The organism is Pseudomonas sp. BIGb0278 (assembly GCF_024809895.1).
GTDB classification, from domain to species: Bacteria; Pseudomonadota; Gammaproteobacteria; order Pseudomonadales; family Pseudomonadaceae; genus Aquipseudomonas; species Aquipseudomonas shirazensis.
Genome location: NZ_JANUEL010000004.1, coordinates 1 through 56,322, shown reverse-complemented (window position 1 = coordinate 56,322; position 56,322 = coordinate 1). Strand labels below are relative to the sequence as shown.

Below are 56,322 nucleotides of genomic sequence, written 5' to 3'. Positions count from 1 at the left end.
TACATGCTGGTAAGCACCCGCGCGGGCTACGACTTTGGCCCGCAGCTATCTAACCTGAAGCTCGCCGTTGGGGTGAAGAACCTGTTCAACCGCGAGTACTACACGCGCTCGTTTGACGATAACAATCGCGGCAAATATGTCGGTGAGCCACGCACGTTGTACGTTCAGACCTCGGTCGAATTCTGACGGGGTGAGGGGCGCATCGGCGCCCCAAGCCGAATCATGCTGCGCTCGGCTGCGTCCATCCAGCGCTGATTTAATTCAAAAAATTTATATTTTAAAAGGGCTTGAAATCGCCGCTCGGATGCCTGACCTTACAGTCAAGAGGCGATAAATTTCCACAGGCCTCAATGGCCTGGGCGACTCTTGCGAGCAAGCTGAATAAGGATTGAAGTCATGCAAATCCAAGTCAACAGCAGCAACCAGATCGACGGCAGCATCCGGCTTGAAGAGTGGGTACGCAGTACTCTTGAGAGCAGTCTTGAACGTTACGAGGACGATCTCACCCGCATCGAGGTGCACCTGCGCGACGACAACGGCGCCAAGCCCGGACCGCATGACAAACGTTGCCAGATGGAGGCTCGCCCCAAAGGCCATCAACCGATTTCCGTAAGCCACACGGCCACTTCGCTGGAGCAGGCTGTAGAGGGTGCCACGACCAAGCTCGACCACGCACTGGATCACCTGTTCGGCAAACTGCGCAGCAAGCGTGTAGTGCTGGAAGTGAACGAAGAAATCGAGGAGTGATGACAGCGCTGTTCGGTTAGTTGCACAAGGGCCGCTCCGCGGCCCTTTCTGATTCAACCAACTCACCACAAAGCCACGCCGATCAGCGGCTGTGAACCATCTGCGCGGATACCCGGTCAACTTTTCCATCCAGTTAACCTGCAGATCCGCGACCATGCACAATCCATTCGATCAGATCAGCAATGCCTTCGCCCCGCGTTATCGGGTCAACCTGAGCATCACCCGCCTCGACGGCAGCATCATGCTGACCCTGTCCGACGACAGCGGCGCCGTCGCCAAGCGTTTGATCAGCCAGGCCCAACGCAACGATCCGGTACGCTTGCAGCGGGTCATCGACAGCATCCGTCTGGGCCTGGCCATCGAACAAGGCGAAAACCCGCTACAGGTACTCGCCGCCCTCACCCGCGACCCTGGCCAGCAACGTCACGCCGCCAGCCAGCTCGCCAACTGAGCGCTAGCGGCCTTCGTCGACTTCCTTGCCGTGAGCGTCCAGCGCCCGGCTTGAGGGATAGCGGTAGGATGCATAGCGCACCACCAGAATCGCGAAGGCCAACAGCAAGATGCCGCCGCACAAGTACAGCAGGCCGACGTCCGGCGCCTTGTGATGGGACACATCGCCGATCAGCAGGCGCGTCAGGGCCGTGATTGCCACGTACAGCAGGAAGCGGATCGGCATGTGGTTGGTCTTGAAATAGATCCCGACCATCGCCCCCAGCTCCAGGTAGATGAACAGCAGCAGAATGTCATCGACGCTGACCCCGCCCTTGCTGAGCATGTCCAGAAACGCCTCGACCGCCGCCCACGCGGTAATTCCGCCGATACCGAACAACGCCAGGTAGTGAAACCCCTCGACGCACAGGTTGCCCAGCGAGTCGGCAGAGCCGTGCAGGCCCTTGCGCATTTTTTCTGCCCATTTGATGTTCACGATGCTCGATTCCCCGATACGACTGAAGGATGGTGCGCCACCTGTGTGACGCTTGTGCCATGCAGTTAAAAGGCCAGACACGAGGGTTGGAAGGCGACCGATTGCCGCAAGGCACCTATGAGCTACGCTTTCGTGCAGATAAATGGCCACTATCGGGTTGCGCTGGGGTGGCCTATGCGAGTACTGTACACCCATACAGTAAATTATTTGCATAACCCGCTATAAAGGCACAGAGGTGATGAATGGCCGTCGAAGTGGTATACCGCAGCAGTCGCGACCCGGAGCAGTTGTTCATGGATAAAGCCGAAGCGGATCGTCACGACAAGATGCTCGAGCTGGCCGAGCGCCTGGCTGATGTGCTGCAAAAAGCGGTGCCGTCGCTGACCGAACAACAAGTCGAGGAAGCCGGCATTTACATGGCGAAGAATCGCGATGTGTTCGCCCGAGCGTTCAAGAGCCAGCCCGATGCCTTGGCCGAATTGCTTGAGGGCAACGCGGCAGAATAACTGCCGTCAGCCATACAGCAAGCGCTCCGCCAGCATCTGCGCCACCCGCGCTGGCGAGCGTTTTTCCGCCTGGGCATGGCCGAACACTTCGGTCAGGCGTGACGGAATTCGGGCCAGATGCGCGGTAATGGTGCCGAGGCTCTCGCCACGGTGGGTCAGTGCCACGTAGATCAAGCCACCGGCATTGATGACGTAATCCGGCGCATAGAGGATCCCGCGCTTTTCCAGATGATCAGCCACCTGCAGGGTCGTCAGCTGGTTGTTGGCAGACCCCGCCACGGCAGCGCAGCGTAATTGCGTGACACTTTGGCCACTGAGTACCTGACCCACGCCACAAGGTGCGAAGATGTCGCACGGGGTGCTGACCAGCGCATCATTGGTCACTGGTTGGGCATTGAATTGCTCCACCGCCAAACGTACCTTGCCCGCGTCAAGATCGCTGACCAACAGTTCCGCGCCCGCCGCGTGCAGTTGCTCGGCCAACGCGAAGCCAACGTTGCCCAAGCCCTGTACAGCAATCCGCAAGCCTTCCAGATTATCGGTGCCCAGCCGTGCCATTGCTGTGGCCCGGATGCCAGCGAACACCCCGATGGCTGCATGTGCCGAGGGGTCTCCCGAAGCGGTGGTACTGGTAACGTGGGCAGTGCTCTGGGCAATGCAGTCCATGTCCAGGGTTGAGGTGCCACTGTCGACGGCAGTGATGAAGCGCCCATTCAAGCTGTCGAGCGCGCGGCCAAACGCCTCGAACAGTGCTGCGCGGTTTTCCACATGGGCGCCGCGCATGATCACGGCATTGCCACCGCCCTGTGCCAGGCCTGCCAGTGCAGCCTTGTAGCTCATGCCCTGAGCCAGGCGAATGGCGTCGGTGACGGCGCTTTCGTCGTCGGCATAGGCCAGGTAGCGACAGCCGCCCATGGCAGGGCCCAACTGCTCGTTGTGGATCGCCACCACGGCTCTGAGGCCGCTGGGTGGATCGACGAACAGGTGCAGTGACTGCGTGCGGGTGCTTTGCATGAGCGCGAACATCGACCGCCTCCAGCGAGGTGCTCCTGACAGTATAGGCAGCGCGATGCACAGCGCAGGCTGGTCGGACCACTGGACGAACCACGCTGTCAGAGCTAATACTCAAGCATGTCGGGGGAGAGTCTGATGAACCCACGTAAAGCCTGCCTGGCGTGCCTGGAACGCGCGCCCGTCGACCTGCTGGAAGCAACCTTGTGGATCGCCGCCGAGCACGATCCCAGTATCGTGCCCGCCCACGCCCTCGCCCAGGTGCGCGAGCTGCACCAGCAAATCAATGCCAGCCTGCCGATGTTGCCGCTCAGTGAGCTCGCCCAGCCGCTGTTGCGCCAGCTCAACACGCTGGGCTTTCAGCAAGACGAAATGCTGCCACTGCGTGCCCACGCGGCATTGATGGACAAAGTGTTGCAGCGCCGCCGTGGCCAGCCGCTGGCGCTGGCAATCCTCGCCCTGGAGTTGGCCCGGGGTTTGTCGATCCCGCTGGAAGGGGTCAACTTCCCGGGCCATTTCCTGCTGCGCGTGCCTGGCGCGGATCACCTGCTCGACCCGTGCGGCGGTCGTCGTCTGTACCCGGCTGAGTGCCGTCAGCTACTGGCCCGTCAGTTCGGCCCCCAGGTAGCGTTGACGGCTGAACATATGCAGGTGGCCAGTCCGTTGCAGATGCTGCAGCGGCTGTCACGCAACCTGCGCCAGCTGCATATCAGCAACGACAATGACCTGGCCGCATTGATCGACGCCGAACGGGTCATGCAGCTGGGGCCGGTGCTGGTCAGCGACTATCTGGCGCGAGCCACGCTGTACCAGCGCCTGGATTGCCCGCAGGCCGAGCGCTTTGACCTGGAACGGGCATTGCTGCTCAGCGAAGACCCGGCGCAGCGCTTGAAGCTGAGCGAACGTCTTGGTCACCTGCCTGCCAGCAGCCCATCGATTCACTGAAGCGGGGTATCAGGCTGACGTGATGGATGCGCCTGGATAAACGCCGGATGCTGCGCCGCCAGCGCTGCCACCCGGTTGATCCGCGGGTAGCGGCTCAGATCGACACTGAACCGCTCGGCCGCATACAGCTGTGGCAGCAGGTAGGCATCAGCCAAACCCGGCGCAAGACCAAAGCAGAAGCCCTGATCATCGATCAACTGCTCCACCGCTGCCAGACCCTGGCCAATCCATTGGGCAATCCATAGATTGACCTGCGCCTCGTCCAGCCCCAGCTGACGCAACTGATTGAGTACGCTGACGTTGTGCAGCGGGTGCACATCGCAGCCGATGATCGCCGCGACGCCCCGTACCTTCGCCCGCGCCTCAGCCTCGGCAGGCAATAGCGGCGGCTGTGGATAAACCTCCTCCAGGTACTCGATGATCGCCGCCGATTGCACCAGCACACTACCGCTGTCACAGCCCAGCGCGGGCACCCTGCCCTGCGGATTGAGCGCAAGGTAGGCATCGCCGCGCTGCTCGCCCTTGAGCAGGTTGACCGGCACGTTGTCGAATGCAAGGCCCTTTAACCCCAGGGCAATCCGTACCCGATAGGACGAGGTCGAACGGTAATAGCCGAACAGCCGCATGGCCTGCCCTCTCAGTTGGCCGCGATGACTTTGCCGCGGCACTCGCCAAAGCCGATGCTGACCGCGCCGTCGCGCTTGCAGCGAGCACGCAGGATGATCTCGTCACCGTCTTCGAGGAACTTGCGCACCTCGCCGCTGGCCAGTTCGATCACCTGCTTGCCGCCATCCGTCATCTCCAGCAGGCTGCCAAATGCCCCTGGCTGCGCGCCGGACAATGTCCCCGAGCCGAACAGGTCGCCTGCTTGCAACTGGCAGCCATTGACGCTGTGGTGGGCAACCATCTGCGCCACGGTCCAGTACATGCTCAGGGTGTTGCTCAGGCTCAGGCGATGAGGCGGCAAGCCCTGTTCGCGCAGGCCTTCGGTGATCAGCAGCACTTCCAGTTCGATGTCGAGCGCGCCGTTGGCCTGATCGCGTGCATCGAGCAGATACGACAGTGGCTGCGGATCACCCTCAGGACGCGCCGGCTGAGCGCAACGGAAAGGTTCCAGTGCCTCGGCAGTGACTACCCACGGCGACAGCGTGGTGATGAAGCTCTTCGACAGGAACGGCCCCAACGGCTGGTATTCCCACGCCTGAATATCGCGCGCCGACCAATCGTTGAGCAGGCAATAACCAGCGACATGCTCGGCCGCATCGCCAATCGGGATCGCTTCCCCAATGTCATTGCCCTGGCCAATCCAGATGCCCAGTTCCAGCTCGAAGTCGAGCCGGGCGCACGGGCCAAAGCTTGGCTCGGTCTGACCCGCAGGTAGGGTCTGGCCCTTCGGCCGACGCACATCGGTGCCCGACGGGCGCAGGGTCGAGGCGCGGCCGTGGTAGCCGATTGGCACGTACTTGTAGTTGGGCAGCAGCGGGTTGTCCGGGCGGAACAGCTTGCCGACGTTCTTCGCGTGCTCGATGCCGACATAGAAGTCGGTGTAGTCGCCCACCTTGGCCGGCAGGTGCATTTGGCAGTCGCTGGCGAGGTACAGCGCCGCTTGCAGTGCAGCCTGATGCTCGCTGTGCTCGCCCAGCAGTTCCAGCAAACGCTGGCGCAACGCAACCCGGGCCGAACGACCAAGGGCGAAATAGGCATTCAGCGTGGCGTCGGCGGTGGCCTCGACCGCAGTTTTGGCTTCACCCTCGAACAGGCCGGCGGCAAGCACGGCCTGCAGGTCGAGAATCGAATCGCCGATGGCCACGCCACAGCGCTGTGCTTCACCCGGCCGGCTGAAAATCCCCAATGGCAGGTTCTGCAGCGGGAAGTCGCTGTGACCGTTGGCCTGTTGGACCCAGCTACGGGCAGTCGCGGTGTGATTCATGGGTTATCTCCGATTCGGGTTGAAGGTGCTCGGCAAGGTGGCCCAGCAGCTGTCGTAGTCGGCCTGCAATTGCGGGCATTCAAGCGCACTCTGGCTCGGACGCAGGACCTGGCTGGTCTCGAACATGAAGGCCATGGTGTTGTCGAGCTTGTGCGGTGCCAGCTCGCCATTGATGGCCTTGTGGCAAGTCTCGGCATCCGGGCCATGAGCGCTCATCACCCCATGCAACGACGCGCCACCGGGCAGGAATCCGTCGGCCTTGGCGTCGTAGGCGCCCTGGATCAGGCCCATGAATTCGTTCATCAGGTTGCGGTGGAACCACGGCGGGCGGAAGGTATTCTCGGCGACCATCCAGCGTGGCGGGAAGATCACGAAGTCCATGTTGGCCAAGCCGTGGACGCTGCTCGGTGAAGTCAGCACGGTGAGGATCGATGGGTCCGGGTGGTCGAAGCTGACCGTACCGAGGGTATTGAAGCGACGCAGATCGTATTTGTACGGGACGTTGCTGCCGTGCCAGGCGACCACATCCAACGGCGAATGCTGCAGTTCGCAGGCCCAATGTTCGCCGAGAAATTTCTGCACCAACTGGACCGGGCCGCTGCTGTCTTCGTAATGCGCCACGGGGGTGAGGAAATCTCGCGGGTTGGCCAGGCCGTTGCTGCCTATCGGGCCAAGATCGGGCAGGCGCAGTGGCGCGCCGTGGTTTTCGGCCAGATAACCACGCGCCTGACCGTCGAGCAGCTCGACGCGAAACTTCATGCCGCGCGGAATCACGGCGATTTCCAGCGGTTCGACATCGAGTACGCCCAGCTCGGTGGCGATACGCAGGCGGCCTTGCTCAGGCACCAGCAGCAGCTCGCCATCGGCATTGAAGAACACCCGCTGCATCGAGCGGTTGGCGCTGTAGATATAGATGCTGACGCCGGATGGCTTGTCCGCCGCGGCGGTGGCAACCATCGGCCGCCAACCTTCGATGAAATCAGTGGCTTCGGCCGGTAGCGGCTGCGGGTTCCAGCGCAGGCGGTTGGGCGTCACCGCGCCCAGTGGCGCCGCCAGCGGTTGGCGCGCAAGGCGTTCGAAGCGCGGGTGCAGCGCCGACGGGCGAATGCGATACAGCCAGGTGCGCCGCAGTTCGCTGCGGGCCATTGTGAACGCGGTGCCCGAGAGCAACTCGGCGTACAGGCCGTAAGGCGCACGCTGGGGTGAATTCTGCCCGACCGGCAGGGCGCCAGGCAGCGCTTCACTGGCAAACTCGTTGCCAAAGCCGCTGAGGTAGTCGAGGGCGGTGTCGCGGGTCATCTGTGCCTCCAGGCTCACTGAGAGCCATGCTGGCAGGGGCTGCTGGGCTGAACCGGGCCGTATCACGGTGGCTGGCAGCGCGTCTGCATTGTTATTGTCGTAATCAGATTACGAATAACGTAATTTGCTCGCCGCCCGTCGTCAAGTTATAAAGTCGCCATCTGTCAATGTGGATTCCTTTCCCCATGTCCAAAGCCAGCACCCCTGCCGACACCGGCAAGCAAAAGGTCCGCTCGGCGGAAGTCGGCACCGATATCCTCAAGGCCCTTGCCGAGCTTTCGCCGTCGACCTCGCTGTCGCGCCTGGCCGAGCACGTCGGCATGCCGGCGAGCAAGGTGCATCGCTATTTGCAGGCGCTGATTGCCAGCGGTTTCGCCGAGCAGGATCGCGCCACCAACCACTACGGCCTGGGCCGCGAAGCGTTGCGAGTGGGCATGGCCGCGCTGGGCAGCATCGATGTGCTCAAGGTGGCGGCGCTGCCGCTGTCGGCATTGCGCGACGCGCTCAACGAGAGCTGCTTCATTGCTGTGTGGGGTAATCAGGGCGCGACCGTGGTCAGTATCGAGCCGGCGGTGCGCGCCGTTACTGTGGTCACTCAGATCGGCTCGGTGCTGCCGCTGCTCAGCTCATCGACCGGGCTGGTGTTCGCTGCGCATTTGCCCGAGCGCGAAACGGTTGACCTGCGTGAACGTGAGTTGGCCGCCATGACGCAGACATTCGACGCCTATCAGCCACTTTTGGCAGGGATTCGCGAGCAGGGGCTGCACCATGTGCATGGGCTGTTGATGCCTGGCGTCGACGCACTTTCGGCGCCGATCTTCAATGCCATGGGGCACATCGTAGCGGTGATGACCGTGGTTGGGCCGACCTCGATTTTCCATGCCGATGAGCATGGCCCGGCGGCGCAGCAGTTGCTGGCGGCCACCCGCGACATCAGCTGGCGGATGGGCTACGCGGCCTGAACAGTGACTCTTACTCGGCGCGTAAAGGTGAATGTCGCCTGAGGCTATTTTTCTCGCCGCAACAGCGGCTTATGCTGACTTCACTGGCCAGCACGCAGCGCACTCCCCCGCCCTGAGTGCAGGCCACGCTCGACGACGTTGATTTTGAAGCTCCTTGATCTAACGTCCAGATTGGCCACTGCACGTGCAGTGGCCTTTTTTTTTGCTCAGGTCAGCGCGGCAAAGCCTGCACGGATCTCGTCTTCGGGCAGTTCATCGCCGATAAACACCATCACACTTTCACGCGCCTCGTCGGCCTTCCATTCGCTGTCCCAGTCGAAGCCGTACAGCTTCAACACGCCCTGAAACACCAAACGGCGCTCATCCCCAGCGATATTGAGCACGCCTTTGTAGCGCAACAACTGCTTGCCGTGGTTTTCCAGCAGCTCGTTCATGAACTCGCTGAGGCGATCGATATCCAGCGCCGTGCTGGTACGCAAAACCAGCGTCGAGATGCGATCCGGGGTCGCCGGCTTGAGCACCGGGCGCAGGCTGCGGGTGATACTCGCGCCCAGGTCAGGATTGAGATTGAAGCCGCGCACATCAAGCAACTCAGCCAGGTCGATGCGGCCCTGCTCGACGATGCGAATCGCCGCGCGGCCGTTGATCCGCGCCAGGCGCTCCTGCAAGGCCTCGACAGCCTCAGCCGTGACCAGATCGGTCTTGCTCAACAGCAAGCGGTCGGCAAAGCCGACCTGAGCCTGGGCAATGGCCTGGGTCAGGTGGACATCGGCGTGGGCGGCGTCGACCAGGGTGATGATGCCGTCGAGGATGTAGCGATCGCGCAGCTCTTCTTCGATGAAGAAGGTCTGCGCGACTGGCGCCGGGTCAGCCAGACCGGTGCATTCGATCACCAGCCGGTCAAACGCGATGTCGCCGGCATCCAGCCGCTCCAGCAGCAGGTACAGGGCTTTGGTCAGGTCGGTGTGGATGGTGCAGCACACACAACCGTTGGCCAGGGTCATGACCTGCACCGGCTCGTCTCCGAGCAATTGGCTGTCGATGCCGGCTTCGCTGAATTCGTTTTCGATCACGGCGATCTTCAGGCCATGCTCGGCCTTGAGCATGTGCTTGAGCAGGGTGGTCTTGCCCGCACCGAGAAAACCGGTGAGGACCGTTACAGGAATAGGCGTTTGCACGCAGACATCTCCTTTGGCCATAAATGAAAGTGGGAGCCCGGTTGCCCGGGCTCCCACTCGATCACACTTGCCGCTGGTTCAACAGCACTTGGGCCCGGACTTGCCGCCGTAACGGGCTTCCTGTCGCTCGCGGAAGAACTCCTCGTAGCTCATCATCGGCTTGTCCGGGTGCTTGCCCTGCATGTGCTCGACATAATTGTCGTAGTCGGGCATGCCGACCATCAGCCGGGCAGCTTGCCCCAGGTACTTACCCAGGCGACCCAGGTCGTTGAACATGGCTGCAGTCCTCTCGTTTACGCGTCAGGCAGCGCCTGGAACGGGGTTTCTTTATCGCTGCGCTCTTTGCGACCCAGTGCCGAGTAACCGACTCTGAGGGCGAAGAACAGGATGCTGAACACCACCACCAGGAACAGGATGGTCAAGCCAGCGTTGGTATAGGCGTTGAAGATCACGTGCTGCATCTGACCAACGTCCTTGGCCGGGGCCAATACCTGACCGGCGTCCAGCGCGACGCTGTACTTGTTCGCCAGGGCCAGGAAGCCAACAGCCGGGTTCGGATCGAACAGCTTGATGAAGCCTGCAGTAGTGGTGCAGATCAGCAGCCATACCGCCGGTACCAGGGTGACCCACATGTAGCGCTGGCGCTTCATCTTGATCAGCACCACGGTGCCGAGCATCAGCGCGATACCGGCCAGCATCTGGTTGGAGATACCGAACAGCGGCCACAAGGTGTTGATGCCACCCAGCGGATCGATCACGCCTTGATACAGCAGGTAGCCCCACATCGCCACACAGCCAGCAGTGGCAAGCAGGTTGGCGCCCCACGATTCGGTGCGTTTGAGTGCAGGCACGAAGCTGCCGAGCAGGTCCTGCAGCATGAAGCGCCCGGCACGGGTACCGGCGTCCACTGCGGTGAGGATGAACAGCGCCTCGAACAGAATCGCAAAGTGGTACCAGAAGGCCATGGTGTTTTCACCCGGCAATACCTGGTGCAGGATCTGCGCGATACCGACTGCCAGCGTTGGCGCACCACCGGCACGGGCCAGAATGGTGTGCTCGCCAATGTCGCGGGCAACCGCTTCAAGTTGCTCAGGGGTGATCAGGAAGCCCCAGCTGCTGACCGTCTGCGCGACGCTTACCACGTCGGAGCCGACCACTGCTGCCGGGCTGTTCATGGCGAAGTACACGCCTGGCTCGATTACCGAAGCAGCAACCATGGCCATGATAGCCACGAACGACTCCATCAGCATGCCGCCGTAACCGATGTAACGGGCGTTGGTTTCGTTGTCGAGCAGCTTGGGCGTGGTGCCCGAGGAGATCAACGCATGGAAACCGGATACCGCACCGCAGGCGATGGTGATGAACAGGAACGGGAACAGCGTGCCCTTCCAGACCGGGCCAGTGCCGTCAGTGAACTGGGTCAGCGCAGGCATCTTCAGTTCAGGCGCGAGGATCAGGATGCCCAGCGCCAGCGCGACGATGGTACCGATCTTGAGGAAGGTCGACAGATAGTCACGCGGCGCCAGTACCAGCCATACCGGCAGTACAGCGGCAACGAAGCCATAGCCCACCAGCATCCAGGTGATCTGCACACCGGTGAAGGTGAACGCCGGGCCCCAGACCGGGTCGGCAGCCACCAGGCCACCGATCCAGATCGACAGCAGCAGCAGGACCACGCCGATGATCGAGATCTCACCAATCCGCCCCGGGCGGATGTAGCGCATATAGATGCCCATGAACATCGCGATCGGGATGGTCGCCATCACCGTGAACATGCCCCACGGGCTTTCAGCCAGGGCCTTGACCACGATCAGCGCCAGCACCGCGAGGATGATGATCATGATCAGGAAGCAGCCGAACAGGGCGATGGTGCCCGGGATCCGGCCCATTTCTTCACGGACCATGTCACCCAGCGAGCGGCCATTGCGGCGGGTGGACATGAACAGGACCATGAAGTCCTGAACGGCACCTGCCAGGACCACACCGGCAATCAGCCACAGCGTACCGGGCAAGTAACCCATCTGCGCGGCGAGTACCGGACCGACCAGCGGCCCCGCGCCAGCGATGGCGGCGAAGTGGTGACCGAAGAGGATGTGCTTGTTGGTCGGCACATAGTCCAGACCATCGTTGTTGAGTACCGCAGGGGTTGCCCGACGTGAGTCGAGCTGCATCACCTTGGTGGCGATGAACAGGCTGTAGTAGCGATAGGCGACCAGATACAAGGCCACTGCCGCAACCACAATCCACAAGGCGTTGACTGCCTCGCCGCGACGCAGGGCAACTACACCCAGCGCACAGGCTCCCAGTACTGCCAACACCAGCCACGGAATGTGGCGTAGCAGGCTATTATTGTTGTTCATGGTTTACTTCCAGCTGGTGGATTGGAAAGACCGCCAAGCGAGTCTAGGGCCAGTCAAGGCGCATTGCCACATTTGCTTTGTTCTAGAGCCTTTGCCGCCCGATTGCGCAAGCACATACGCCCATACCTTAAACTATAGTCAGGATGTCTTGCAGAGGGCTTTGACCATGAGCGATCACGACGAACGTCGGCGTTTCCAGCGAATTGCTTTCGATGCCACCGCAGAACTGCGCCAAGGCTCGCGAAAATGGCAGGTAAAGCTGCTGGATATCTCCCTGAAGGGCATTCTGGTCAGCCGCCCCGAGCGCTGGGAGCCAGATGCCACGCAGGATTTTGAAGCGACGGTACACCTCAGCCCTGAGGTGCAACTGGAAGTGCAGGTCGAGCTGCGTCATGAAGAAACCGGCAAGCTGGGCTTCGTCTGCCTCCACATCGACCTCGACTCGATGAGCCATCTGCACCGTCTTGTGGAATTGAACCTGGCTGATCGCACCGAAATGATGCGCGAACTGCGCGAACTCATCGAATAATACTATCTGTTAGCTAGCTAACCTGCCCCTCCTCAATGTGTTTCCTGTCTACCCAGACAGCTTCTTGCAAGCGGTCTGGGGACTTGTACACAACTTTATAATCACGCTTGCGCTCTGTTGGAACGCTTTCTGCATTCAGCTAAGACGCTGTTTACGGGCACTCTTGTGCGCGCTCCGATCAAAATATTGTATACAATTTTTGTGGCCATCCTTTGTAGGAAGTGTCTACAGTAGCCCCACAACAATAAACAGAGAGCCTGCTCCATGACGACGCCCCCTGGAACATCTGCGACCCAACGTCCCGAGGACGAAAACCTCGGCCTTGGCGCCAACCTGGCCTACGGTCTGCAGCATGTGCTGACCATGTATGGCGGGATCGTTGCGGTCCCGCTGATCCTGGGCCAGGCAGCGGGCCTGAACCCCGCCGAGATCGGTCTGTTGATCGCCGCCTCACTGTTTGCCGGTGGCCTGGCGACCTTGCTGCAAACACTTGGTTTACCGTTTTTCGGCTGCCAGCTGCCGCTGGTTCAAGGTGTGTCCTTCGCCGGTGTGGCGACCATGGGCGCGATCCTCAGCAGTGAAGGTGGCGGTGGCCTGCCGGGGGTGCTCGGCGCAGTGATGGCGGCCTCGGTGCTCGGCTTTTTGATCACGCCGGTGTTCTCGCGGATCACCAAGTACTTCCCACCGCTGGTGACCGGCATCGTCATCACCACCATCGGCCTGACCCTGATGCCGGTTGCGGCGCGCTGGGTCATGGGCGGCAACAGTGCCTCGCCAGAGTTCGGCAGCATGGCCAACATCGGCCTGGCCGCGCTGACCTTCGCCATCGTGCTGGTGCTGAGCAAACTCGGCAGCGCGACCATCTCGCGACTGTCGATCCTGCTGGCGATGGTGGTCGGTACGTTGATTGCCTGGTCGCTGGGCATGGCCGATTTCAGCAAGGTCGCCGAAGGCCCGATGTTCGCCATGCCATCGCCGTTCCACTTCGGCATGCCGACCTTCCATATCGCCGCGATCCTGTCGATGTGCATCGTGATCATGGTGACCTTGGTCGAAACCTCGGCAGACATCCTTGCGGTCGGTGAGATCATCGATACCAAGGTTGACTCCAAGCGCCTGGGCGACGGTCTGCGCGCCGACATGGCCTCCAGCATCCTGGCACCGATCTTTGGCTCCTTCACCCAGAGCGCCTTCGCCCAGAACGTCGGCCTGGTGGCTGTGACCGGAGTCAAGAGCCGCTATGTGGTGGCTACCGGCGGCCTGATCCTGGTCGTGCTGGGGCTGCTGCCGGTGATGGGCCGGGTGATCGCCGCAGTGCCGACGCCAGTACTTGGCGGTGCTGGCATCGTGCTGTTCGGCACCGTGGCTGCGAGCGGAATTCGCACCTTGTCCAAGGTCAGCTACAAGAACAACGTCAACCTGATCATCGTCGCCGCCTCGCTGGGCTTTGGCATGATCCCGATTGCCGCACCGAACTTCTACCACCACTTCCCGAACTGGTTCGAGACCATCTTCCACTCCGGCATCAGCTCGGCGGCGATCATGGCGATTCTGCTCAACCTGATGTTCAACCACTTCACCACCGGTAACTCGGAGAACCAGTCGGTGTTCGCCGCAGCCTACGAGCGCACCATCCAGTACTCGGACATCTCCGCCCTGCGTGATGGCGACTACTTCAAGGACGGCAAACTGTTCGACGCCGAAGGCAACGAGGTGCCACTGCAAGAGGGCGCAGAGCAGGACGGCGCGGCGCGACGGCGCAACGCGGTGGCCGAGCACTGACGCCTGGCCGAGCAGTAACAAGGGGAGCCGACGCGCATCGTCGGCTCCCCTTTTTTATGCGGCGGTTTTGCCTGGTTACTCGAACAGCGCGTCGAGGGCCTGTTCAAGCCGGGTCACGGCAATCACCTGCAGCCCCGGCGGAGACTCCTTGGGCGCATTGCCCTTGGGCACGATGGCACGCTTGAAGCCATGCTTGGCGGCTTCCTTCAAACGCTCCTGACCGCTGGGCACCGGCCGTACTTCGCCAGACAGGCCGATTTCACCGAACACCAGCAGGTCATGGGCCAGGGGCCGATTGCGCAAGCTCGACATTACTGCGGCCAACAACGCCAGGTCAGAGGCCGTTTCCAGCACCTTGACCCCGCCGACCACGTTGAGGAACACGTCCTGATCGTGGGTCGGGATGCCGCCGTGCCGGTGCAAGACGGCCAGGAGCATGGCCAGGCGGTTCTGGTCCAGGCCCAGGGTGACCCGGCGCGGGTTGGCCAGGTGGCTGTCGTCGACCAGCGCCTGCACCTCGACCAGCATCGGCCGGGTGCCTTCCCAGGTCGCCATGACCACACTGCCGGGGACTTCTTCCTGGGTGCGGTTAAGGAAAATCGCCGACGGATTGGAGACCTCTTTCAAGCCGCGATCGGTCATGCCGAACACGCCCAGTTCGTTGACCGCGCCAAAGCGGTTTTTCACCGCACGCAACAAGCGCAGACGGCCATCCGACTCGCCCTCGAAATACAACACGGTATCGACCATGTGCTCGAGCACCCGCGGCCCGGCCAGCGAGCCTTCCTTGGTCACGTGACCAACGAGGAAGATCGCCGTGCCGCTCTGCTTGGCGTAACGCACCAGCAATGCCGTGCTCTCACGGACCTGGGCGACCCCGCCTGGTGCGGATTGCAGCTGTTCGGTGAAGATGGTCTGGATCGAGTCGATGACCATGACCCGCGGCTGCTCGACGCGAGCGGTGGCGATGATGGTCTCGATGCAGGTTTCGGTCATGACCTTGAGCTTGTCCTGCGGCAGGCCCAGACGCCGTGAGCGCATCGCTACCTGCTGCTGCGACTCTTCGCCGGTGACATACAGTGCCGGCATGGCGGCGGCCATGTGGCACAGGGTCTGCAACAGGATGGTCGATTTGCCGATACCCGGGTCACCACCGATCAGCACCACCGAACCATCGACCAGACCGCCACCCAGCACCCGGTCGAGTTCGCCGCTGCTGGTGCTGAAACGGGGGATTTCTTCGACGCTGACTTCGGCCAGGGTCTTGAGCTGGGCCTGCTGGCCAGTCCAGCCGGCACGCCCGCTGGGCGCCGCTGCGCCACCGCTCTCGATCATGCTCTCGACCAAGGTGTTCCAGGCGCCGCACTCGCCGCACTGGCCCGCCCATTTGGGAAAGGTCGCGCCGCACTCAGTGCAGCCATACAAGCGCTTGGCCTTGGCCATAAGGCAGTCTCCCGGAAAAAAGTGGTCATGATAGCCGAGCCAGACGTGTCTCGAACGCTGCAGGATGCGACAAAACTATTCGATCTAACCGCAGTCACTTACTAACCTCAGTCACTGCAGCGTCACGCATGAAGCGTTTTAGTGGCTTACACTGCGTTTTACTTATCCATTTGTTACAAGGAATAAACCATGGGCATGATCAGTGAATTCAAGGCATTTGCCGTCAAAGGCAATGTGGTCGATATGGCGGTCGGTATCATCATCGGCGCCGCCTTCGGCAAAATCGTTTCGTCGTTCGTTGGCGACGTGGTGATGCCCCCACTGGGCCTGCTGATCGGTGGCGTCGACTTCAGTGACCTGGCAATCACCCTGAAAGCCGCGCAAGGGGATATCCCGGCTGTCGTGCTGGCGTATGGCAAGTTCATTCAGACCGTGATCGACTTCGTCATCGTCGCATTCGCCATCTTCATGGGCGTCAAGGCGATCAACCGCCTCAAGCGCGAAGAAGCCGTGGCGCCTACCACGCCACCGGTGCCAACCCCTCAGGAAACCCTGCTGACCGAGATTCGCGATCTGCTCAAGACGCAGAATCAGAACCGTCTGCCCTGATTAAAACAAAGGGGCGCGGTGCGCCCCTTTACCAGTAGTTTTCCACCGCAACCTGGCCTGGACGTTTGCTCAAGTTGAGTTGCAGATCGCGCGCCTTCAACACCTGGCGCGTGTCGTCGATCATCTGCGGGTTGCCGCAGAGCATGATCCGCGAATGCTCGGGGGATAATTCAAGCCCCGCCGCCCGCTCCAGCTCGCCGCTTTCAATCAACTGGGTAATCCGGGCATTCAGTGCACCCGGATACGCTTCGCGCGTGACCACTGGAATGAACTGCAACTTGCCGGCATATTCGGCCAGATAGTCGCGCTGCTCCAGCCCGGCAATTTCATCGACGTAGGCCAATTCCGCGGCCTCGCGTACCGAATACACCAGTTTGATGTTGTCGAAGCGTTCCCAGACTTCGAAGTCCTGCAGGATCGACATGAACGGTGCAATGCCGGTGCCGGTTGCCAGCAGCCACAGATCGCGGCCAGCTGGCAGTCGATCAAGGGTCAGATAGCCGAACGCCTGGCGATCGATAAGCAAGCTGTCGCCCTGCGCCAGGCGGCTGAGCTCGCTGGTGAATTCGCCGCCAGGCACAACGATCGAGAAGAAATCCAGATACTCGTCATGCGGCGCACTGACCATCGAGTACGCGCGCCAGACCACGCTGCCATCGGCTTTGCTCACGCCCAACCGAGCGAACTGCCCTGCGCGAAAACGAAAGCCTGGATCGCGCGTCACGCGCAGGGAAAACAGGTTAGGCGTCAACGGCCGAACGTCGAGCAGAGTCTGGCGGGTGAACTTGTCGGCGCTGGCGGTCATGACGGGCTCCATAAATCAGATGCGCCCAGTTTCGCCTAAAGCTGACTGAATGAACACCGACGGTTTGCAGGGGCAAGGCGCGAAATGAATGGCGGGAACAGCGTTAATGAGAAAGAAAACAAACAAGAGGACGACTCTTTTCCTACACTGAGTCAGGCAGGTTGAGCAACGCCTCCAACAAAGCCGGCGCCATCGCCATCGCAGCCAGCCGTGGGCTGTTCTGAGCGCAACCTCCCCCCCGTGGATAAAGCCCTGTAGAATCTCGCCCCTCAAGCTCGTCGTGGTCTGCGCCGAGCAGATTCATAGCTGAGCCCCACGCCATGCCCCTGCTGACCAGCCCCTTCGCCGAACTCGATCTGATCCGCCAACCGGAACAGGCCGACGACCCGCTGCAAGCGTTCGACGCTGCCGACCAGTACCTGCTCGAGCACCTCGCCAGCCAAGGTTTGCCCGCCGACTGCCGTGTGCTGGTACTCAATGACAGCTTTGGCGCATTGGCGGCCAGCCTGTGCGACAGCCTGCAAGTGACCAGCAGCGGCGATTCGCACCTGGCCCGCATGGCTCTGGAAAAGAACCTCGTGCGCAACGCCAAGGCGTTCGACAGCGTGCCGTTCGTGCCGTCCAACCAGGTCTGGCAGGGGACGTTCGATCGGGTGCTGGTGCGGGTGCCGAAAACCCTGGCCTTGCTTGAAGAGCAGTTGATCCGCCTGCAAGGCCACCTGGCACCGGGCGCCGAGGTGATCGCCACGGCCATGATCAAGCACTTGCCGCGTGCCGCTGGCGACTTGCTGGAAAAGTACATCGGCCCGGTGCAGGCCTCGCTGGCGCAGAAAAAAGCGCGGCTGCTGACGGCCAGCTTCAGCGAACGGGCTCCGGCTCAATCGCCCTACCCTAGCCGTTACACCTTGGATCAACCGCCCCTGGAGCTGGTCAACCACGCCAATGTGTTCTGCCGCGAAGGACTGGATATCGGCACCCGTGCGTTTCTCCCGCACCTGCCGCGCGATCTTGGTCAGGCCCGGGTCGCCGACCTGGGTTGCGGTAACGGCGTGCTGGCGATCGCCTGTGCGCTGCTCAACCCACAGGCGCAGTTCAGTCTGGTCGATGAGTCGTACATGGCCGTGCAGTCGGCACTGGAAAACTGGCAGGCAGCATTGCCCGAGCGGCCGGTTGAGGTGCTCGCGGCAGACGGCCTGGCCGGGTTCGAGAAGCAATCACTGGATGTGGTGCTGTGCAACCCACCGTTCCACCAGCAACAGGTGGTCGGTGACTTCCTCGCCTGGCGCATGTTCCAGCAGGCCCGCGATGCGCTGGTGGTGGGCGGCGCGCTGTACATCGTCGGCAACCGCCACCTGGGCTATCACAGCAAGCTAGCGCGGTTGTTCCGTGGGGTCGAGCAAGTTGCCGCGACCCCCAAGTTCGTCATCCTCAAAGCGCGCAAGTAATTCGCCCGGTCAATGCGTGCTCAGCCCGGCTGCGCTCATGAACATGCGCATCAGCCAAGCCAGCACACCCAGGGCGGCGACACTCGCCGCCCAGATCATCACCAGCCAACCTAGCCGCTGCCACAGTGGCTTCTTCTGTTCGACACCGGTCATGCCGCGCACCTCCTAGTGATAGCCCTGGTCATGAGTGACTTTGCCGCGGAACACGTAATAGCTCCAGAACGTGTAACCGAGGATCAACGGCAGGATGAACAGCGTCCCCACCAGCATGAAGCCCTGGCTCTGCGGCGGTGCGGCGGCCTCCCAGATCGAGATCGACGGCGGGATGATGTTTGGCCAGACGCTGATCCCCAGGCCGCTGTAGCCCAAGAAGATCAACACCAGGGTCAGCAGAAACGGCGTGTAGTGCGCTGAGCGGGCAATCGCCTTGAACAAGCCATAGAACGTCACCATGACCAGAATCGGCACCGGCATGAACCACAGCAGGTTAGGCATGCTGAACCAGCGCTCGGCAATCTGCGGGTAAGCGATCGGCGTCCACAGGCTGACGATGCCGATGACCGCCAGCAGTACCAGAGCCAGGGGCCGGCCAAGCACATGCATCTGCTGTTGCAGCGGGCCTTCGGTTTTCATGATCAGCCAGGTGCAACCCAGCAAGGCGTAGGCGACGATCAGGCCCAGCCCGGAGAACAGGCTGAACGGCGTGACCCAGTCCCAGGCGCCGCCGGCATAGTGGCGGTCGACCACCTTGAAGCCCTCGATGAACGCGCCCAATGCCACACCCTGAAAGAACGTCGCCAGCAGCGAGCCGCCGATGAACGCCTTATCCCACACGTGGCGCTTGGCAGCAGTGGCCTTGAAGCGGAATTCGAAGGCCACACCGCGGAAGATCAACCCGATCAGCATCAGGATCAGCGGCAGATACAGTGCCTCCAGCACCACCGCGTAGGCCATCGGAAACGCCCCGAACAAGCCCGCTCCGCCCAGCACCAGCCAGGTTTCGTTGCCGTCCCAGACCGGCGCGACGGTGTTCATCATCACGTCGCGGTCATGCTCGGCCTTGACGAACGGGAAGAGAATGCCGATGCCCAGGTCGAACCCGTCCATCACCACATACATCATCACGCCAAAGATGATGATCACAGCCCAGATCAGCGGAAGATCGATACCCATGGCTCAGTTCCTCTCGGTCAGGCTGGAGTTGGCCTCATGGCCGTCATCGGCAGCGGACAAGGGCCGCGCCGGGGTCCGTTTTTGCCCTGGGCCGCCAGGTGGCTGCTCTTCTTCACCGGTATGCGGGCCTTTGCGCACCAGGCGCATCATGTACGCCAGGCCGGTGCCGAACACCGCAAAGTAGACCACCACGAACATCACCAGAGTGAAGCCGAGCTGGCCGTAGCTGTGGTTGGAGACGCCATCGGCCGTGCGCATCAAGCCATACACCACCCACGGCTGGCGGCCGATCTCGGTGGTGAACCAGCCAGCCAGAATAGCGATCAGCCCGGATGGCCCCATCCACAACACGAAGTACAGGAACGGCCGCGAATGGTAGATCGCGCCGGTTCTACGCAGCCACAGGCTCCACAGGCCAGCGGCAATCATCAGCATGCCCAGCGCAACCATGACCCGGAACGACCAGAAGATGATCGTCGAGTTGGGCCGATCCTCTTTGGGGAATTCCTTCATGGCCGGCACTTGCTTGTCCAGGCTGTGAGTCAGGATCAAACTGCCCAGCACCGGAATCTCGACCTTGAAGCGAGTGGTTTCGGCTTCCATGTCGGGGATGCCGAACAGAATCAGCGGGGTCGCCTCACCGGGCTTGTTCTCCCAGTGGCCTTCGATGGCGGCGATTTTCACCGGCTGATGCTTGAGCGTATTGAGCCCATGGAAGTCGCCGATGATCGCTTGCACCGGGGCCACGATCAGGGCCATCCACATCGCCATCGAGAGCATCTTGCGCACGGCCGGGTTGTCGCGCCCGCGCAGCAGATGCCAGGCCGCCGAGGCGCCGACGAAGAACGCCGTAGCGACGAAGGCGGCGGTGGCCATGTGCGCCAGGCGGTAGGGGAACGACGGGTTGAAGATCACCGCCAGCCAATCCACCGGGATTACCCGGCCATCGATGATTTCGTGGCCCTGTGGGGTCTGCATCCAGCTGTTGGAAGCCAGGATCCAAAAGGTCGAGACCAGCGTGCCCAGCGCCACCATCAGCGTCGAGAAGAAGTGCAGGCCGCGGCCTACTCGGCTCCAGCCAAACAGCATGACGCCAAGGAAGCCCGCTTCGAGGAAGAAGGCAGTGAGCACTTCGTAGGTCAGCAATGGCCCGGTGACGGCGCCGGCGAAATCAGAGAAGCGGCTCCAGTTGGTGCCGAACTGATAGGCCATGACCAAACCCGAGACCACGCCCATACCAAAGTTGACGGCGAAGATCTTCGACCAGAAATGGTAGAGATCGCGGTAGATGCGGTTGTCGGTTCTCAACCACAGGCCTTCGAGAACCGCCAGATAACTGGCCAGGCCAATGGTGATGGCCGGGAACAGGATGTGAAAGGACACGGTAAAGGCGAACTGGATTCGGGCGAGCTCTAGGGCTTCTAAGCCGAACATGGTGCTTCCTCTTCAGGTGAACCGGCATTTCGGGCTTGTGGCCCTGATGCCCACTGCCCCCACGGTTATCGAGTGCGACCTGTTGGAATTGTTCTATTCGATTGCAGGGATTCACGCCGCACAGGCCGATCAATGCATTTGCAACGATTGACCCAGATCAATGGCTGTATCCAGCATAGCCCCGAATTCCGCCCCAGGGCCTGTGGCTGGATGCCGCGTGGCGCATTGCCCCACCCTCTTCCATGCAATGGCAAAAGGTGCTTGAGCAGGACTTATGCAACTCTTTGTTACAAACAGATGATAGGCTGCAGAGCCCCGGGTTTCTTATAGGTCGCAGGCTGCCGATGTCCGACTCTGCTCCGCTGTTGTTGCGTCACCACCGCCCCTTTCTCGCGTTCTGGCTGGCCCGCGTGTTTACCGCGAGCGGCTTTCAGATGCTCACTGTGGCGATTGGCTGGCAGCTCTATCAGCTGACCGGCAACGTGCTCGATCTGGGCCTGGTCGGCCTGGTCGAATTCGCCCCGCGGGTGTTGTTCATGCTGCATACCGGGCACGTGGCCGACCGCTATGACCGGCGCCGGGTGGCGGCGCTGTGCCAGAGCCTGCAAGCGCTGATTGCGCTGGCACTGGTGCTCGGCAGTGCCACCGACAACGTCAGCCGTGAGCTGATCTTCTGCCTGGCCTTCCTGCTCGGCGCCGCACGTTCGTTTGAAATGCCGGCGACTCAGGCCCTGCTGCCCAACGTGGTCCCGCCCGGACTGTTCCCGCGGGCCGTGGCAGCCTCGGCATCGGCGACCCAGGCCGCCACTATCGTCGCCCCTGCGGTCGGCGGCTTGTTGTATGCGCTGGGCAGCATCTGGGTGTACGGCCCGACCGTGGCGCTGTATGTGATCGCCTGCGGCCTGACCCTGAGCCTGGATGCCCGCCAGCAGGTCCAGCAGCGCGGCCGGGCGACGCTGGAGTCTCTATTGGCCGGGATACGCTTCATCCGTAGCCGGCCGGACATCCTCGGTGCCATCTCGCTGGACCTGTTCGCCGTGCTGCTGGGCGGCGCCACAGCGTTGTTGCCGGTGTTTGCCAAGGACATCCTGTTGACTGGCCCGTGGGGCCTGGGCCTGCTGCGTTCGGCGCCGGCAGTCGGCGCGCTGTTGATGTCGGTATGGCTGGCGCGCTTCCCGTTCGAGCGCAAGGTCGGCCGGACCATGTTCACCGCAGTCGGCGTGTTCGGCGTGGCCACCATCGCCTTTGGCCTGTCGACCTCGTTCTGGTTCTCGCTGGCGGTGCTGGTGGTGCTGGGCGCGGCAGACATGATCAGCATGGTCATCCGCAGCGCTTTCGTGCAGCTGGAAACGCCTGACGAAATGCGCGGCCGGGTCAGCGCGGTAAATGGATTGTTCATCGGGGCTTCGAACCAGCTCGGGGAGTTCGAGTCAGGCATTACCGCGCACTGGTTCGGCACCGTACCGGCAGTGGTGCTGGGCGGCGTCGGCACGCTGGTGGTGACCGGGGTGTGGATTAAGTTGTTCCCGAGCCTGGCCAACCGCGATCAACTGCACAGCCAGCCGGTAGCAGAAGCGCCAGCGGCGTCAGCCGCACCGATCAAAGGTTGACCCCGCCAGCAGCAGGCTCATCTGCTGCTCGTAGCCGACCCGGGCGCGAAAGCCATTGCCGCTTTCGCGCCAGCCGGTTGCACGGTACAAGGCCAAAGCGCCGAGGTTGGCGCGGTCCACTGACAACTGCAGGCGCCTGATCTCAGGCCACATGGTGCGCAAGAGAGCCGGTAGCGCCTGCATGCAAAAGCGCCCAAGGCCCTGCCCCTGAAACCTGCAGTCGACCTGCAACGCAGTCATCATCGCTGCATCAGGTTGACCCCAGGCGGGCAGAAATGCGCCACGCTGAAGCAGCAGAAACGCTCTGGGCACATCATCGAGCAACAGCGCGACGCCGCGGCGCTGATCAGAGCCGCAACCGAGTAACAGATACAAGGCATCAGCGATATCGCCGGCGAAGCACTGCTGCTCTGACGGTAGCTGGATCTCCAGCAGTTGCCCACGCTGGGCCGGGGTTAGCTGCGAGTAGTCAATCAGCTGCACAGCGGCATCTCGGCGGCGGCCGTCTGGGTGATCGGCACTGAATGCGCAGTGTATCGCGACATTGATTACCGCTCAGCAAGCATGCTGGTATGATGCGCGGCTTTTTTCTACCCCAGATAAAACCACGGCATCCGGTACGGTCTGTGCTTTGCTGATGAGGTCGATACATTAACGGCGCCCCGGAGGCGTCTTTGGGAGCGGGCATGCTGGAAAGGCTGTTTCAACTAAAAGCACACAACACCAACGTGCGCACCGAGATACTTGCGGGCGTGACCACGTTCCTGGCCATGGCCTACATCCTCTTCGTCAACCCGAGCATCCTCGGCGAGACCGGTATGGACAAGGGCGCGATCTTTGTCGCGACGTGCCTGGCTGCGGCCATCGGCTCGGCGACCATGGGCCTGATCGCCAACTACCCGATCGCACTGGCGCCGGGCATGGGCCTGAACGCCTTCTTCACTTACACCGTGGTCCTGCACATGGGCCATACCTGGCAGGTGGCGCTGGGTGCGGTGTTCATCTCGGCGGTGTTGTTCTTCCTGCTGTCGATCTTCCGCATCCGCGAGTGGATCGTGAACAGCATTCCGCTGCCGCTGCGCTCGGCCATCGCCGCCGGTATCGGCCTGTTCCTCGCGCTGATTGCGCTGAACAATGCCGGCATCGTCGTTGATAACCCAGCCACCCTGGTTGGTTTAGGCGACCTCAAGAAGCCTGCTCCGGTGCTCGCTGCACTGGGCTTCTTCCTGATCGTCGCGCTGGAAGCGATGAAGGTTCGCGGGGCTGTACTGATCGGCATTCTGGCCGTCACCGTAGCCTCGATCCTGATGGGCGTGACGCCGTTTGCCGGTGTAGTCTCGATGCCGCCATCGCTGGCGCCGACCTTCCTCCAGCTGGACATCGCTGGTGCTTTGGATGTGGGCCTGGTCAGCGTGATCTTTGCCTTCCTGTTCGTCGACCTGTTCGACAACTCCGGCACCTTGATCGGCGTGGCCAAACGCGCGGGCCTGATGAGCAAGGACGGCCACATGCCGAAAATGGGCCGAGCACTGATCGCCGACAGTACCGCAGCCATGGCCGGCTCGCTGCTGGGTACCTCGACCACCACCAGCTACATCGAGTCGGCAGCAGGCGTTAGCGCCGGTGGCCGTACGGGCCTGACCGCCATCGTGGTCGCGGTGTTGTTCCTGCTGGCGCTGTTCTTCGCGCCGTTGGCCGGCAGTGTGCCGGCCTTCGCCACCGCACCGGCGCTTTTGTTCGTCGCCGTGCTGATGGCCTCGGGCCTCGCTGAAATCAACTGGGACGACGTCACCGAGGCCGCCCCTGTGGTGGTGACTGCCCTGGCCATGCCGCTGACCTACTCGATCGCCAACGGCATCGCCTTCGGCTTCATTGCCTGGACCGCGATCAAGCTGCTGTCGGGCCGCCGCCAGGACCTGAACCCGGCGCTGATCATCCTGTCGATTCTGTTCGTTATCAAGCTGGGCTGGTTCAACGCATGAGTTCTGTTTTCGATCCATCTGCCTACCAAAGCCTGCTGGCGCCAAAGGTCGAGCGCCTGCGCGAGCTGCTGGCGCCGTTCAGCGCGCCCGAGCCTGTGGTGTTCGAGTCGCCGCGCGAGCATTACCGCCTGCGCGCCGAGTTTCGCCTGTGGCGTGAAGACGGCCAGCGTCACTACGCCATGTTCGCCCCGGGCGAAAAGCACAAGGCGATCCTGATCGAGGATTTCCCGATTGCCAGCCAACGCATCAATGCGCTGATGCCGCGCTTGAAAGCGGCCTGGCAGGCGAGCGAGACGCTGAGCAATCGGCTGTTCCAGGTGGAGTTCCTGACCACCCTGGCCGGCGATGCAATGATCACCCTGTGCTATCACCGCCCGCTCGACGACGAGTGGGAAGCTGCTGCCCGCGAGCTGGCCGCCGAGCTCGACGTGAGCCTGGTTGGCCGCTCCAAAGGCAAGCGCTTGGTAATTGGCCGTGACTATGCGGTGGAAAAACTCGACGTCGCCGGCCGCACCTTCAGCTACCGCCAGCCCGAGGGTGCTTTTACCCAGCCCAACGGCGCGGTCAACCAGAAGATGCTCAACTGGGCCTTTGAGGCCATCGGCGAGCGCGACGACGACCTGCTCGAGCTGTACTGCGGCAACGGCAACTTCACCCTGCCGCTGGCAACCCGCGTACGCCAGGTGCTGGCCACCGAGATCAGCAAGACCTCGGTCAATGCCGCCTTGCACAACCTCGACGAAAACGGCGTGGATAACGTGCGCCTGGTGCGCCTGTCGGCCGAAGAGCTGACCGAGGCACTGAACGAGGTGCGCCCGTTCCGCCGCCTGCAGGGCATCGACCTGAAGAGTTATCAGTTCGGCACGGTGTTCGTCGACCCGCCGCGCGCTGGGATGGACCCGGATACCTGCGAGCTGACTCGACGCTTCGAGCGCATCCTGTACATATCCTGCAACCCGGAAACCCTGGCGGCCAACATCGCCCAGTTGCACGATACACACCGGATCGAACGCTGCGCCCTGTTCGACCAGTTCCCCTATACCCACCATATGGAAAGCGGTGTGCTGCTGGTCCGACGCTGAACCGACCTCTGCTGGGGCTGCAATGCTTCGGCACGGCCACCCCACCAGCATCGAGCAACTGGCCAGCCAGGCCCTGCTCGGCTACAGCCGCCTGACCCACCCGCAGCGCTTGCAGCTGCGCAGCCCGGCAGACGAGCAGTGCGATGTGCTGATGCCGGCGCCAGCGAGGCTTTTGGGGGCCTCGCTGGCGTAGGCTGGTTTCAGGCTTGTATCAGAAGTCGAAGAACACCGTCTCGCCTTCGCCCTGAATCCGCATGTCGAAGCGATAGGCAGTCTTGCCGTCGACTTCGCAGCGTTTGGCAATCAGCGTCTCGCGCCGTTGCGGCTGCTCGATCAGGTTGAGCACCGGGCACTTGGCGTTGGCCTCGGCTTCGTCATCAAAATACAGCCGCGTGTGCAGTTGGATATTGATGCCGCGGGCAAACAGGCTGATGTTGATGTGCGGCGCCATTGGCACGCCGGCGGCATTCTTGACCACCCCCGGTTTGACCGTGTGCAGCGTCCAGTCACCGGAGTCGAAGGTGGTGGCGGTGCGGCCAAAGCTGTTGAACGGGTTTTCCAGGTTGTACTGATCCTGGTACTGGCCGTCGGCATCGGCCTGCCACACTTCCAGGAACGAATCACGCACCAGATGGCCATTGCCATCGTAGACCTGACCGATCAGCAGGATGTGCTCGCCGGCGGCTTCAGGGCGCGCCAGGGTGTTCCAGATTTCGGTCGGCCGAACCGGGTTGCCCGCTGCTTGCAGGGCCAGGCCGATGTGCACGTAAGGGCCGGCAGTCTGCGACGGGGTTTCCGGCAGCAATTCAATTGGCATGTCGCGGCTCCTCAGCGGTTTTCGAAGTGGGTCTGGCGCTGACCGCGCAGAACGATGTCAAAACGGTACGCCAGGCAATCCATCGGATTGGCGTTGCTCATGTCGAGCTTGGCAATCAGTTGCTGCACCGCTTGCGGGTTGGCGATCGACTTGACGATCGGGCACAGCGGGATCAGGGGGTCACCTTCGAAATACAGCTGGGTAATCAACTTGGTCGAGATCGACGGGCCGCTGATCGAGAAGTGAATGTGCGCCGGGCGCCAGTCATTCGGGCCGTTGCGCCATGGGTACGGGCCGGGCTTGATGGTGCGGAAGCTGTAATAGCCATCGCGGTCGGTCAGGGCCCGGCCGACACCGCCGAAGTTGGGGTCCAGCGGCGCCAGGTAACGGTCGTTCTTGTGGCGGTAACGGCCGCCGGCGTTGGCCTGCCACATTTCCACCAAGGTGTTTGGCACTGGTTTGCCGTACTGGTCGATAACTCGGCCGGCGACGATGATGCGCTCGCCGATCGGCAGGCCACCGTTGTCGAAGTTGAGCAGCAGGTCGTTGTCGTGCTGGCCAAAGCCCAGGTGAGTGAAGTCCGGGCCGGTGGTTTCACTGATCGACTGCGGGATGCTGACCAGCGCCTGGCGCGGCGAGCGGGCAATCGATGTCTTGTAATCTGGGGTCAGCGCTTTCGGGTGCCAGTTGCGATCACGGATCACGAAGCGGCTGGTGTCCTCGGCAGGCATACCGGTGTTCCTCTTATTGGAGTTGTGCGAGCGCCCGTGCGTGGCGGGCGGACTTGCAGTTTCCGATAGCCTGGATGGGATGAATATTGAAATCAGCGGTCTTAGCCATAACTGTTTGGTTATGCCTTGCAGCGTGCCTGCACAAGGCAGCAGCACTGAACTAATCTATACCCTCAACCTCGCGGTTTGGAGAAGCTCGATGGAATGGCGAAAAGGTCGGCGTAGCGACAATGTGGTCGATGCTCGCGGTGCAGGCGGCGGCGGTGGCGGCGGCATGCGCTTTGGCGGCGGCAAGGGGCTGGGCCTGGGCGCCATCCTGCTGATCGTCGGCATCGGCTGGATGACCGGCCAGGACCCGCTGCAGATTCTCGGCCAACTGACCGGGCAGATGCAGCAAAGCGCGCCGGCCAACGTCGAAGGCAAGGCGCCGCCGGCCAATGATGATCAGGCAGCGTTCGTCGCCTCGATCCTGGGTGACACCGAAGACACCTGGAAGGCGCTGTTCGCCCAGGCCGGCAAGCAATACCGTGACCCCAAGCTGGTGCTGTTCAGCGGCCAGGTCAATTCGGCCTGCGGCTTCGCCTCCTCGGCGGTCGGGCCATTCTACTGCCCGGCTGACCAGCGGGTGTATCTGGACATGACCTTCTTCCGCGAAATGGAAACGCGCTTTGCCGCCGCCGGCGACTTCGCCCAGGCCTACGTCATCGCGCACGAGATCGGCCATCATGTGCAGACGCTGCTCGGCGTCTCCAATCAGGTCCAGGCCGCTCGCCAGCGCGGGCAGAAGATGGAGGGTGACAACGGCCTGCTGGTGCGTCAGGAATTGCAGGCCGACTGTTTTGCCGGGGTCTGGGCCTATCAGGCGCAGAAACGCCTGAACTGGCTGGAACCGGGTGACATCGAAGAGGCACTTAACGCCGCCAACGCCATCGGTGATGACCGCTTGCAACAGCAAGGCCAAGGTCGCGTGGTGCCGGATTCGTTCACCCACGGCACGTCGGCGCAGCGCGTACGCTGGTTCAAGACCGGCTTCAGCGACGGTGACGTCAACCGCTGCGATACCTTCAACGCACGCACGCTGTAATTCCCCGCCAATCTGCATGCAACAACGCCTCTTGAGCACTTTGCGCTCAGGAGGTGTCGTTGAATGCGCCGCTTTTTAACGCCAATGCCGCAGTAAAACCCTCGGATTTTCAGACAGTTACAAATCTGCTGAAAAAGCGTTTCAGCTAGCCCGATTGTGGCCGATAACTCATGCACGAATCAGCGGGCCCCGGGAAGAATAACGCCAGCGATTGACAACAACTGAGCGAATGATCTTTATGGAGTGCGTGCATGAACAGTTGGTTTGCCAACATCAGCGTCAACCTCAAATTGGGCCTGGGCTTTGGCCTGGTCCTGCTTTTGACCGGCCTGCTGGCCCTGACCGGCTGGAACAGCCTGGGCAGCTTGATCGACCGCAGTAACTGGATGAGCGACATCAGCCAGCTCAACAAAGACCTCACCGACCTGCGCGTAGCACGTCTGCAGTACATGATCGCCAACGGCGATGACGCCGCTGCGGCCAACACCCAGACCAAACTGGACACCTTCAGTGCCCAGCAGCAGCGCTTGGTGGCCTCGTTCAAGAGCCCTGAAAACGTCAAGCTGCTCAACGAACTGGGCGCGATCATCAGCGACTACAAACTGTCGCTGAGCAAGATGCGCGCGGGCTACAAGACCACCCTCGCCAACCGCGAGAACATGAACCAGACTGCCGCCAAGGCCGATCAGATCCTTGATGCGATCAGCCGCGACGTGCTGGCCCAGCCGGAAGTCGACAGCGTACGCCTGGCCCAGTATCAGGCCATCAGCAAGACGCGTCAGCAGTTGCTGCAAGTGCGCGTCGATGTACGCGGCTACATCGCTGACAACAGCGCGGCCAATGAACAGGCCGCCCTGCGCCAGCTCGACGCGGCCCTGGTCGAGATCGACAACCTCAAGCGCCAGCTACCCAACGAAAGCACCCGCCTGCAACAGTTCGACCAGAGCGTGCAGGCTTACCGCTCGGCCGTGCGTGACTTCCGCGACGCCACCGCCGCTATCGCCGTGGCCCGCGCCGAGATGACCGTGCAAGGTGCCGACATCGTCAAACGCAGCGACGCCCTGTACAAGATCCAGCTCGAGCGCCGCGACATCGAAAGCGACCAGGCGCGCCATCTGCAGATCATCTCGACCCTGCTGGCATTGTTGGTCGGAGTATGCGCCGCGATCATCATCACCCGCCAGATCACCCGCCCGCTGCGCGAAACCATGGACGCCGTCGAGCGTATTGCCGGAGGCGACCTGTCCAGTGAGCTGCGGGTCACCCGCCGTGACGAGTTGGGCGTGCTGCAACAAAGCATCAGCCGCATGGGCAGCACCCTGCGCGAGTTGATCGGTGGTATTCGTGATGGCGTAACGCAGATTGCCAGCGCCGCCGAAGAGCTGTCGGCCGTGACCGAGCAGACCAGCGCCGGAGCCAACAGCCAGAAAGTCGAGACTGACCAGGTTGCCACTGCCATGCACGAGATGGCTGCGACCGTGCAGGAAGTCGCCCGCAACGCTGAACAGGCTTCGCGCGCAGCAACGGGTGCCGATGATGAAGCGCGTGCCGGTGACCGGGTGGTGGGCGAGGCGATCAACCAGATCGAACGCCTGGCCGACGAAGTCCAGCGCTCGACTGACGCAATGAACCTGCTGCAGCAGGAAAGCCAGAAGATCGGCAGTGTCATGGACGTGATCAAGTCGGTTGCCGAGCAGACCAACTTGCTGGCATTGAACGCGGCCATCGAAGCCGCCCGCGCCGGTGAAGCCGGGCGTGGTTTTGCCGTGGTCGCCGACGAAGTGCGCGGCCTGGCGCAGCGTACGCAGAAGTCCACCGAAGAGATCGAAGAGCTGATCGCCAGCCTGCAGAACGGCACCCAGCAAGTGGCCAACGCCATGCTGGGCAGCCGCAACCTGACTGAAAGCAGCGTCGAGCTGGCGCGCAAGGCCGGTGGTTCGCTGGAGAACATCACCCGCACTGTGTCCAACATCCAGTCGATGAACCAGCAGATCGCCGCAGCCGCCGAGCAACAGAGCGCGGTTGCCGAGGAGATCAGCCGGAGCATTCTCAATGTACGCGATGTGTCGGAACAGACAGCCGCAGCCAGTGATGAAACCGCCGCGTCGAGCGTCGAGCTGGCACGCCTTGGCAGTCATCTGCAGACGCTGGTAAGCAAGTTCCGCGTGTGACCGCTGCCTTGTGAACTGCTCAGCCCGGCCAGCGCAATGCTGGCCGGGCTGAGCAGCACTGGCGTTACTTGACGATCATGCCAACACCACGACCGCGCGGGTCGGAGGCGGTTTCAAGCTTGCCATCGGTGACGCGAATGGCCTGGATATCGCCCATCTCCCAGCCCTGATCCTCAAGCACATAGCCCATCTTTTTCAGCTCGTCGGCGACCTTGCCGGTCAACGGTGCATAGCTGTCGAAGTAGATAGTGTCCTTGGGCAGCAGCTGGTGATGCACGCGCTGCGCTGCAACGGCCTTGGCCAGCGGCATGTCGTAGTCGTAGAGGTTGTTCATTACCTGGAAGATCGAGGTGAAGATGCGCGAGCCGCCCGGCGTACCGATGACCAGGCTGACCTTGCCGTCGCGGGTCACCAGGCTTGGGCTCATCGACGACAGCATGCGTTTGCCCGGAGCAATCGCGTTGGCATCGCCGCCGACCACGCCAAAGGCATTGGCGGTACCGGGCTTGCTGCTGAAGTCATCCATCTCGTCGTTGAGCAGGAAGCCTGCGCCCTTGACCACCACACCACTGCCGTAGTCGAGGTTGAGGGTGTAGGTGTTGCTGACCGCGTTGCCCTGTTTGTCGACGATCGAGAAGTGCGTGGTTTGATGCGGCTCCAGCCCCGGGCGGACCTTGTCGGTGGCGGAGATGGCGGTTGGGTTGACCTGCTCGGCGCGCTTTTTCAGGTAGTCCTTGGCCACCAGCTTGTCTACCGGTACCTCGGTGAAGGCCGGGTCGCCAAGATAGTCGGCGCGGTCGGCGAACACGCGCTTTTCAATCTCGGCCAGCAGGTGGATGTAGCGCGCCGAGTTCTGCTCGACGCCCTTGAAGTCTGCCGCGCGGTTTTCCTTGATCCCGAGCAACTGCGCCAGTGCTACGCCGCCTGAGCTTGGCGGTGGCGCGGTGTAGACCACGTTGCCGCGCCAGTCGATGGCCATCGGCTCGCGCCAGAGGGCTTTGTAGTCCTTCAGGTCGTCTTTGCTGATCAGGCCGTTATCGGCCTTCATCTGCGCAACCAGCAGATCGGCGGTCTTGCCTTGATAGAACTCGCTGACGCCTTTGTCGGCGATGCGTTCGAGGGTCTGCGCCAGCTCCGGCTGCTTGAACAGCTCGCCGACTTTCATGCTGCCGAAATAATCGTTGAAGTTGGTCGCGGTCTTGAACAGGCCTTGGGCATCGTCGCGATACTGGTACTGCTTCTGGGCGATCTTGAAGCCGTTGTTGGCGTAACCGATGGCCGGAGTCAGCAGCTCGCTCCAGGGCAACTTGCCGAACTTTTGATGCGCCTCCCACAAGCCCATTACTGTGCCCGGTACGCCAGCGGCGCGCACGCCGACCAGGCTGAGGTTCTCGATGACCTCGCCTTTTTCGTCCAGGTACATATTGCGGGTGGCCGCCTTGGGCGCCACTTCGCGGTAGTCGAGGAAGTACGCTTTGCCGTCCACGTACAGGGTCATGAAGCCACCGCCGCCGATGTTGCCGGCTTCTGGATAGGTGACTGCCAGGGTGAAGGCAGTGGCCACGGCGGCATCGACGGCGTTGCCGCCTTTTTTCAGGATATCGGCGGCGACCTGTGCGCCATATTGATCGGGCGCGGCCACTGCGCCGCCTTCAAGAGTCACCGCGAAGGCCGACGAACAGCTCAGGATCGCGGCCCCGAGGGCCATGGACTGGAACATGACGAGACGCATGAGCACTTCCTTGGTGTTGTTTTTGTTGATCACTTATTAACACTGAAGCGTTTTGACTAAGCAAACGCACCAGACACAGGACGACGGCATTGCGTCATTCGTGTCGTTTTTAGAACGGTTCTTAGGATCGAGATTGCTGGGGCCGCGTCAGCCTGAGTGGACGCGGTCGGCGTAGGAGCGGCCTTGTGTCGCGAAAGGGGTGCGCAGCACCCCCGGCAATCCCGGACCAGTACCACGCGCTCAGCAGGCATACGCCGCCAGCTTGGCCTGGATGAAATCAAGGAAGCACTGAATCCGCAGCGCCAGCTGGGTGTTGCGGTAGTAAACCGCATGAATCGGCTGCCGGTACCCATTGTTGGCCTCGCTCAACAGCACGTGCAGGCGCCCGGCGCGGATATCTTCGTGGGTCATGAAATGCGACAGGCAGACGATACCCTGCCCGGCCAGCGCCAGCTGGCGCAAGGTCTCGCCACTGGATGCGGTCAACTGCGGGCGGATTCGCCAACTGTCGCCGTCGGCGTGGCGCAGCGGCCATTGGTTGAGGCTGTCCAGCGAGCTGAAGCCGAGCAGGCAGTGCTCGCTCAAGTCACTGACCTGGCGCGGCACGCCGTGGCGTTGCAGGTATTCGGGGCTGGCCAGAATCTGGATCGGGCTGCAGCCCAGCGAGCGCGCATGCAGGCTGGAGTCGGCCAGCTCGCCGATGCGGATGGCGACGTCGGTGCTTTGCTGGAGCAGATCGATGATCAGGTCATCGGTGTTCAGCTCCAGCTCGATGGCCGGGTACAGCGCGCGAAACTCAGCGATCCAGGGCACGATCGCGTGCAGCATGAATGGTGCTGCAGCGTTGATGCGCAGGCGCCCCGACGGCGTCTGCCGGTGCAGCGACAGGCGCTCTTCGAGCTCGCTCATCTGTTCGAGGATGGTCCGCGCGTGCAGTACAAAGAACCGCCCTTCTTCGGTCAGGTCCATGCGCCGCGTGGTGCGGTTGATCAGCGTGGTGCCAAGCTTGCCTTCCAGCCGCGCCAGGGTGCGGCTGACCGCAGACGGGGTTTGCCCGAGTTGCTCGGCAGCGGCGGAAATCGAGCCGCAGTCGATCACGCTGACGAATACCTGGAGTTCTTCTGAGCGGGTTTTCACGGCAGTGCCTGGGCCAGGATGAGGCCTGGATTGTCGGCCGTTTATTGCCGGGCAAGCAACTGCCGCGTCGGTCACGCCGCGCATCGCTTACCGGGCCTGGCCGAACACCTTGGCCAGATGCGCCTCGTAGGCTGCCACGGTAGCGGCCACATCCGGGCGCTTCATCACATCGACGGCGAGGAAGGTTGGCAGGCCGCTCATGCCGAGGAACTGGTTGGCCTTGTGGAACGGGAAGTACACCGCATCCACGCCCTTGCCTTCAAAGAAGTCGTTGGGGTCGTCGAAGGCCTGTTGCGGCGCGTTCCAGGTGGCCGAAATCATGTACTGCTTGCCCTGGATCAGGCCGCCACTGCCGTACTTCTGCGAAGCGTCGGAGCGGGTCCGGCCGTCGCTGGCGTAGAGGCTGCCGTGGCCTTCGGTGAACACTTCATCCAAGTACTGTTTGACGGTGTACGGGGCACCCATCCACCAGCCGGGCATCTGATAGATGATCACGTCGGCCCAAAGGTATTTCTGCACTTCTTCCTTGATGTCGTAGCCGCCGTCGATGAAGGTTTGTTTGACATCGAAACCTGCCCGGTCCAGGTAGGCCAGCGCGGCATCGTGCAGGGTTTCGTTCAAGCGGCCGTCGGAGTGGGCGAACTGTTTGCCGCCATTGAGCAGAAGAATCTTTTTCATGTCGAGCCTCTAAGGTTCTGTGTCGATCCGCAGACCGATGCACTTCAGATGGCTGCAGGTTAGAGGCTCGCCCGTGGCGGAAACAGCCAGCCTTGGGCAAATCAGTTTTGCCTTGTAATCACGAATCATCACCATACTGTTGCTTTAAAATCGCTTCTCCACTTATTTGCAAGGTGCAGTCATGAACGCTCAATACGCCTTTATTCTCAAAGCCAAGACCCGCCCGGAAAAGGCCGAAGCATTCGAGCAACTGTTCCGCGCCTACGTCGAACCAAGCCGCCAGGAGCCGGGCTGCGTCGAATACCACATGTTGCGCGATCAGCAGGACCCGAGCCTGTTCATCTTCTATGAGGTGTGGGCCGATCAGGCGGCGTTCGATGCGCACTGCGCGCTGGCCCATATGCAGCAGTTTGCCGCGCAGCGCATGGACTATCTGGAGCGCGATTTCGAGGTGCAACGCATCGACATGCTCAGCGCCGCCTCGGGTAAACGTTGAGCCGTTCAAATAGCTGACAAATGTCGCTTGCCGCCAGCCGCCGGGCTTCTCACAATCCACCGATTGGCTTTCATTGCGCACCCGATAAGGATCTCCCCGTGCCGTCCATCTATCAGCTCAAACCCCGCTTCCAGGCCCTGCTGCGGCCCACCGTGCAGCGCCTGTACGACCGCGGGGTGACGGCCAATCAGGTCACGGTTGCCGCTGGGATAGTCTCGCTGCTGCTGGGCCTGCTGCTGGCCTGCTTTGCCGACATCCACGGGCTGTTCATCCTGCTGCCGATCTGGATGCTGCTGCGCATGGCGCTCAACGCGGTGGATGGCATGCTCGCCCGCGAGTTTGGCCAGCAGTCCAGGCTTGGTGCCTACCTCAATGAACTGAGCGACGTGATCGCCGACGCTGCGCTGTACCTGCCGTTTGCCCTGCTGGTCGGGGTATCGCCCGTGCTGGTGGTGCTGCTGGTGTTGAGCGCACTGATCAGCGAATACGCGGGGGTGATGGGCCCGCTGGCCGGTGCAGTGCGGCGCTACGACGGGCCGATGGGCAAGAGCGATCGCGCGTTTGCCTTTGGCCTGCTCGGTACCGGTGTCGCCTTTGGCCTGCTCGATCCAACCTGGATCAACGGCCTGCTGCTGGTGATTCTGCTGCTCTCGCTCTATACCCTCTACAACCGGGTACGTCAGGGCCTGACCCACGCCAACTGATCGTCGCCACTGACCGCACCGCCGCCAGCCAAAAGGACCTTTGCCATGCGCCAGGCGCAATCGCTGCACTTCTCTACCCATGACGGCGTCGAGCTGCACTATCGCTACTGGCCGGCCATCCGCAGCGAGCATCAGCCGCGTCGAGCGGTGGTGATGTTCCACCGCGGCCATGAGCACGGCGGGCGCCTGGCGCACCTGCCAGACGAACTGGACATGCCCGGCTATGACTTCTTTGCCTGGGACGCACGTGGCCACGGCCAGTCGCCAGGGGCGCGCGGCGACAGCCCGAGCTTTGCCACCAGCGTGCGCGATGTGCAGACCTTCATCGAGCACATTCAAACCCGCCACGGCATCGCCGAAGACAACACCGTGGTGCTGGCGCAAAGCGTCGGTGCCGTGCTGATTGCCACCTGGGCGCATGACTACGCGCCCAAGGTACGCTGCCTGGTGCTGGCCTCGCCGGCGTTCAAGGTCAAACTCTACGTGCCGTTCGCCCGCCCTGGCCTGAAGCTGATGAAAGCCGCGCGCGGCAACTTCTTCGTCAACAGCTACGTCAAGCCACGGCTGCTCACCCACGACCCGGAGCGGGTGGCTTCGTATGTGGCCGACCCACTGATCAGCCGGCCCATCTCGGTGACCATGCTGCTCGGCCTGTATGAAGCCGCAGACCGGGTAGTGGCGGACGCTCAGGCGATCCAACTGCCGACCCAATTGCTGGTTTCGGGCGCCGACCTGGTGGTCGAGCGGGCGCCGCAGGAGCAGTTCTTCGAGCGCCTGGACAGTGCCCGCAAAGAGCTGCACCTGCTGCCTGGGTTCTTCCACGACACCCTTGGCGAGCGTGACCGCGGCCATGTACTGCCGCGCATCAAGCGCTTCGTCGAGCACTGCTTCGATGCCCCGCTGGCGGCACCTTCGCTGCTCGATGCCGACCAGTCCGGCGCCAGCTGCGCCGAAGCCGAAAGCCTCGCAGCAAAGCTGCCGCGCAACTCGCCACGGGATCTGTACTGGCGCGCCACCCGCGCCGGCCTGCGTCTGGGCAAAGGCATGGCAGACGGGGTCAAGCTGGGCTTCGATACTGGCTTCGACTCCGGCAGCACCCTTGACTATGTCTATCGCAACCAGGCCACTGGCAAGGGCAAGCTGGGCCAGATGATCGACCGCAACTACCTCGACGCCATTGGCTGGCGCGGTATTCGCCAGCGCAAGCTGCATGTCGAAGAGCTGCTGCGCGAAGCGATCCGGCGCCTGCGCGAGCAGGGCCGCACAGTCGATATAGTCGATATCGCCGCCGGCCATGGCCGCTACATTCTTGAAGCCTTGCAGGAACTCGAGCAACTGCCGGACTCGATCCTGCTGCGCGACTACAGCGAACTGAATGTGCAGCAGGGCACTGCGCTGATTGCCGAAAAGGGCTTGGGCGATATCGCGCGTTTCGTCCAGGGCGACGCCTTTGACCGGCAGAGCCTGGCCACACTCGAGCCGCGCCCGAGCCTGGCTGTGGTTTCCGGGCTGTACGAACTATTCGCCAGCAACCAGATGGTCAGCACCTCGCTGGCCGGCCTGGCTGATGCCGTCGAAACGGGCGGCTATCTGGTCTATACCGGCCAGCCGTGGCACCCGCAGCTGGAGATGATCGCCCGCGCCCTGACCAGCCACCGTGGCGGTCAGGCCTGGGTCATGCGTCGACGCAGCCAGGCCGAAATGGATCAGCTGGTTGCCGCCGCTGGTTTTCGCAAGATCACCCAGCGCATCGACGAATGGGGCATCTTCAGTGTCAGCCTGGCGCAGCGGGTCGAGTGATGGCGCGTGAAGCCGGGCTGATCCGTCGTGGGGTCTTGTGGCTACTGCTGCTCGGGCCGTTTTTCTTTCTCAGCTACGGCCTGGCCAACACCTACACGGCGGGCCGTGCCGATGTCGGCAGCCTGGTGTTCGGCTGGGAAAGCCAGATGCCGTTGTGGCCGTGGACGATCATCCCGTACTGGTCCATCGACCTGCTCTACGGCCTGTCGTTTCTGCTGCCACGCAACCGCCGCGAGATGGATCGCCACGCCCTGGCCTTGTTGAGCGCGCAGCTGATCTGCGTGGCCGGCTTTCTGCTCTGGCCGCTGCGCTTTACCTTCGAGCGACCGGAGCTGAGCGGCCTGTTCGGCTGGCTGTTCGATGTGCTGATGGGCTTCGACAAACCGTTCAATCAGGCGCCCTCGCTGCACATCGCCCTGCTGGTGATCATCTCGACGATGTTCGCCCGCCACCTGCGCAACCCGCTTGGGCGCTGGCTGATGCACGGCTGGATGGCGCTGATCGGGGTGTCGGTGCTGACCACCTGGCAGCACCACTTCATCGACTTGCCGAGCGGTGCGTTGGTCGGGCTGCTATGCGTCTGGCTGTGGCCTCGCGACGGTCAACCGCCGTTGCAGGCTGCGCGTCTGGCGCAGGATCCCAAGCGCTGGCGGCTGGCGCTTTACTACACCCTGGGCGCTGCGCTGTGCACCGGTTTGGCGAGCTGGGCCGGCGGCGCCTGGCTGTGGCTATTGTGGCCGGCACTGGCGCTGCTGCTGGTGGCCTTGAGCTACGCGGTACTCGGTGCCAGCGCGTTTCAAAAAGGCGCTGATGGGCGCCTGTCGATGGCCGCCAGCTGGCTGTTTGCACCCTACCTGCTCGGCGCCTGGATCAACTCGCGGCTGTGGACGCGACGCCATCCGCAGGCGGACGAAATCTGTGACGGGGTCTTCCTCGGCCGTATTCCGGCAGCCGGTGAGGCGGGGCAGTTTTCGGCGATTGTCGACCTGTGTGCCGAACTGCCATGCCTGGCAGCCAAACCATTGGCAAACCATTACCGTAGCCTGCCGACCCTGGATCTGGTGGTCGCCGATCTACAGCTGTGCCGCGCCGCCGCCGACGCTATCGAGACGCTGCGCCAGCAAGGGCCGTTGCTGGTCTGTTGCGCGCTGGGTTACTCGCGCAGCGCCACCGCCGTCGCCGCTTGGTTGCTGCTCAGTGGCCGCTGCACGAGCCTGGCTGAAGCCGAACTGCGCTTGCGCCAGGCGCGCCCGGGCATCGTCCTGCGCAGCGCACACCAGCACATGCTCAGGCAACTGGAGGGGCAAGCATGCACCTGCGCGTAACCGCCAGCCTGCTCGGCCGCGGCCAGCAACTGGAGCGACTGTCCGACGGCATCAGCCTGATCGCGCTGGGCTATGGCCTGGCGCCGCTGCTGGGCGCCCCACTGCCGCTGCTGGGCAGTGGGTTATGCGCCCTGCTGGTGATACTCGGCCTTGTGCATAAATACCTGGCGGTGCGAGTCGCGCTGGATGCCGAGCTTTTTGCCGAGCTGGCTTCGCGGAGCGACCTGCCAGCCGCTACGGGCCAGCTGGACCGCGCCTTGTTCGACCTCAACCTCAAACCCAGCGCCAGCGACCCGCGCGACTGGCCCGCTCGCAGCCAGGCTGCTCTCGGCCTGTTACGCCGCCAAGGCCTGTGCCTGGCGCTGCAGATCGCGCTGTGCCTGACTACGCTGCTGACACTCCCTTTGATCGGATAAGACCCGTGCCATGCTCACCGCCCTGACTGCCTTTGCCATCACCTCCGCCGCGCGCCTGATCACCGGCGCCCGCGCTCTCTGGCTCGGCTGCACGCCGCAGCCGGTGCAGCGCCTGTACTTCGCCAACCACAGTAGCCACGGCGACTTCGTCCTGCTCTGGGCGTCGCTGCCGGGGCCGCTGCGCCAGCGCACGCGACCGGTTGCAGGGGCCGACTACTGGGCCAAACCGGGCCTGCGCAACTTCGTCATCCGCAAGGTATTCAACGGTGTGCTGATCGACCGGCAGCGCAGCGAAGTCCAGGCCAACCCGCTGCAGCCGGTGCTTGATGCGCTGTCCGGTGGCGATTCGTTGATCTTCTTCCCCGAGGGCACGCGCAATCTCGGCGATGAGCCACTGTTGCCGTTCAAGAGCGGTTTGTTCCACCTCGCCGTCGCCAACCCCGACATGGAAGTGGTGCCAGTGTGGATCGCCAACCTCAACCGGGTCATGCCCAAGGGCCGCGCCCTGCCGCTGCCGCTGTTGTGCACCTTGAGCTTTGGCGAACCGCTGCAGGTGCAGGCCGCTGAAGACAAGCACGCGTTTCTCGAGCGGGCCCGCCAGGCCCTGCTGAACCTGGCCCCCAAGGAAGCCTGAGATGGACCACAACACTGTTTTGCTGTTTGCCGGGATCGGCGCGCTGCTGCTGCTCGCCAGCGTCATCGGCCGCCTGCTCAAGTGGCGCGCCGGCGCCGGCCCCCATGCGGTGATCGACAACCTCAATGCGCGGATCAACGCCTGGTGGGTGATGGTGCTGGTGATCGGCATCGCCTTCCTGTTCGGCAAGTACGGCGTGATCGTGCTGTTCTACTGCGTGTCGTTCTATGCCCTGCGCGAGTTCATGACCCTGACCCCGACCCGGCGCAGCGACTACCCGGCGCTGGTCGCAGCGTTCTATGTGGCATTGCCGCTGCAGTATCTGCTGATCGCGATGGACTGGTACGGCCTGTTCAGCATTTTCATCCCGGTGTACCTGTTCCTGTTGCTGCCGATTCTGGCCAGCTTTGGCGGCGATACCACGCGCTTTCTCGAACGCGCCTCGAAAGTGCAGTGGGGGCTGATGATTGCCGTCTACTGCGTGTCGGCGGTGCCGGCGCTGATGACCCTCGACATCCCCGGTTTCGAAGGCCGCAACCTGCTGCTGATCGCCTGGCTGATCTTGGTAGTGCAGATCAGCGATGTGCTGCAGTACGTCTGCGGCAAGCTGTTCGGCAAGCGCAAAGTGGCACCCAACCTGTCCCCGTCGAAAACCCTCGAGGGCCTGCTCGGCGGTGTAGCCCTGGCCACCCTGATCGGCGCCTCGCTGTGCTGGATCACCCCGTTCAGCTTCTGGCAGGCGGCGTTGATGGCGCTGACCGTGAACGCCATGGGCTTCTTCGGCGGGCTGGTGATGTCGGCGATCAAGCGCGACCGCGGGGTCAAGGACTGGGGGCACATGATCGAAGGCCACGGCGGCATGCTCGACCGCATCGACTCGGTGTGTTTTGCCGCGCCGGTGTTCTTTCACTTCGTGCGTTACTGGTGGGCATAACCGCGCCGCGATAGCGCGGGCAGGCAGGTAGAGGTCGAGCGCAGGCAACTGGGCCACGCGCGATAGCCCTATGGTGATGCGTCCATAAGCATCCCAAAGGGAACACCTGCCATGTCCGATTTCATTACCGTCCTGCGTGAAACCTGCCCGATCCCGGTAGTCGACGCGACCAAGTGGAAGCGCATTGGCGGTGACCCGCACACGGTCAACCTCAACGCCTACCTGTCGGCTGACGGCAGCAAGATCATGGGCACCTGGATCTGCACCCCGGGCAAGTTCGAGGTCAACTACGACAAGTGGGAATTCTGCCACTTCCTCGACGGCTACTGCATCATCACCCCGGAAGGCGAAGAGCCCAAGCACCTCAAGGCCGGCGATGTGTTCGTCATCGAGCCGGGCATGAAAGGCACCTGGGAAGTGGTCGAAACCGTGCGCAAGTATTTTGTCTTTGCCTGATCAAAGATTGAGTTGATCGGCTAAGCGCAAGGCAAAAAAAATCGCGACTCGAACCGCCCTCCCCCAGGTGCGCAGTTACAGTGGGAGGGCGCTTCGAGCCACGATCAAGACACGTGACGCTCAATCCTTCTTGCGATAGCCCTCGACGATTGCCGAGAAGTCCTTGCCGCCATCGCCGCGCAGGCTCATCGCCTGATACAGCTGCTGCGCCACGGCACCGAGAATCACCGGCTGATGCGCCTGTCGCGCAGCTTCAGTGGCCAACCCCAGATCCTTGAGCATCAGCTCGGCACCAAAGCCGCCGGTATAACCGCGCGCGGCAGGCGCCGTGTCGATCACACCCGGCCATGGGTTGTAGGTATCCGAACTCCAGCAACGGCCTGTGGAACTGTTGATGATGCCGGCCAGCACCTGGGTGTCGATGCCCAGCGCATTGCCCAGCGCCATCGCCTCGGACACGCCGATCATCGAGATGCCCAGCAGCAGGTTGTTGCAGATCTTGGCGATTTGCCCGGTACCGACTTCGCCGCAATGGACGATGTTGCGGCCCATGTCCTTGAGCACCGGCTCCAGGCTGGCAAACAGTTCAGCGCTGGCGCCGACCATGAAGGTCAGGGTGCCGCCCGCTGCGCCACCGGTACCGCCGGACACCGGCGCATCGCCCATGTCGACGCCCTTGGCCGCAGCAGCCTTGGACACTTCGCGGGCGGTCTGTGGGTCGATCGTGCTGCAATCGACGGTCGGCGTACCTGGGCGAATCCCGGCCAGCACGCCGTCATCGTTGAGGTAGACGCCACGCACATGCGCTGCCGCCGGCAGCATGGTGATGACCAGCTCGCTGTTGGCCGCTGCGTCCTTGGGTGAGGCGCTGATCTGCCCGCCAAGCTCGGCAAGTTCGGCCAGTACGCTCTGGTTGAGGTCGAACAGGTTGAGCTGATGCCCAGCCTTGATCAGGTTGCGGGCCATGGGCGCGCCCATGTTGCCCAGACCAATGAATGCAATACGCATGGAGCCTCCTTAGCGCAGGCTGATGGTGGTGTTGACGCCGTCGTTGACGCTGTCGTCATCGAACCAACGGGCCGTGACCGTCTTGGTCTGAGTGTAGAACTGCACCACCTGCTTGCCATACGGGCCGAGGTCGCCGAGCTTGGAGCCGCGCGAACCGGTGAAGCTGAAGTACGGCACCGGCACCGGGATCGGGATGTTGATGCCGACCTGGCCGACGTCGATCTCGCTCTGGAACTTGCGCGCCGCAGCGCCGCTCTGGGTGAACAGGCCGGTGCCGTTGCCGAACGGGTTGCTGTTGACCAGGGCGATGGCCTCGTCGAGCGTGTCGACTTCAAGGGTAATCAGCACCGGGCCGAAGATTTCCTGGGTGTAGATCTGCATCTCGGTGGTGACCCCGGAGAACAGCGTCGGGCCGACGAAGTTGCCTTGCTCATAGCCCGGCACGCTGACGTCACGGCCATCCAGCTCCAGCTTGGCGCCCTCGGCGATGCCGCTTTCGATCAAGCCCAGCACGCGCTCCTTGGCCCGTTTCGAGACCACCGGGCCAACATCCGTGCCTGGCTCGCAACCGGCGTTGACCTTGAGCTGGCTGGCGGCAGCCTTGATGTCCGGCAGCCACTCGCGGGCCTTGCCGACCAGCACCGCCACCGAGGTGGCCATGCAGCGTTGCCCGGCGGCACCAAAAGCAGCGCCGACCAGGGCGTTGATGGTTTGCGTGCGGTTGGCGTCAGGCAGCACCACCGCGTGGTTCTTGGCCCCCATCATCGACTGCACGCGCTTGCCGTGCTGGCTGCCGAGGTTGTAGACGTGGGTACCGACCTCGGTCGAACCGACGAACGAGATTGCCTTGATGTCCTTGTGCGTGCAGATCGCATCTACCACCTGCTTACCGCCGTGGACCACGTTGAGTACACCGGCCGGCACCCCGGCCTGCAGCGCAAGCTCGACAAGCATCAGGGTCGACAGCGGGTCCTGTTCGGACGGTTTGAGGACGAAGGTGTTACCGCAGACGATGGCCATCGGGAACATCCACAGCGGGATCATCGCCGGGAAGTTGAACGGGGTGATCCCGGCGCAGACGCCGATCGGCTGACGCAGCGTGTAGGTGTCCACGCCGCCAGCGACGTTCTCGGCGAACTCACCCATCTGCAGGGTGCCAATCGACGCTGCGTGTTCGACCACTTCCAGGCCGCGGAAGATATCGCCCTCGGCGTCGGCAATGGTCTTGCCCTGCTCGGCGCTGAGGGTCTGGGCGATGCGTTTGCTGTGCTCGCGGATCAGCGCCTGCAATTTGAGCATGATGCGCATGCGCGCCCCGATCGGCGTGTCGCGCCAGCTGGCGAATGCACGCTGGGCGGCAGCGACGGCGGCAGCGACCTCGTCGACCGTGGCAAACGGCACCCGTGCCAGCACTTGCTGGGTAGCCGGGTTGACGACATCGCGCCATTCGGTGGTTTTCGACTCGACCCATTGGCCGTCGATCAGCAGCTTGACCTGCTCAATCTGAGTCTGGGTCGGGGATTGGGGTGCGTTCATCTGCGCGTTCCTTGGAATTATTGTGGGAGACGAGATCGCCAGGCGGGGCTGGCGTCGAGGCGCTGATTTCGAGTATAGATGTGCAAACATCCAATAAGAACGCACATAAAAACCGGATCATCATGCAAAAAGACCTTACCTCCCTCAGTTCGCTGAACTGGGATGACCTGAAGTTCTTTCTTGAAGTGGCGCGCACGCGCAAGGCCAGCAGCGCGGCGAAACGGCTGAATGTCGACTACACCACGGTGTCGCGGCGAATCAGCTCGCTGGAGGCGGCGCTGGGCACGTTGCTGTTCGAAAAGTCGCGCACCAATGGCTTTGTCCTGACCAACGAAGGCCAGCGCCTGCTCGGTTACGCCGAATCCGTCGAGAGCACCCTGCACATGGCCTGCGAGCAGGTATCAGGCTCCGGCGTGGCCTTGTCCGGGCACGTACGCATGGGCTGCACCGAAGGTTTTGGCAGCTTCTTCGTCACCCCGCAGCTGAGCCACTTCGTCGACGCCTGGCCGGCGATCACCGTGGACATCCTGCCGCTACCGCACTTCATCAGCCTGTCCAAGCGCGAAGCCGACATCGTTATCGCCCTCGAGCGCCCAGAACATGGCCCCTACGTGTGCTGCAAGCTGACCGACTACCGCCTGCGCCTGTACGCCACCCAGGACTACCTCGACAACCACGCGCCGATTCGCCAGGTCAGCGACCTGGCCGAGCACCCGTTCATCAGCTATGTCGACGACCTGGCCTTCAGTTCAGAGCTGCTGTACCTGGCCAACCTGATCCCCAACGCCCACGCCCACCTGCGCAGCACCAGCGTCATTGCCCAGTACACGGCTGCGCTGCAAGGGCGGGGGTTGGCGATTCTGCCATGCTTCCTGGCTGCACAGGATCCACGGCTGGTGACAGTGTTGCCGGAGGAGATCGCGATTACCCGGCAGTTCTGGATGTACTGCCGGGAGGATTTGCGCAAGCTCAAGCGGATTACCCTGTTGTGGGATTACATCCGCGAGGTGACCGAGGCCAATGCGCCGCTGTTGCTAGGCGAATCACGCGAGATGCGCTTCGCCCAGGACTGACTCAGTTGGACGCCACCACGATCGACACCCGGCGGTTTTCCGTGCGCCCGGCGCTGGTGCGGTTGTCGGCGACTGGCTGGCTGCTGCCGAGGCCGCGACTTTGAATGTTCTGCGGTTGCATGCCGATCTCGATCAGCGCCTTGGCCACGCTCTGGGCGCGGCGTTCGGACAGTTGCTGGTTGTAGGTCGCTTTGCCCGAGGCATCGGTGTGGCCGTCAACGCGGACACGCTGGATATCGACGCTAAGCAAGGCCCGGCCAATACGCTCGACGATGGTTCGGCTCTGGCTGTTGAGGCTGTCCAGATCACTGCCGAACAGCACTTTGCCGGACAGATCGAAACTCCATCCATCATCGGTGGGGGTGAAGCCCTCGCGCTTGAGCACGGCGATCTGCTCGGCAGTCAGTCCCGGCGGTGGCACACTCTGGCAACCGCTCAAGGCCAGCAGACTCAACAACACTGCCATGCAAGGCAGGCGCAAACGTACAAACAGTTGCAACACGATCAGCTCCTTTTTTCAAAATCTGCGGCGCTACTTTCCGTATGCGCCACATGCCACTGGCCGCGGCGTGCGCGTTTGGCCTGGTACATCGCCGCATCAGCGGCATTGAGTAGACTGGCCGGGTCATGGCCATCGTCCGGGTAACACGCGATGCCAACGCTGAGTGAGGCGCTGATGCTGGTGCCATCGTTCAGGGCTATCGGCAGCTTCATGCTGGCAACGATCTTCTCGGCAATCCGTTGGGCGTCCTCGCAGGATTGCAGCGGGGTCAGCAATACCGCGAACTCATCACCGCCCAGCCGCGCGACCAGATCATGCTCGCGCAACTGCGCACGCACCCGCGCAGCAACGGTGACCAGCACCTCGTCGCCAACGGCATGGCCCTGGCTGTCGTTGATCTGCTTGAAGTGATCGCAGTCGATGAACAGCAGCGCCAGATACTCCTGGTGACGCTCGGCAGTGCGCAAGGTGCGGCTCAGGCGCCCCTCGAAGAAAGCGCGATTCGGCAACCCGGTCAGGCTGTCGTGACTGGCCAGATGGGCCAGGGTGGCGTTCTCGCTGCGCAGGTGGTTCTGCCAGTTCTCCAGTTCGTCGAGCAGGGCATTGAAGTCGTTGCCCAGCTCGTTGAGCTCGGCGATGTGGGTTTCCGGTACGCGGCGGTCGAAGCTGCGCTCGCGGCGGGCGGCATGGGCGACGCTGGCAAGGTTGCGCAGGGGCCGGATGATGTCGCCGAACAGGCGCCGCGACCAGTGGCTGGCGACCCAGGCGCTGAGCAGCATGCACAAGAGGATGCCGGTCAGCCCGCTGAGCAGAAAGCGCAATACGCTGCGGCCCTGGCCGGTGACTTCGATGTGGCCGACCTGCTGTTGCTGATGGAGAATCGGCATGTGCACCGGCTCGACCAGAAAGCTGCTTGCCAGCGACCGTTCCAGCGGCGCCAGCACGCCGTCTTCGGGCCTTTGCCAGTGGGCCAGCAGCTCACCCTCGTTGTTGAACACCTTGGCGTCGGCCACGCCTTCGTTGGCGGCGATCAGCGCCAGTGACTCGTTGGCGGCGGCGCTGTCGTCGAACACCACCGCGGCTTCGACTGTGTAATTGATCGAGCGCGCGATCAGGTGCAGGTTCTGGTTGGCATATACGCGCAAGGCCAGCACGCCAAGCAGGGTCACGCACAGGCCAGCCAGGCCGACCGCGAGCAGGGCCACGCCCAAATGCCCGCGGCCGAGCACAGCGCGCAGGGTCGGCCGGCGGTCGCGCCTGGCTGAGCGGATCATGGCTGCACCGCGCGGCGACGCGACAGCTGCAGCACGCTGGGGTGGATACGCACACCGCTGCGGGCTACCGAATCGAGGTTGACCTCGAAGGTTACCTGCTCGTCGCTCACGCGCAGGCAGAACAGGCTACCGACCGTGCAGGGGTCGTCTGCTTCGCTGATGCTCAGCACCGGCCGGCCGCTGAGGGCATGGAACAACCGCTCGCGCTGGCCACGGTCGAGCTTGCCGATATACACCGCATCGCAAGCACCGGCGGTTTGCGGATCGTCGGCCAGAAGGCGACGGGTCTGCAGCGGCTTGCCAGAGTTCTGCTCGGTGCCCTTGATCAAGTCATCGGCGTATTCGGTCGGGCCGATCAGGCACAGCCGCAACGGGGCCGGCTCACTGGGCCAGCGCGCGTAGCTGAAAATGCCCAACACCACCTGGGTCACGGCCTTGCCCCGCTGCTGCGCCAGGGCGGCGCTGGCAGCGGGCTCTGCCCGGCTGGGGCTGGCGTAGAGCAATAGGGCGGCGAGCAGCAGGGCAAGCGCAGCGCCCGTTGCGCGCGCCCAGGTCGAGACAGCCACCATCATGTGGGAATTTTCTCAAAATCTTGTCAGATGATGCCGCAACGATAGCATATTGCCGCTGCGGCAGAACGTCAGCCTTGCTCCAACATCAGGCCGGAGATGCGCCGCACGCGGCGTTCAACCGCCTCTTCGAATACTCCCGCACGCGGCTCGATCAAGCTGAAGCAGTGCTTGGCGCGGGTGATGCCGGTATATACCAGCTCCTTGGTCAGCACCGGATTGAGCGCGTCCGGCAGCACCAGAGCGGTGTGGCTGAACTCCGAGCCCTGCGACTTGTGCACGGTCATGGCATAGACGGTTTCGACTTCATTGAGCCGGCTGGGTAACACGAAGCGCACCCCGCCACTGCCGTCGTTACGCGCAAAGGCCACGCGCAACAAGGCGACGCCGCGCTCGTCGGGCAGGCGCAGGGCAATGCCGATATCGCCGTTCATCAGTCCCAGGCCATAGTCGTTGCGGGTGACCAGCACCGGCCGGCCTTCGTACCACGGCTGCTGACTGTCGATCAGACCAGCGCTGTGCAGCACGCGGGTGACGCGCTCGTTCAGACCCTGCACGCCCCACGGCCCCTTGCGTACTGCACAGAGCAGTTGGAAGTCCTCGAAACTTTGCAGCACCTGGCCGGCCCACTGCTCCCAGCGCGGGTCGTCTGCTGCGGTCGCGGGCGGGGGGCGCAGGCGACCGATGTTGCGCAGGTAATGGCGGTAGCCCTGTGGGCCGTCGGTGCCGCGATCAAGGCCATCGAGCAGCAGTCTGTCGAAGCGTCGATCATGCTCGCCTTGCAGCGACAGGCCGTGCACGTCGTCGAGCTTTTGCGTCAGCAGTTCGCGCGCCGCCTGAGCTTGCTGGCGTTTGACCAGGCGGGCCAGCTGACCGATCCCGCTGCCTTCACCAAAACGCCGCGAGTGGCGCAACATCACCACCTGCTGCGCAAGTGGGTGCTGCTCGGCGTCGCCGGGGGTTAGCCCGCGGTCCTGCAGGGACTGTCCGCCGACCTGCTCCAGCCAGGCGCGGGTGGCCGCCGAATAGAAACCCTCCTCGGCGTCGCGGCACAGGTCACCGAGCACTGCACCGGCTTCGACCGAGGCCAACTGGTCCTTGTCACCCAGTAGCACCAGCCGCGCCGACGGTGGCAAGGCGTCGAGCAGCACGGCCATCATCTCCAGGTCGATCATCGATGCTTCATCGATCACCAACACATCCAGTGGCAACGGGTTGCCAGCATGGTGGCGGAAATGGCGCGAGCCCGGGCGGCTGCCGAGCAAGCGGTGCACGGTGCTGACGTCGGTCGGAATCTGCTGGCGGACCTCGGCGCTGACCTCAAGCAACTCGACCTGTTGGCCTATCGACTCGGTCAGGCGCGCAGCGGCCTTGCCGGTGGGCGCTGCCAGGCGAATCCGCAGCGGCCTGCCCTGCTCCACCGCAGGCCCTTGCAGCAGTGCCAGCAGGCGCACCACTGTTGTGGTCTTGCCGGTGCCGGGGCCGCCGGTGATGATGCTGAACGAGGCGCGGGTAGCCAAGGCGCAGGCGAGTTTCTGCCAGTCGACCTGGCCTTGCGGCGCGCCACCCTTGAACAGTTGCTCAAGCCGTTCCGGCAGCGCTGGCGCGATGACTTGATCCGCTGCCAGGCGCTGGCGCAGCGCGTTGTCGATCTGCCGCTCGTAGCTCCAGTAGCGGCGCAGGTACAGGCGCAAGCCGCTGAGGACCAGTGGTCGCGCGCTGTGCCCCGGCGTATTGCCAGTAGCCACTAGCGGGCTGGCCGCGATGCGCTCGCACCAGGTGTGCTGATCGAGCTTGGTCAGCAGTTGGGATGGCAGCAGCAATGGCCCGTCGAGGGCATCACCTTCCGGTGGCAGCGACAGGGCGAAGTCCGGCTCGGCCAGGGTCTGGGCGAGGTCCAGGCAGACATGCCCGTGACCCAACTGGTGGCTGGCCAGGGCAGCGGCGAGCAACAGCAGCGGGTCGCTGCCGGGCGCACGCTCTTCAAGAAAACCCACCAGTGCGCGGTCGAGCGCGCGCAGCCAGCCGCGCTCAACCCAGCGGTCGAGCAGGATCAGCAGGTCATGGCTGCTCTGCAGCGGCGCCAAGGCAGCCAGCTGCTCGGCTTGCAGGGGGGTTGGCAACAGGTCTTCAAGGCGGCGGCTCATGGCGCGGCTCCGGCAAACAGGTCCTGCTGTGCCGGCACCGGGGCACCGCGGAACAGGGCATCGAGGGCTTCGATCAGCTCACGTGGCGGCTTGCTGAAATACACCCCGTGGCCTGCCCGGCTGGCGCCACGCAGGAAGATGAACAGCGCACCGCCGACATGGCGGTCGTAATCGTAGTCGGGCATGCGCGCGCGCAACTGGCGGTGCAGCGCGAGCAGGTAGAGCACGTACTGCAGGTCGTAGCGGTGATCGAGAATCGCCTGTTCCATGGCCAGCGCGTTGTAGCTGTGCAGGTCCGGGCCGAGCCAGTTGGATTTGTAGTCGGTCACGTAATAACGGCCGTCCAGCTCGAAGGCCAGGTCGATAAAACCTTTGAACATGCCGTTAAGCTGGCTCGGCTCGGCGGCGGCACGCGCGGCGCCGCCGTGGGTATGCCGGGTCACCAACTGATCAAGCTCGATGACATCGACCTTGTGACTGGCAAACCAGAATTCCATCTCGATCTGATACTGCTGCAGGTGCGCCAAGGTCAATTGGCGATCCTCGCCATGTAACGGCAGCGGCTCGACCAGCAGATGCTGCAGCCACTCGGTGAGGCCCGGGATCCAGCCTTTCCAGTCCCGCCGGTTGCAGCGTTGGCCGACCGTATGTTCGATGAGCTGAGGCTGCTGGCTGACTTCGGCGAAGCCCTCACGCCCGGCCCACTCGAGCAGACCGTGCAGGAAGGTGCCGGGATTGGGCCCGCGTGGGAAGCGATGAATGTCGCCGCTCTGAGCCGGGATATCACGCAACTGCTGGGCGTCGATGCGCTCGTCATCGGTCAGCTGCTGGGCCAGCGAGCTGTCACCGGCAAGGCTCTGGTCGCCCACGCGCAGGGCGCTATAGGAGGCGATCCACCAGTTCTCTGCCGCAGCCCGGCGTGGCTTGCGCGCAGCAATCAGCTCGTGACCATCTTGTGGGGGCAGATAGCGCTGTTCGTCTGCGCCAGGCAGCTCTTCACAGACGATATCCGCGCAGCTCGCTTGCAGGCTTTGCAGCCACTCGGCCAGCTGTGCCGACGAGGCCAGCGGCAGGCCGCCGCCGAGCAGATAGCCCAGGGCCGAGCGATGCAGCAGCGAGTGTTTCTGGTTACCGCGTTTGAGGTCGGCGACACCGAGCCAGCAGGCATGCTGGGCGCGGGTCAAGGCGACGTAGAGCAAGCGCAGATCTTCGGCCAGGCGCTCATCATCGGCGCGCTCGATCTGCTCTTGGTCGGGTGTCAGGGTCAGGTGCGCGTGGCCGTCGCTGTCGTGCCAGATCAGCGGCAGGCGCTGGCCATCGACCGGCTTGCTGGTGCAGATGAACGGCAGATACACCAACGGATACTCAAGGCCCTTGGACTTGTGAATGGTCACGACCTTGACCAGTTGCTCGTCGCTCTCCAGGCGCAGGATCTGCTCTTCGCCCGCCTGCCCGGAGCCGGCCAGGTTCTCGCCCAGATGGCGGATCAAGGCTTGCTCGCCATCCAGTTCGCCAGCGGCCTGCTGCAGCAGTTCGGCCAGGTGCAGCAAATTGGTCAGCACCCGCTCGCCGTCGCTGCGGGCAATCAGCCGGCGCGGCAGTTCGAAGTCATGCAGCAGGCGCCGCAGCATCGGCAATACGCCCTGGCGCTGCCAGGTTTCGCGGTACTGGCGAAAGCGCATGACCCAGTCTTCCCAGACCCGCTCGTCCTGATTCAGCCGCTCGAGTTCAAGCAGTGACTGCTCGAGGGTCGGGCTGGCCAAGGCGGTCTTGAGCAGGCGCTCGGAGTCGGGTTCGGCGCAGGCCTTGAGCCAAGCCAGCAGGTCGTGCGCCTCCTGGGCGGCGAACACCGAGTCTTTGTCCGACAGGTACACACTGCGCACATCGCGCGCTGCCAGCTCGGCGCGGACCAGCTGCGCTTCGCGACCGTCGCGCACAAGGATGGCGATATCCGAAGGCAGGCACGCCCTGAGTTTGCCATCGATTTTTTTGAATCCACTGACGCCCTGTTGACCACCGTTGAGCAGCCCGACGATATGGCTGGCGCAGCTGGCGGCCAGTTGCTGACGATAGAGGGTACTGGACACCGGTTCGTCACTGTCCAGCCGCCAGCAATGCAGCGCGGCGGATGGCTGACCGTTGATCAGCAGTTGCTCGCTGCGGCCTTTGGCGTGGACCTCGATGAACGGCAAGGGGTTGTCTTGCCCGTCGCGGAACAGGAACGCCCCACGTCCGCTGCTACGCCCTTCTGCAGCGAGGAACAGGCGGTTGACCGCACCGACCATGGCTTTGCTGGAACGGTAGTTGGTGTCCAGGCTGTGCAGGCGCCCGGCAGTGGCGCGGCGGGCCGCCAGGTAGGTAAAGATGTCGGCACCGCGGAAAGCGTAGATCGCCTGCTTCGGGTCGCCGATCATGAACAGGCCGGTTTCGGCGTGGTTCTGGCTGATCTGGTAGATGCGCTCGAAGATGCCGTACTGGACCGGGTCGGTGTCCTGGAATTCGTCGATCAGCGCGACCGGGAACTGCTCGCGGATGAGCGCGGCCAAGCGTTCGCCGGACTCCTGATTGAGCGCGTGCTGCAGGCGCAGGAGCATGTCGTCGAAGCCCATCTCGGCGCGCCGGCGCTTCTCCTGCTCGAAGCGTGCCGACACCCAACTGGCGGCATGCTCGAGCAAAGGCACTTCGGGGCTGGCCAGGCCTTGTAGCTGCTGGCGCAGGGTTTCCATGGCGCGCAGGGCCGGGTGATCGGGTGGGTCACCGTGCTTCCAGGCTTCGGCCATGCCGGCTGGAGTCAGGCGGGTGAAGCCAGTGCCCAGATCCAGTTCGAGGACCTGATCGTCACCAGCCCAGGCGCGCAGTTTTTCGAACCACGGCTCGAAGTAACGCGCCTGCAGCTTGCGCCCATCAGCGTGCTTGGCCGCAACCGCCGCGTGGCAGATCTGCTGCAACTCGTCGGCCCAGACGCCCCAAGGCGCCTTGAGCTGGCACAGCTGCTGCGCGCGTTGCTCCAGAGTGGTCTCGATCAGTGCCTGCGGCTCGATATCATCGGCGCTGCTGGCGACACGGCCAAACAGCGGACGCAGGCGCGGCAACAAGGCATCGGGGCTGACCCAGTTGCCGCGTACCCAGTTCAGGGACTCGCCGCGCATGCCATAGCAGAAGCGCCGCCAGTAGTCGCGCATGACCTGGCCGAGCAGTTCGCTGTGATCGGTCTCAAGACTTTGGGTAAACAGGCTGCCGCTGTCGAAGGCGTGTTCGCGCAGCATCCGTTGGCACCATCCGTGAATGGTCGACACGGCGGCTTCGTCCATCCACTGTACGGCCACTTCCAGGCGGCTGGCGCAACGTGGCCAGAGCTCTGCCGGGTAGTCGGCACGGAGCATCTGCAACAGCGGGTCGGCGTCGCCCAGCTCGTCACGGAAGAACCGTGCGGCTTCGGCCAGTCGCGTACGAATGCGCTCACGCAGCTCTTTGGTGGCCGCATCGGTAAAGGTCACCACGAGGATCTGCGGCGGCAACAGCTCGCGGCCAAAGCCGTGCGCATCGCCATGGCCGAGGATCAGCCGCAGGTACAGCGCCGAGATGGTGAAGGTCTTGCCGGTACCGGCGCTGGCTTCGATCAGCTGGCTGCCATGCAGCGGGAAGCTCAAGGCCAAGGGGCGGGCCTGGGTCATGCGGCACTCTCCGGATTGCCCTGGGTTTGCCAAGGCGCGGCGAACAGGGGGCGGTACAGGGCTTCACACCAGCCTTCGAAGGTTTCATCGGCGCTGAGTGCGGCGAAGTCGCGGAACTGGCGCGCCAGGGCGAGGCTTTCGCTGCGTTCACCAAAGCTGTTCTGGCCGTCGCCTTCGTAGGCCCGGGCGGCAGCGGCCAAGGCCTTGTCCGGGTCGTCCTGGCCGAGCCAGGCGAAGGCGGTCTTGGCCGCCACCGGCAGCGGCGCGTTCATGCCGGCCTGGCGTGCGACCAGCAGATCAGCAAGCCGCTCACTGGCCTCAGCCTGTGGCAAAGGTTCCAGCAGCAGGGTCAGGTCGCTGGCCACCAGTGCACTGTGCAGCGGGTAGCCGGCAGCGCAGCCAGCCAGGTGCATGACCCAGGTCGGAATCAGCCGATGGCGCTTGAGGTTGTTACGCCCGGCACTGATGGTGTTGGGGATGGTAGTGATGCTCAGCAGGCTTTGGTCGGCCGCCTGATACACCCGCCCAAGCCAGCCTTGCAGGCGCTCGCGGCCATGCTCGAAGTGAATCGGCAGCGCGCCTTCGACCAGGCTCGGCCAGCGTTGCAGCAGGTGTCGATGACGTTGCAGCAGATTGGGCAGGGGCTCGATCAGCTCGGCCTGGAGGATCTCGCCAAAACCGGCCAACGGCAGCAGGCCATGGCCTTGCAGGCGGCGCGCCTGGGCGTACAGGGCCGATTCGGCGTTGCCTGGGTCAGCCAGGGCGGTATCCAGCAGGCTTTCGCTGAGGCCGTAGCGCTGCAGTGCGTCGAGCACGAACGGTTCTTCGTCCGGGGTCGGTGCCTCGAGTGACTCGAAGAACACCTTCAAGCGCTGGCGGAAGAAATGCCGCACCGGGTGACGCAGAAAGTCCTGCAGTTGGGTCAGGCTCAGCGGCTCGTCATTGACGTAGGGCGCTAGCGTGTCGTCTGCGGGCGGTGTGGCAGCCTCGGCCTGATGCAACAGTTGCCACTCATGGGCGTAACTGAACAGCGGGCTACCTTTCTGGAAGTAGCGCTGGCTGAACGGCTGCAGCGGGTGCTCCTGAGTCAGGCCGTGCAGCAGTTGCTGGCCGGCGTCTTCGCGCTGGCCTGGCTTGGCGTTGGCGACTTGCCAACCGGCGGCCAGGTGATCGCGCAACTGGCCGATCAGGACCGAGGCCGGCCGCTCGCTGTTGTCGCGGATGCTGCGCCCTACCCAGCTGACATACAGCTGGTCGCGGGCAGACAGCAGGGCTTCGAGCAGCAGGTAGCGGTCATCCTCACGACGCGAGCGGTCGCCTGGGCGGTAGTCACTGGCCATCAGGTCGAAATCCAGCGGCTGCTGGGCTCGTGGGTAATCGCCGTCGTTCATGCCCAGCAGGCAGACCACCCGGAAGGGGATCGCTCGCATCGGCATCAGCGTGCAGAAGTTTACTGAGCCGGCGAGAAAGCGTTGCGAAAGTTTGCCTTGATCGAGACCTGACAGCCACGCCTCGCGCACTACCGTCAGTGGTAGTGGCTCGTGCAGGGCGACCGTATCGCAGGTTTGCAGCCAGGTGTCGCGCAGGTCCTGAAGCTGTACTAGGAGAAACTCGTCATGCTCGTTTTCGGCCAGGAAAAACACCTGCAGCAGTGCATTCAGGCGCTCGCCCCACTCAACTGCTGTTGCCGCTTGAGCGAGCTCGACACAGGCCACATCAAGCGCATCGAGCAACGCCACCAGCGGCCCGATCAAGGCGGCATCGAGGCCGCCGATCTCGTCGTAGGGCTCGATGCCATCGCAGCCCTCGCCTACGCCCACTGCGTAACCGAGCAGCATCCGCCGCAAGCCAAACCGCCAGCTGTTCTGCTCCAGCCCTTCGGGCAGGCCGAGGCTGGCGCGCTGGGCGGCACTCAGGCCCCAACGGATGCCGGCGCCTTCGATCCAGCGATGCAGAGTCGGCAGGTCGCTTTCCTGAATGGCGAAGCGCGCGCGTAGTGCGGGCACGTCGAGCAGATCGAGTACCTCACTAACGGCAAAGCGACTGTCGGGCAGCTTGAGTAGATGCTCAAGAGCGATCAGTAAAGGGTCACGGCCACGCTGGCCCTGATCGGTCAGGGTGAACGGGATATAGCGCGGGTCGTGGCGATCGAGCTGGCCGAACACCGCGCGGATATGCGGGGCGTAGTCATCGATGGCCGGCAGCATGACGATGATATCGCGCGGGCGCAGAGTAGGATCGGCGCTGAAGCGGGCCAGCAGTTGGTCGTGGAGGATCTCGACTTCACGTTGGGCGCTGTGGGCGATGTGAAACCTGACCGAGCGGTCCTTGGTCGGGTCCACCGCGGGCCAGACTTCGCGGGTTTCGGCCAACGGCCGCAACTCGAGAATGTCATCCTGCAACTGGTTGAGCAGATTGCCTGGCTGGGCCTCACTGAACAGGTCGATGCGGCCTTCGTTGAACACGCCAAGGTAACTGGCAGGGTCGTCGTAGCTGTCGAGCAGGTTGATGTAGTCACGGCCCTGTTTACCCCAGGCAGCGAGCAATGGGTGGGCATGCTGGTGCAGGCTCTCGTCGTCCAGTTGCAGGGGCATGCCCTGCTTGCGCTGTTGGCGCTTGTACTGGTGGCGGAGCAGGTCTTTGTCGGCAACGATATCGCCCCAGTGGTGACGACATGGGTTGTGTACGCAAAGCAGCACCTGGCTGAAACGGGCCAACGCCGCCAGAGCCTCGAGTGCCTGCGCCGGCAGGGACGAGATACCAAAGACGATGACTCGCGCTGGCAAGCCCTTGGGCGGCTGCTCGAGGCTCTTCATACGCTCGATAAAGCGCTGGTGCACGCCGGCACGGCTCTGCTCCATACCGGCCTGGCCGACATCTTCGAGCAACGCCCGCCACAGTTCGGCCTGCCACCAGTTGCCGGCAGCCAGTGGCTTGCGCTGGGCGCGGGCAGTGTTGAGAACATGCTTACCGGCTGCCCAATCCTGCAGCCAGTCGGCGCGGTAGACCTGATATTGGTCGAACAGGTCAGCCAGGCGCTCGGCCAGCTGGTAGCGCTTGCGCAGGTCGCTGTCGTCAGTCAGAAAGCGCCGTAGCGGCTCGAAGTGCGGGCGCTCGATGAGCGCCGGCAGCAAGCGCATCAGGCGCCAGGTAAGTGGGGCCTTGTCGAGCAGGGATACTTCGGGGATTTCGTCGCGGCCGAGCACCTTGCGGTACAGCTGCCACATGAAGGTACCGGGCAATTGCACATCGATGGCGGCAGCGATGCCACAGCCGCCGCTGTCATCGTCTTGTGGGTCTTCGGCCAGGGCGAGTTTCAGCCATTGGGCGATGCCATTGCTTTGCACCAGGGCGACTTCGTTTTCCAACGGGGCCAGAGGGAAGCGGCGCATCATACTCACCACCAGGCTGCGCAGGTCGTCCAGGCGGTTGCCGTGAACAATCATGAAGCCGGGGTGCAAGCGGGTATCTGCCATTGCGCTCTCTCTGAAAGGCGTTCGTCCTGGGGGGAACCATATCATGGGCGGGGGTAATGCGATGGGGGCCGCTATAAAGCCCCAGATTTCCGGATCCCGGAAAAGACAAAACCCCTACCTGCTTGCGCAGATAGGGGTTTTGCGAAATGAATCTTGACGATGACCTACTCTCACATGGGGAGACCCCACAC

52 protein-coding genes (1 of these 52 only partly in view) are annotated in these 56,322 nt (G+C 63.1%); 25 read left to right on the top strand and 27 right to left on the bottom strand.

Annotated elements, in window-relative coordinates; genetic code table 11:
* The 3 genes from fecA to M2396_RS15650 all read left to right on the top strand — a co-directional run.
* Window positions 1–186, top strand: partial view of a TonB-dependent Fe(3+) dicitrate receptor FecA gene (gene fecA / locus M2396_RS15660; RefSeq protein ID WP_259075892.1) — the end only. The gene continues 2,127 nt to the left of window position 1, outside the view; 186 of the gene's 2,313 nt are visible here — the last part of the coding sequence; its start codon lies beyond the left edge, outside the window; the stop codon is at window positions 184–186.
* Window positions 187–396: 210 nt separating this feature from the next.
* Window positions 397–747, top strand: coding sequence for an HPF/RaiA family ribosome-associated protein (locus tag M2396_RS15655; protein ID WP_101322075.1), 351 nt, complete (start codon window positions 397–399; stop codon window positions 745–747).
* A 154-nt stretch (window positions 748–901) separates the two neighbouring features.
* A complete protein-coding gene (locus M2396_RS15650) occupies window positions 902–1,198 on the top strand; it encodes a DUF3509 domain-containing protein (RefSeq protein WP_101322076.1) in 297 nt (98 codons plus the stop codon).
* Between the two features lie 3 nt (window positions 1,199–1,201).
* On the opposite strand, the gene M2396_RS15645 is transcribed toward M2396_RS15650, so the two are convergent.
* On the bottom strand, window positions 1,202–1,672 hold the full coding sequence (locus M2396_RS15645) for a phosphate-starvation-inducible protein PsiE (RefSeq protein ID WP_101322077.1): 471 nt from the start codon (window positions 1,670–1,672) through the stop codon (window positions 1,202–1,204).
* 242 nt (window positions 1,673–1,914) lie between these two features.
* Here M2396_RS15645 and M2396_RS15640 point away from each other — a divergent pair, with 242 nt between their 5' ends.
* Complete coding sequence (locus M2396_RS15640; protein ID WP_101322078.1) at window positions 1,915–2,178, top strand: YebG family protein; 264 nt, start codon at window positions 1,915–1,917, stop codon at window positions 2,176–2,178.
* A gap of 6 nt (window positions 2,179–2,184) precedes the next feature.
* On the opposite strand, the gene M2396_RS15635 is transcribed toward M2396_RS15640, so the two are convergent.
* Window positions 2,185–3,204 carry a Glu/Leu/Phe/Val dehydrogenase dimerization domain-containing protein gene (locus tag M2396_RS15635; RefSeq protein WP_101322079.1) on the bottom strand — a complete coding sequence of 340 codons (1,020 nt, stop codon included), beginning with the start codon at window positions 3,202–3,204 and terminating at the stop codon, window positions 2,185–2,187.
* Between the two features lie 123 nt (window positions 3,205–3,327).
* On the opposite strand from M2396_RS15635, the gene M2396_RS15630 reads away from it, so the two are divergent.
* Window positions 3,328–4,134, top strand: coding sequence for a SirB1 family protein (locus M2396_RS15630; protein ID WP_259075888.1), 807 nt, complete (start codon window positions 3,328–3,330; stop codon window positions 4,132–4,134).
* Here the strand turns inward: M2396_RS15630 and maiA are convergent.
* The 3 genes from maiA to hmgA are packed head-to-tail and all read right to left on the bottom strand — an operon-like array spanning window position 4,128 to window position 7,363.
* Entirely contained in the window at window positions 4,128–4,760 is a 633-nt protein-coding gene (maiA, locus tag M2396_RS15625; RefSeq protein ID WP_150570681.1) for a maleylacetoacetate isomerase, read from the bottom strand. The two genes, M2396_RS15630 and maiA, sit on opposite strands and share 7 nt — an antisense overlap.
* An 11-nt stretch (window positions 4,761–4,771) precedes the next feature.
* The gene (gene fahA / locus M2396_RS15620; RefSeq protein ID WP_259075885.1) at window positions 4,772–6,064 is read right to left on the bottom strand and encodes a fumarylacetoacetase; all 1,293 of its coding nucleotides are present in this window, start codon (window positions 6,062–6,064) and stop codon (window positions 4,772–4,774) included.
* Window positions 6,065–6,067: 3 nt separating this feature from the next.
* A complete protein-coding gene (hmgA, locus tag M2396_RS15615; RefSeq protein WP_259075883.1) occupies window positions 6,068–7,363 on the bottom strand; it encodes a homogentisate 1,2-dioxygenase in 1,296 nt (431 codons plus the stop codon).
* A gap of 185 nt (window positions 7,364–7,548) precedes the next feature.
* Here hmgA and M2396_RS15610 point away from each other — a divergent pair, with 185 nt between their 5' ends.
* Entirely contained in the window at window positions 7,549–8,325 is a 777-nt protein-coding gene (locus M2396_RS15610; protein ID WP_101322084.1) for an IclR family transcriptional regulator, read from the top strand.
* Between the two features lie 206 nt (window positions 8,326–8,531).
* Here M2396_RS15610 and yjiA read toward each other — a convergent pair whose 3' ends face one another.
* The 3 genes from yjiA to M2396_RS15595 form a co-directional block, all read right to left on the bottom strand.
* Window positions 8,532–9,503, bottom strand: coding sequence for a GTPase (gene yjiA, locus M2396_RS15605; RefSeq protein ID WP_101322085.1), 972 nt, complete (start codon window positions 9,501–9,503; stop codon window positions 8,532–8,534).
* A 78-nt stretch (window positions 9,504–9,581) separates the two neighbouring features.
* Complete coding sequence (locus M2396_RS15600; RefSeq protein ID WP_101322086.1) at window positions 9,582–9,779, bottom strand: YbdD/YjiX family protein; 198 nt, start codon at window positions 9,777–9,779, stop codon at window positions 9,582–9,584.
* Between the two features lie 17 nt (window positions 9,780–9,796).
* Window positions 9,797–11,863 (bottom strand): carbon starvation CstA family protein, encoded by a 2,067-nt coding sequence (locus M2396_RS15595; protein ID WP_101322087.1) that lies wholly within the window; start codon window positions 11,861–11,863, stop codon window positions 9,797–9,799.
* 166 nt (window positions 11,864–12,029) lie between these two features.
* On the opposite strand from M2396_RS15595, the gene M2396_RS15590 reads away from it, so the two are divergent.
* Complete coding sequence (locus M2396_RS15590) at window positions 12,030–12,392, top strand: PilZ domain-containing protein (protein ID WP_259075879.1); 363 nt, start codon at window positions 12,030–12,032, stop codon at window positions 12,390–12,392.
* 264 nt (window positions 12,393–12,656) lie between these two features.
* Window positions 12,657–14,174, top strand: a complete 1,518-nt coding sequence (locus M2396_RS15585) for a nucleobase:cation symporter-2 family protein (RefSeq protein ID WP_150573013.1) — start codon at window positions 12,657–12,659, stop codon at window positions 14,172–14,174.
* A 75-nt stretch (window positions 14,175–14,249) separates the two neighbouring features.
* On the opposite strand, the gene radA is transcribed toward M2396_RS15585, so the two are convergent.
* Window positions 14,250–15,617, bottom strand: a complete 1,368-nt coding sequence (gene radA, locus M2396_RS15580) for a DNA repair protein RadA (protein ID WP_101322090.1) — start codon at window positions 15,615–15,617, stop codon at window positions 14,250–14,252.
* Between the two features lie 189 nt (window positions 15,618–15,806).
* On the opposite strand from radA, the gene mscL reads away from it, so the two are divergent.
* Complete coding sequence (mscL, locus tag M2396_RS15575; RefSeq protein ID WP_101322091.1) at window positions 15,807–16,226, top strand: large-conductance mechanosensitive channel protein MscL; 420 nt, start codon at window positions 15,807–15,809, stop codon at window positions 16,224–16,226.
* 28 nt (window positions 16,227–16,254) lie between these two features.
* Here mscL and M2396_RS15570 read toward each other — a convergent pair whose 3' ends face one another.
* A complete protein-coding gene (locus tag M2396_RS15570; protein WP_101322092.1) occupies window positions 16,255–17,031 on the bottom strand; it encodes a ferredoxin--NADP reductase in 777 nt (258 codons plus the stop codon).
* Window positions 17,032–17,351: 320 nt separating this feature from the next.
* Here M2396_RS15570 and M2396_RS15565 point away from each other — a divergent pair, with 320 nt between their 5' ends.
* Window positions 17,352–18,476 carry a methyltransferase gene (locus M2396_RS15565; RefSeq protein ID WP_101322093.1) on the top strand — a complete coding sequence of 375 codons (1,125 nt, stop codon included), beginning with the start codon at window positions 17,352–17,354 and terminating at the stop codon, window positions 18,474–18,476.
* A 9-nt stretch (window positions 18,477–18,485) separates the two neighbouring features.
* On the opposite strand, the gene M2396_RS15560 is transcribed toward M2396_RS15565, so the two are convergent.
* Genes M2396_RS15560 through M2396_RS15550 form a run of 3 tightly spaced genes read right to left on the bottom strand, consistent with a single transcriptional unit; the run spans window position 18,486 to window position 21,083 of the window.
* Window positions 18,486–18,629: a DUF2474 domain-containing protein gene (locus M2396_RS15560; RefSeq protein WP_150570687.1), complete on the bottom strand. Its 144-nt coding sequence runs from the start codon at window positions 18,627–18,629 to the stop codon at window positions 18,486–18,488.
* 12 nt (window positions 18,630–18,641) lie between these two features.
* Complete coding sequence (cydB, locus tag M2396_RS15555) at window positions 18,642–19,649, bottom strand: cytochrome d ubiquinol oxidase subunit II (RefSeq protein ID WP_150570688.1); 1,008 nt, start codon at window positions 19,647–19,649, stop codon at window positions 18,642–18,644.
* 3 nt (window positions 19,650–19,652) lie between these two features.
* The gene (locus tag M2396_RS15550) at window positions 19,653–21,083 is read right to left on the bottom strand and encodes a cytochrome ubiquinol oxidase subunit I (RefSeq protein ID WP_188036650.1); all 1,431 of its coding nucleotides are present in this window, start codon (window positions 21,081–21,083) and stop codon (window positions 19,653–19,655) included.
* Window positions 21,084–21,427: 344 nt separating this feature from the next.
* Between M2396_RS15550 and M2396_RS15545 the strand changes: the two genes are divergently transcribed.
* Window positions 21,428–22,693 (top strand): MFS transporter, encoded by a 1,266-nt coding sequence (locus tag M2396_RS15545; RefSeq protein ID WP_150570689.1) that lies wholly within the window; start codon window positions 21,428–21,430, stop codon window positions 22,691–22,693.
* On the opposite strand, the gene M2396_RS15540 is transcribed toward M2396_RS15545, so the two are convergent.
* A complete protein-coding gene (locus M2396_RS15540; protein WP_101322098.1) occupies window positions 22,670–23,176 on the bottom strand; it encodes a GNAT family N-acetyltransferase in 507 nt (168 codons plus the stop codon). The two genes, M2396_RS15545 and M2396_RS15540, sit on opposite strands and share 24 nt — an antisense overlap.
* Window positions 23,177–23,379: 203 nt before the next feature.
* Between M2396_RS15540 and M2396_RS15535 the strand changes: the two genes are divergently transcribed.
* The 3 genes from M2396_RS15535 to M2396_RS15525 are packed head-to-tail and all read left to right on the top strand — an operon-like array spanning window position 23,380 to window position 25,950.
* Window positions 23,380–24,675: an NCS2 family permease gene (locus M2396_RS15535; RefSeq protein WP_101322099.1), complete on the top strand. Its 1,296-nt coding sequence runs from the start codon at window positions 23,380–23,382 to the stop codon at window positions 24,673–24,675.
* Window positions 24,672–25,757 (top strand): tRNA (uridine(54)-C5)-methyltransferase TrmA, encoded by a 1,086-nt coding sequence (trmA, locus tag M2396_RS15530; protein WP_101322100.1) that lies wholly within the window; start codon window positions 24,672–24,674, stop codon window positions 25,755–25,757. Before M2396_RS15535 ends, trmA begins: the two co-directional genes overlap by 4 nt.
* Window positions 25,758–25,779: 22 nt before the next feature.
* On the top strand, window positions 25,780–25,950 hold the full coding sequence (locus tag M2396_RS15525) for a hypothetical protein (RefSeq protein WP_181107799.1): 171 nt from the start codon (window positions 25,780–25,782) through the stop codon (window positions 25,948–25,950).
* Between the two features lie 18 nt (window positions 25,951–25,968).
* Here the strand turns inward: M2396_RS15525 and pcaG are convergent, their stop codons facing one another.
* Both pcaG and pcaH read right to left on the bottom strand, forming a co-directional pair.
* Entirely contained in the window at window positions 25,969–26,574 is a 606-nt protein-coding gene (gene pcaG, locus M2396_RS15520) for a protocatechuate 3,4-dioxygenase subunit alpha (protein ID WP_150573010.1), read from the bottom strand.
* Between the two features lie 11 nt (window positions 26,575–26,585).
* Window positions 26,586–27,305: a protocatechuate 3,4-dioxygenase subunit beta gene (gene pcaH / locus M2396_RS15515; protein ID WP_101322102.1), complete on the bottom strand. Its 720-nt coding sequence runs from the start codon at window positions 27,303–27,305 to the stop codon at window positions 26,586–26,588.
* Window positions 27,306–27,504: 199 nt separating this feature from the next.
* Between pcaH and M2396_RS15510 the strand changes: the two genes are divergently transcribed.
* The gene (locus M2396_RS15510) at window positions 27,505–28,389 is read left to right on the top strand and encodes a neutral zinc metallopeptidase (RefSeq protein ID WP_101322103.1); all 885 of its coding nucleotides are present in this window, start codon (window positions 27,505–27,507) and stop codon (window positions 28,387–28,389) included.
* 251 nt (window positions 28,390–28,640) lie between these two features.
* Window positions 28,641–30,560, top strand: coding sequence for a methyl-accepting chemotaxis protein (locus M2396_RS15505; protein ID WP_259075871.1), 1,920 nt, complete (start codon window positions 28,641–28,643; stop codon window positions 30,558–30,560).
* A gap of 64 nt (window positions 30,561–30,624) precedes the next feature.
* On the opposite strand, the gene ggt is transcribed toward M2396_RS15505, so the two are convergent.
* The 3 genes from ggt to M2396_RS15490 form a co-directional block, all read right to left on the bottom strand.
* Window positions 30,625–32,292: a gamma-glutamyltransferase gene (gene ggt / locus M2396_RS15500; RefSeq protein ID WP_101323105.1), complete on the bottom strand. Its 1,668-nt coding sequence runs from the start codon at window positions 32,290–32,292 to the stop codon at window positions 30,625–30,627.
* Window positions 32,293–32,532: 240 nt separating this feature from the next.
* On the bottom strand, window positions 32,533–33,429 hold the full coding sequence (locus M2396_RS15495) for a LysR family transcriptional regulator (protein WP_101322105.1): 897 nt from the start codon (window positions 33,427–33,429) through the stop codon (window positions 32,533–32,535).
* A gap of 87 nt (window positions 33,430–33,516) precedes the next feature.
* Entirely contained in the window at window positions 33,517–34,107 is a 591-nt protein-coding gene (locus M2396_RS15490) for an NAD(P)H-dependent oxidoreductase (RefSeq protein WP_101322106.1), read from the bottom strand.
* 181 nt (window positions 34,108–34,288) lie between these two features.
* Between M2396_RS15490 and M2396_RS15485 the strand changes: the two genes are divergently transcribed.
* From M2396_RS15485 to M2396_RS15450, 8 genes are all read left to right on the top strand, one after another.
* Window positions 34,289–34,603: a putative quinol monooxygenase gene (locus tag M2396_RS15485; RefSeq protein WP_101322107.1), complete on the top strand. Its 315-nt coding sequence runs from the start codon at window positions 34,289–34,291 to the stop codon at window positions 34,601–34,603.
* A gap of 98 nt (window positions 34,604–34,701) precedes the next feature.
* On the top strand, window positions 34,702–35,307 hold the full coding sequence (locus M2396_RS15480) for a CDP-alcohol phosphatidyltransferase family protein (protein ID WP_259075869.1): 606 nt from the start codon (window positions 34,702–34,704) through the stop codon (window positions 35,305–35,307).
* A gap of 45 nt (window positions 35,308–35,352) precedes the next feature.
* Entirely contained in the window at window positions 35,353–37,107 is a 1,755-nt protein-coding gene (locus tag M2396_RS15475) for a bifunctional alpha/beta hydrolase/class I SAM-dependent methyltransferase (protein WP_259075868.1), read from the top strand.
* Window positions 37,107–38,432 carry a phosphatase PAP2/dual specificity phosphatase family protein gene (locus M2396_RS15470; RefSeq protein WP_259075866.1) on the top strand — a complete coding sequence of 442 codons (1,326 nt, stop codon included), beginning with the start codon at window positions 37,107–37,109 and terminating at the stop codon, window positions 38,430–38,432. The genes M2396_RS15475 and M2396_RS15470 overlap by 1 nt, the downstream gene beginning before the upstream one ends.
* Window positions 38,417–38,848 carry a hypothetical protein gene (locus tag M2396_RS15465; protein ID WP_188036659.1) on the top strand — a complete coding sequence of 144 codons (432 nt, stop codon included), beginning with the start codon at window positions 38,417–38,419 and terminating at the stop codon, window positions 38,846–38,848. Before M2396_RS15470 ends, M2396_RS15465 begins: the two co-directional genes overlap by 16 nt.
* A 10-nt stretch (window positions 38,849–38,858) precedes the next feature.
* The gene (locus M2396_RS15460; RefSeq protein ID WP_101322112.1) at window positions 38,859–39,482 is read left to right on the top strand and encodes a lysophospholipid acyltransferase family protein; all 624 of its coding nucleotides are present in this window, start codon (window positions 38,859–38,861) and stop codon (window positions 39,480–39,482) included.
* 1 nt (window position 39,483) lies between these two features.
* Window positions 39,484–40,416: a phosphatidate cytidylyltransferase gene (locus tag M2396_RS15455; RefSeq protein WP_150570701.1), complete on the top strand. Its 933-nt coding sequence runs from the start codon at window positions 39,484–39,486 to the stop codon at window positions 40,414–40,416.
* A 111-nt stretch (window positions 40,417–40,527) separates the two neighbouring features.
* A complete protein-coding gene (locus tag M2396_RS15450) occupies window positions 40,528–40,872 on the top strand; it encodes a cupin domain-containing protein (RefSeq protein WP_101322114.1) in 345 nt (114 codons plus the stop codon).
* A 120-nt stretch (window positions 40,873–40,992) separates the two neighbouring features.
* On the opposite strand, the gene mmsB is transcribed toward M2396_RS15450, so the two are convergent.
* Complete coding sequence (gene mmsB / locus M2396_RS15445) at window positions 40,993–41,880, bottom strand: 3-hydroxyisobutyrate dehydrogenase (protein WP_103438574.1); 888 nt, start codon at window positions 41,878–41,880, stop codon at window positions 40,993–40,995.
* Between the two features lie 9 nt (window positions 41,881–41,889).
* Complete coding sequence (locus tag M2396_RS15440) at window positions 41,890–43,416, bottom strand: CoA-acylating methylmalonate-semialdehyde dehydrogenase (RefSeq protein WP_259075863.1); 1,527 nt, start codon at window positions 43,414–43,416, stop codon at window positions 41,890–41,892.
* 122 nt (window positions 43,417–43,538) lie between these two features.
* On the opposite strand from M2396_RS15440, the gene M2396_RS15435 reads away from it, so the two are divergent.
* Window positions 43,539–44,489: a LysR family transcriptional regulator gene (locus M2396_RS15435; RefSeq protein WP_101322117.1), complete on the top strand. Its 951-nt coding sequence runs from the start codon at window positions 43,539–43,541 to the stop codon at window positions 44,487–44,489.
* Between the two features lies 1 nt (window position 44,490).
* Here the strand turns inward: M2396_RS15435 and M2396_RS15430 are convergent, their stop codons facing one another.
* The 6 genes from M2396_RS15430 to recC all read right to left on the bottom strand — a co-directional run bounded on the left by M2396_RS15430 (window position 44,491) and on the right by recC (window position 56,131).
* Window positions 44,491–44,955, bottom strand: coding sequence for an OmpA family protein (locus tag M2396_RS15430; protein ID WP_101323106.1), 465 nt, complete (start codon window positions 44,953–44,955; stop codon window positions 44,491–44,493).
* Between the two features lie 38 nt (window positions 44,956–44,993).
* Complete coding sequence (locus M2396_RS15425; RefSeq protein WP_150570704.1) at window positions 44,994–46,265, bottom strand: diguanylate cyclase domain-containing protein; 1,272 nt, start codon at window positions 46,263–46,265, stop codon at window positions 44,994–44,996.
* Complete coding sequence (locus M2396_RS15420; protein WP_181089741.1) at window positions 46,262–46,834, bottom strand: YfiR family protein; 573 nt, start codon at window positions 46,832–46,834, stop codon at window positions 46,262–46,264. Before M2396_RS15420 ends, M2396_RS15425 begins: the two co-directional genes overlap by 4 nt.
* A 71-nt stretch (window positions 46,835–46,905) precedes the next feature.
* Window positions 46,906–48,981 (bottom strand): exodeoxyribonuclease V subunit alpha, encoded by a 2,076-nt coding sequence (gene recD / locus M2396_RS15415; RefSeq protein WP_259075858.1) that lies wholly within the window; start codon window positions 48,979–48,981, stop codon window positions 46,906–46,908.
* Entirely contained in the window at window positions 48,978–52,655 is a 3,678-nt protein-coding gene (gene recB, locus M2396_RS15410) for an exodeoxyribonuclease V subunit beta (RefSeq protein ID WP_259075856.1), read from the bottom strand. The genes recD and recB overlap by 4 nt, the downstream gene beginning before the upstream one ends.
* Window positions 52,652–56,131, bottom strand: coding sequence for an exodeoxyribonuclease V subunit gamma (recC, locus tag M2396_RS15405; protein WP_259075854.1), 3,480 nt, complete (start codon window positions 56,129–56,131; stop codon window positions 52,652–52,654). Before recC ends, recB begins: the two co-directional genes overlap by 4 nt.
* Window positions 56,132–56,322 lie beyond the last annotated feature (191 nt).

Bases quoted from the DNA above. Each gene is read 5' to 3' on its own strand.
- pcaH (WP_101322102.1), bottom strand. From the start codon at position 27,305: ATGCCTGCCGAGGACACCAGCCGCTTCGTGATCCGTGATCGCAACTGG.
- recC (WP_259075854.1), bottom strand. From the start codon at position 56,131: ATGGCAGATACCCGCTTGCACCCCGGCTTCATGATTGTTCACGGCAAC.
- M2396_RS15590 (WP_259075879.1), top strand. From the start codon at position 12,030: ATGAGCGATCACGACGAACGTCGGCGTTTCCAGCGAATTGCTTTCGAT.
- M2396_RS15435 (WP_101322117.1), top strand. From the start codon at position 43,539: ATGCAAAAAGACCTTACCTCCCTCAGTTCGCTGAACTGGGATGACCTG.
- M2396_RS15525 (WP_181107799.1), top strand. From the start codon at position 25,780: ATGCTTCGGCACGGCCACCCCACCAGCATCGAGCAACTGGCCAGCCAG.
- recD (WP_259075858.1), bottom strand. From the start codon at position 48,981: ATGAGCCGCCGCCTTGAAGACCTGTTGCCAACCCCCCTGCAAGCCGAG.
- radA (WP_101322090.1), bottom strand. From the start codon at position 15,617: ATGGCCAAGGCCAAGCGCTTGTATGGCTGCACTGAGTGCGGCGCGACC.
- M2396_RS15440 (WP_259075863.1), bottom strand. From the start codon at position 43,416: ATGAACGCACCCCAATCCCCGACCCAGACTCAGATTGAGCAGGTCAAG.
- M2396_RS15425 (WP_150570704.1), bottom strand. From the start codon at position 46,265: ATGATCCGCTCAGCCAGGCGCGACCGCCGGCCGACCCTGCGCGCTGTG.
- M2396_RS15600 (WP_101322086.1), bottom strand. From the start codon at position 9,779: ATGTTCAACGACCTGGGTCGCCTGGGTAAGTACCTGGGGCAAGCTGCC.
- cydB (WP_150570688.1), bottom strand. From the start codon at position 19,649: ATGGGTATCGATCTTCCGCTGATCTGGGCTGTGATCATCATCTTTGGC.
- M2396_RS15430 (WP_101323106.1), bottom strand. From the start codon at position 44,955: ATGGCAGTGTTGTTGAGTCTGCTGGCCTTGAGCGGTTGCCAGAGTGTG.
- M2396_RS15545 (WP_150570689.1), top strand. From the start codon at position 21,428: ATGTCCGACTCTGCTCCGCTGTTGTTGCGTCACCACCGCCCCTTTCTC.
- M2396_RS15485 (WP_101322107.1), top strand. From the start codon at position 34,289: ATGAACGCTCAATACGCCTTTATTCTCAAAGCCAAGACCCGCCCGGAA.
- maiA (WP_150570681.1), bottom strand. From the start codon at position 4,760: ATGCGGCTGTTCGGCTATTACCGTTCGACCTCGTCCTATCGGGTACGG.
- mmsB (WP_103438574.1), bottom strand. From the start codon at position 41,880: ATGCGTATTGCATTCATTGGTCTGGGCAACATGGGCGCGCCCATGGCC.
- M2396_RS15420 (WP_181089741.1), bottom strand. From the start codon at position 46,834: ATGGTGGCTGTCTCGACCTGGGCGCGCGCAACGGGCGCTGCGCTTGCC.
- M2396_RS15475 (WP_259075868.1), top strand. From the start codon at position 35,353: ATGCGCCAGGCGCAATCGCTGCACTTCTCTACCCATGACGGCGTCGAG.
- M2396_RS15535 (WP_101322099.1), top strand. From the start codon at position 23,380: ATGCTGGAAAGGCTGTTTCAACTAAAAGCACACAACACCAACGTGCGC.
- mscL (WP_101322091.1), top strand. From the start codon at position 15,807: ATGGGCATGATCAGTGAATTCAAGGCATTTGCCGTCAAAGGCAATGTG.
- pcaG (WP_150573010.1), bottom strand. From the start codon at position 26,574: ATGCCAATTGAATTGCTGCCGGAAACCCCGTCGCAGACTGCCGGCCCT.
- M2396_RS15565 (WP_101322093.1), top strand. From the start codon at position 17,352: ATGCCCCTGCTGACCAGCCCCTTCGCCGAACTCGATCTGATCCGCCAA.
- M2396_RS15585 (WP_150573013.1), top strand. From the start codon at position 12,657: ATGACGACGCCCCCTGGAACATCTGCGACCCAACGTCCCGAGGACGAA.
- M2396_RS15505 (WP_259075871.1), top strand. From the start codon at position 28,641: ATGAACAGTTGGTTTGCCAACATCAGCGTCAACCTCAAATTGGGCCTG.
- M2396_RS15570 (WP_101322092.1), bottom strand. From the start codon at position 17,031: ATGACCGCCAGCGCCGACAAGTTCACCCGCCAGACTCTGCTCGACGTT.
- hmgA (WP_259075883.1), bottom strand. From the start codon at position 7,363: ATGACCCGCGACACCGCCCTCGACTACCTCAGCGGCTTTGGCAACGAG.
- fahA (WP_259075885.1), bottom strand. From the start codon at position 6,064: ATGAATCACACCGCGACTGCCCGTAGCTGGGTCCAACAGGCCAACGGT.
- M2396_RS15630 (WP_259075888.1), top strand. From the start codon at position 3,328: ATGAACCCACGTAAAGCCTGCCTGGCGTGCCTGGAACGCGCGCCCGTC.
- M2396_RS15450 (WP_101322114.1), top strand. From the start codon at position 40,528: ATGTCCGATTTCATTACCGTCCTGCGTGAAACCTGCCCGATCCCGGTA.
- M2396_RS15455 (WP_150570701.1), top strand. From the start codon at position 39,484: ATGGACCACAACACTGTTTTGCTGTTTGCCGGGATCGGCGCGCTGCTG.
- recB (WP_259075856.1), bottom strand. From the start codon at position 52,655: ATGACCCAGGCCCGCCCCTTGGCCTTGAGCTTCCCGCTGCATGGCAGC.
- M2396_RS15635 (WP_101322079.1), bottom strand. From the start codon at position 3,204: ATGTTCGCGCTCATGCAAAGCACCCGCACGCAGTCACTGCACCTGTTC.
- M2396_RS15490 (WP_101322106.1), bottom strand. From the start codon at position 34,107: ATGAAAAAGATTCTTCTGCTCAATGGCGGCAAACAGTTCGCCCACTCC.
- M2396_RS15465 (WP_188036659.1), top strand. From the start codon at position 38,417: ATGCACCTGCGCGTAACCGCCAGCCTGCTCGGCCGCGGCCAGCAACTG.
- M2396_RS15460 (WP_101322112.1), top strand. From the start codon at position 38,859: ATGCTCACCGCCCTGACTGCCTTTGCCATCACCTCCGCCGCGCGCCTG.
- M2396_RS15640 (WP_101322078.1), top strand. From the start codon at position 1,915: ATGGCCGTCGAAGTGGTATACCGCAGCAGTCGCGACCCGGAGCAGTTG.
- M2396_RS15560 (WP_150570687.1), bottom strand. From the start codon at position 18,629: ATGACCGGTGTCGAACAGAAGAAGCCACTGTGGCAGCGGCTAGGTTGG.
- M2396_RS15655 (WP_101322075.1), top strand. From the start codon at position 397: ATGCAAATCCAAGTCAACAGCAGCAACCAGATCGACGGCAGCATCCGG.
- trmA (WP_101322100.1), top strand. From the start codon at position 24,672: ATGAGTTCTGTTTTCGATCCATCTGCCTACCAAAGCCTGCTGGCGCCA.
- M2396_RS15595 (WP_101322087.1), bottom strand. From the start codon at position 11,863: ATGAACAACAATAATAGCCTGCTACGCCACATTCCGTGGCTGGTGTTG.
- M2396_RS15470 (WP_259075866.1), top strand. From the start codon at position 37,107: ATGGCGCGTGAAGCCGGGCTGATCCGTCGTGGGGTCTTGTGGCTACTG.
- M2396_RS15510 (WP_101322103.1), top strand. From the start codon at position 27,505: ATGGAATGGCGAAAAGGTCGGCGTAGCGACAATGTGGTCGATGCTCGC.
- M2396_RS15650 (WP_101322076.1), top strand. From the start codon at position 902: ATGCACAATCCATTCGATCAGATCAGCAATGCCTTCGCCCCGCGTTAT.
- ggt (WP_101323105.1), bottom strand. From the start codon at position 32,292: ATGCGTCTCGTCATGTTCCAGTCCATGGCCCTCGGGGCCGCGATCCTG.
- M2396_RS15610 (WP_101322084.1), top strand. From the start codon at position 7,549: ATGTCCAAAGCCAGCACCCCTGCCGACACCGGCAAGCAAAAGGTCCGC.
- M2396_RS15550 (WP_188036650.1), bottom strand. From the start codon at position 21,083: ATGTTCGGCTTAGAAGCCCTAGAGCTCGCCCGAATCCAGTTCGCCTTT.